Annotated in this window: 53 protein-coding genes (2 of these 53 running past the window's edge); 30 read left to right on the top strand and 23 right to left on the bottom strand. The window is 70.2% G+C overall.

What is annotated here, in order from left to right; translation table 11 throughout:
* The 5 genes in view from hutU to ACZZZB_RS12535 are tightly spaced (each overlapping or abutting the next) and all read left to right on the top strand, a layout consistent with a single transcriptional unit that may run on beyond the window.
* Positions 1-755, top strand: partial view of a urocanate hydratase gene (gene hutU, locus ACZZZB_RS12555; RefSeq protein WP_159876082.1) — the 3' end only. Its footprint begins 907 nt before the window's first position; 755 of the gene's 1,662 nt are visible here — the last part of the coding sequence; its start codon lies off the left edge, out of view; the stop codon is at positions 753-755.
* On the top strand, positions 752-1,969 hold the full coding sequence (locus ACZZZB_RS12550) for an allantoate amidohydrolase (RefSeq protein ID WP_463529844.1): 1,218 nt from the start codon (positions 752-754) through the stop codon (positions 1,967-1,969). Before hutU ends, ACZZZB_RS12550 begins: the two co-directional genes overlap by 4 nt.
* Positions 1,966-3,435, top strand: coding sequence for a formimidoylglutamate deiminase (locus ACZZZB_RS12545; protein WP_463529843.1), 1,470 nt, complete (start codon positions 1,966-1,968; stop codon positions 3,433-3,435). The genes ACZZZB_RS12550 and ACZZZB_RS12545 overlap by 4 nt, the downstream gene beginning before the upstream one ends.
* A complete protein-coding gene (hutI, locus tag ACZZZB_RS12540) occupies positions 3,432-4,628 on the top strand; it encodes an imidazolonepropionase (protein ID WP_463529842.1) in 1,197 nt (398 codons plus the stop codon). Before ACZZZB_RS12545 ends, hutI begins: the two co-directional genes overlap by 4 nt.
* Positions 4,625-5,257 carry a HutD/Ves family protein gene (locus tag ACZZZB_RS12535; protein ID WP_463529841.1) on the top strand — a complete coding sequence of 211 codons (633 nt, stop codon included), beginning with the start codon at positions 4,625-4,627 and terminating at the stop codon, positions 5,255-5,257. Before hutI ends, ACZZZB_RS12535 begins: the two co-directional genes overlap by 4 nt.
* Positions 5,258-5,558: 301 nt before the next feature.
* On the opposite strand, the gene ACZZZB_RS12530 is transcribed toward ACZZZB_RS12535, so the two are convergent.
* The 5 genes from ACZZZB_RS12530 to ACZZZB_RS12510 form a co-directional block, all read right to left on the bottom strand.
* The gene (locus ACZZZB_RS12530; RefSeq protein WP_192006250.1) at positions 5,559-7,133 is read right to left on the bottom strand and encodes an ABC transporter substrate-binding protein; all 1,575 of its coding nucleotides are present in this window, start codon (positions 7,131-7,133) and stop codon (positions 5,559-5,561) included.
* Entirely contained in the window at positions 7,130-8,356 is a 1,227-nt protein-coding gene (locus ACZZZB_RS12525; RefSeq protein WP_463529840.1) for an FAD-dependent oxidoreductase, read from the bottom strand. Before ACZZZB_RS12525 ends, ACZZZB_RS12530 begins: the two co-directional genes overlap by 4 nt.
* The gene (locus ACZZZB_RS12520; RefSeq protein WP_192006254.1) at positions 8,353-9,645 is read right to left on the bottom strand and encodes an FAD-dependent oxidoreductase; all 1,293 of its coding nucleotides are present in this window, start codon (positions 9,643-9,645) and stop codon (positions 8,353-8,355) included. The genes ACZZZB_RS12525 and ACZZZB_RS12520 overlap by 4 nt, the downstream gene beginning before the upstream one ends.
* 170 nt (positions 9,646-9,815) lie before the next feature.
* Positions 9,816-11,171: an NADP-specific glutamate dehydrogenase gene (gene gdhA / locus ACZZZB_RS12515; RefSeq protein ID WP_064296885.1), complete on the bottom strand. Its 1,356-nt coding sequence runs from the start codon at positions 11,169-11,171 to the stop codon at positions 9,816-9,818.
* Between the two features lie 188 nt (positions 11,172-11,359).
* Positions 11,360-12,649 (bottom strand): MFS transporter, encoded by a 1,290-nt coding sequence (locus ACZZZB_RS12510; RefSeq protein ID WP_425357596.1) that lies wholly within the window; start codon positions 12,647-12,649, stop codon positions 11,360-11,362.
* A 93-nt stretch (positions 12,650-12,742) separates the two neighbouring features.
* Here ACZZZB_RS12510 and ACZZZB_RS12505 point away from each other — a divergent pair, with 93 nt between their 5' ends.
* The gene (locus ACZZZB_RS12505; RefSeq protein ID WP_463529839.1) at positions 12,743-13,411 is read left to right on the top strand and encodes a GntR family transcriptional regulator; all 669 of its coding nucleotides are present in this window, start codon (positions 12,743-12,745) and stop codon (positions 13,409-13,411) included.
* A 120-nt stretch (positions 13,412-13,531) separates the two neighbouring features.
* Here the strand turns inward: ACZZZB_RS12505 and pheA are convergent, their stop codons facing one another.
* Positions 13,532-14,494: a prephenate dehydratase gene (gene pheA, locus ACZZZB_RS12500; RefSeq protein WP_086475276.1), complete on the bottom strand. Its 963-nt coding sequence runs from the start codon at positions 14,492-14,494 to the stop codon at positions 13,532-13,534.
* Positions 14,495-14,783: 289 nt separating this feature from the next.
* Here pheA and ACZZZB_RS12495 point away from each other — a divergent pair, with 289 nt between their 5' ends.
* From ACZZZB_RS12495 to pgm, 4 genes are all read left to right on the top strand, one after another.
* Entirely contained in the window at positions 14,784-16,352 is a 1,569-nt protein-coding gene (locus ACZZZB_RS12495) for an alpha/beta hydrolase (protein WP_463529838.1), read from the top strand.
* A 125-nt stretch (positions 16,353-16,477) separates the two neighbouring features.
* Complete coding sequence (locus ACZZZB_RS12490) at positions 16,478-16,720, top strand: ribbon-helix-helix protein, CopG family (RefSeq protein WP_192006260.1); 243 nt, start codon at positions 16,478-16,480, stop codon at positions 16,718-16,720.
* Positions 16,717-17,163, top strand: coding sequence for a type II toxin-antitoxin system VapC family toxin (locus ACZZZB_RS12485; protein WP_159876102.1), 447 nt, complete (start codon positions 16,717-16,719; stop codon positions 17,161-17,163). The genes ACZZZB_RS12490 and ACZZZB_RS12485 overlap by 4 nt, the downstream gene beginning before the upstream one ends.
* Positions 17,164-17,191: 28 nt before the next feature.
* Complete coding sequence (gene pgm, locus ACZZZB_RS12480) at positions 17,192-18,811, top strand: phosphoglucomutase (alpha-D-glucose-1,6-bisphosphate-dependent) (protein ID WP_079706448.1); 1,620 nt, start codon at positions 17,192-17,194, stop codon at positions 18,809-18,811.
* 131 nt (positions 18,812-18,942) lie between these two features.
* Here the strand turns inward: pgm and ACZZZB_RS12475 are convergent, their stop codons facing one another.
* Positions 18,943-19,794, bottom strand: coding sequence for a M15 family metallopeptidase (locus tag ACZZZB_RS12475; protein WP_463529837.1), 852 nt, complete (start codon positions 19,792-19,794; stop codon positions 18,943-18,945).
* 81 nt (positions 19,795-19,875) lie between these two features.
* Here ACZZZB_RS12475 and ACZZZB_RS12470 point away from each other — a divergent pair, with 81 nt between their 5' ends.
* The 4 genes from ACZZZB_RS12470 (at position 19,876) to ACZZZB_RS12455 (ending at position 25,777) form a co-directional block, all read left to right on the top strand.
* Positions 19,876-20,970, top strand: a complete 1,095-nt coding sequence (locus ACZZZB_RS12470; RefSeq protein WP_463529836.1) for an alpha/beta hydrolase — start codon at positions 19,876-19,878, stop codon at positions 20,968-20,970.
* 109 nt (positions 20,971-21,079) lie between these two features.
* Positions 21,080-22,873 carry an MDR family MFS transporter gene (locus ACZZZB_RS12465; protein ID WP_137244142.1) on the top strand — a complete coding sequence of 598 codons (1,794 nt, stop codon included), beginning with the start codon at positions 21,080-21,082 and terminating at the stop codon, positions 22,871-22,873.
* A 304-nt stretch (positions 22,874-23,177) separates the two neighbouring features.
* Positions 23,178-24,626: a GH1 family beta-glucosidase gene (locus ACZZZB_RS12460; RefSeq protein ID WP_463529835.1), complete on the top strand. Its 1,449-nt coding sequence runs from the start codon at positions 23,178-23,180 to the stop codon at positions 24,624-24,626.
* Positions 24,627-24,763: 137 nt separating this feature from the next.
* Positions 24,764-25,777 (top strand): LacI family DNA-binding transcriptional regulator, encoded by a 1,014-nt coding sequence (locus tag ACZZZB_RS12455; protein WP_463529834.1) that lies wholly within the window; start codon positions 24,764-24,766, stop codon positions 25,775-25,777.
* Between the two features lie 78 nt (positions 25,778-25,855).
* On the opposite strand, the gene ACZZZB_RS12450 is transcribed toward ACZZZB_RS12455, so the two are convergent.
* The gene (locus tag ACZZZB_RS12450) at positions 25,856-26,722 is read right to left on the bottom strand and encodes a DNA-methyltransferase (RefSeq protein ID WP_202939789.1); all 867 of its coding nucleotides are present in this window, start codon (positions 26,720-26,722) and stop codon (positions 25,856-25,858) included.
* 70 nt (positions 26,723-26,792) lie between these two features.
* On the opposite strand from ACZZZB_RS12450, the gene ACZZZB_RS12445 reads away from it, so the two are divergent.
* The 3 genes from ACZZZB_RS12445 to ACZZZB_RS12435 all read left to right on the top strand — a co-directional run bounded on the left by ACZZZB_RS12445 (position 26,793) and on the right by ACZZZB_RS12435 (position 28,700).
* Positions 26,793-27,086 (top strand): GNAT family N-acetyltransferase, encoded by a 294-nt coding sequence (locus ACZZZB_RS12445; RefSeq protein ID WP_071260637.1) that lies wholly within the window; start codon positions 26,793-26,795, stop codon positions 27,084-27,086.
* Between the two features lie 153 nt (positions 27,087-27,239).
* Positions 27,240-28,160, top strand: coding sequence for a polyphosphate kinase 2 (ppk2, locus tag ACZZZB_RS12440; RefSeq protein ID WP_085513630.1), 921 nt, complete (start codon positions 27,240-27,242; stop codon positions 28,158-28,160).
* Between the two features lie 39 nt (positions 28,161-28,199).
* Entirely contained in the window at positions 28,200-28,700 is a 501-nt protein-coding gene (locus ACZZZB_RS12435) for a hypothetical protein (protein WP_138945476.1), read from the top strand.
* Between the two features lie 72 nt (positions 28,701-28,772).
* Here the strand turns inward: ACZZZB_RS12435 and ACZZZB_RS12430 are convergent, their stop codons facing one another.
* The 4 genes from ACZZZB_RS12430 to ACZZZB_RS12415 form a co-directional block, all read right to left on the bottom strand.
* On the bottom strand, positions 28,773-29,318 hold the full coding sequence (locus ACZZZB_RS12430; RefSeq protein ID WP_079706438.1) for a HEAT repeat domain-containing protein: 546 nt from the start codon (positions 29,316-29,318) through the stop codon (positions 28,773-28,775).
* A 91-nt stretch (positions 29,319-29,409) separates the two neighbouring features.
* Entirely contained in the window at positions 29,410-30,459 is a 1,050-nt protein-coding gene (locus ACZZZB_RS12425; RefSeq protein ID WP_079706437.1) for a lipoate--protein ligase family protein, read from the bottom strand.
* Between the two features lie 57 nt (positions 30,460-30,516).
* Positions 30,517-31,935, bottom strand: coding sequence for an NAD(P)/FAD-dependent oxidoreductase (locus tag ACZZZB_RS12420; RefSeq protein WP_463529833.1), 1,419 nt, complete (start codon positions 31,933-31,935; stop codon positions 30,517-30,519).
* Between the two features lie 152 nt (positions 31,936-32,087).
* Entirely contained in the window at positions 32,088-32,972 is an 885-nt protein-coding gene (locus ACZZZB_RS12415) for an alpha/beta hydrolase (RefSeq protein WP_161578678.1), read from the bottom strand.
* 309 nt (positions 32,973-33,281) lie between these two features.
* On the opposite strand from ACZZZB_RS12415, the gene ACZZZB_RS12410 reads away from it, so the two are divergent.
* The 3 genes from ACZZZB_RS12410 to ACZZZB_RS12400 all read left to right on the top strand — a co-directional run bounded on the left by ACZZZB_RS12410 (position 33,282) and on the right by ACZZZB_RS12400 (position 36,328).
* Positions 33,282-34,340, top strand: a complete 1,059-nt coding sequence (locus ACZZZB_RS12410) for a magnesium and cobalt transport protein CorA (RefSeq protein ID WP_064295772.1) — start codon at positions 33,282-33,284, stop codon at positions 34,338-34,340.
* 114 nt (positions 34,341-34,454) lie between these two features.
* Positions 34,455-34,907, top strand: a complete 453-nt coding sequence (locus ACZZZB_RS12405; protein WP_229939713.1) for a MarR family winged helix-turn-helix transcriptional regulator — start codon at positions 34,455-34,457, stop codon at positions 34,905-34,907.
* Positions 34,908-34,912: 5 nt separating this feature from the next.
* Complete coding sequence (locus tag ACZZZB_RS12400) at positions 34,913-36,328, top strand: MFS transporter (protein ID WP_086475260.1); 1,416 nt, start codon at positions 34,913-34,915, stop codon at positions 36,326-36,328.
* Positions 36,329-36,448: 120 nt separating this feature from the next.
* Here the strand turns inward: ACZZZB_RS12400 and ACZZZB_RS12395 are convergent, their stop codons facing one another.
* Together ACZZZB_RS12395 and ACZZZB_RS12390 are read right to left on the bottom strand one after the other, a co-directional pair.
* Positions 36,449-37,378: a methyltransferase family protein gene (locus ACZZZB_RS12395; protein WP_463529832.1), complete on the bottom strand. Its 930-nt coding sequence runs from the start codon at positions 37,376-37,378 to the stop codon at positions 36,449-36,451.
* Positions 37,379-37,406: 28 nt separating this feature from the next.
* A complete protein-coding gene (locus tag ACZZZB_RS12390; protein ID WP_138945482.1) occupies positions 37,407-37,787 on the bottom strand; it encodes a DUF3054 domain-containing protein in 381 nt (126 codons plus the stop codon).
* A 127-nt stretch (positions 37,788-37,914) separates the two neighbouring features.
* Between ACZZZB_RS12390 and ACZZZB_RS12385 the strand changes: the two genes are divergently transcribed.
* Positions 37,915-38,208 carry a DUF4287 domain-containing protein gene (locus ACZZZB_RS12385; RefSeq protein ID WP_463529831.1) on the top strand — a complete coding sequence of 98 codons (294 nt, stop codon included), beginning with the start codon at positions 37,915-37,917 and terminating at the stop codon, positions 38,206-38,208.
* Positions 38,209-38,407: 199 nt separating this feature from the next.
* On the opposite strand, the gene ACZZZB_RS12380 is transcribed toward ACZZZB_RS12385, so the two are convergent.
* From ACZZZB_RS12380 to ACZZZB_RS12360, 5 genes are all read right to left on the bottom strand, one after another.
* Entirely contained in the window at positions 38,408-39,220 is an 813-nt protein-coding gene (locus ACZZZB_RS12380; RefSeq protein ID WP_079706990.1) for a CPBP family intramembrane glutamic endopeptidase, read from the bottom strand.
* 223 nt (positions 39,221-39,443) lie between these two features.
* The gene (locus ACZZZB_RS12375; RefSeq protein ID WP_079706431.1) at positions 39,444-40,289 is read right to left on the bottom strand and encodes a transglutaminase family protein; all 846 of its coding nucleotides are present in this window, start codon (positions 40,287-40,289) and stop codon (positions 39,444-39,446) included.
* The gene (locus ACZZZB_RS12370) at positions 40,286-41,215 is read right to left on the bottom strand and encodes an alpha-E domain-containing protein (RefSeq protein WP_064295753.1); all 930 of its coding nucleotides are present in this window, start codon (positions 41,213-41,215) and stop codon (positions 40,286-40,288) included. Before ACZZZB_RS12370 ends, ACZZZB_RS12375 begins: the two co-directional genes overlap by 4 nt.
* On the bottom strand, positions 41,209-42,918 hold the full coding sequence (locus ACZZZB_RS12365) for a circularly permuted type 2 ATP-grasp protein (RefSeq protein WP_463529830.1): 1,710 nt from the start codon (positions 42,916-42,918) through the stop codon (positions 41,209-41,211). The genes ACZZZB_RS12370 and ACZZZB_RS12365 overlap by 7 nt, the downstream gene beginning before the upstream one ends.
* A 229-nt stretch (positions 42,919-43,147) precedes the next feature.
* Entirely contained in the window at positions 43,148-44,089 is a 942-nt protein-coding gene (locus tag ACZZZB_RS12360) for an aldo/keto reductase (protein ID WP_463529829.1), read from the bottom strand.
* A 155-nt stretch (positions 44,090-44,244) separates the two neighbouring features.
* Here ACZZZB_RS12360 and ACZZZB_RS12355 point away from each other — a divergent pair, with 155 nt between their 5' ends.
* The 3 genes from ACZZZB_RS12355 (at position 44,245) to ACZZZB_RS12345 (ending at position 46,177) form a co-directional block, all read left to right on the top strand.
* Positions 44,245-44,685 (top strand): GNAT family N-acetyltransferase, encoded by a 441-nt coding sequence (locus tag ACZZZB_RS12355; RefSeq protein WP_463529828.1) that lies wholly within the window; start codon positions 44,245-44,247, stop codon positions 44,683-44,685.
* A 91-nt stretch (positions 44,686-44,776) separates the two neighbouring features.
* Positions 44,777-45,208, top strand: a complete 432-nt coding sequence (locus tag ACZZZB_RS12350; protein WP_137244155.1) for a hypothetical protein — start codon at positions 44,777-44,779, stop codon at positions 45,206-45,208.
* A gap of 45 nt (positions 45,209-45,253) precedes the next feature.
* The gene (locus tag ACZZZB_RS12345) at positions 45,254-46,177 is read left to right on the top strand and encodes an SMP-30/gluconolactonase/LRE family protein (protein ID WP_463529827.1); all 924 of its coding nucleotides are present in this window, start codon (positions 45,254-45,256) and stop codon (positions 46,175-46,177) included.
* Positions 46,178-46,189: 12 nt separating this feature from the next.
* Here the strand turns inward: ACZZZB_RS12345 and ACZZZB_RS12340 are convergent, their stop codons facing one another.
* The 3 genes from ACZZZB_RS12340 to ACZZZB_RS12330 all read right to left on the bottom strand — a co-directional run bounded on the left by ACZZZB_RS12340 (position 46,190) and on the right by ACZZZB_RS12330 (position 48,507).
* Positions 46,190-47,227 (bottom strand): LacI family DNA-binding transcriptional regulator, encoded by a 1,038-nt coding sequence (locus ACZZZB_RS12340; protein ID WP_463529826.1) that lies wholly within the window; start codon positions 47,225-47,227, stop codon positions 46,190-46,192.
* A 78-nt stretch (positions 47,228-47,305) separates the two neighbouring features.
* Entirely contained in the window at positions 47,306-47,746 is a 441-nt protein-coding gene (locus tag ACZZZB_RS12335) for a carboxymuconolactone decarboxylase family protein (RefSeq protein ID WP_205125882.1), read from the bottom strand.
* 11 nt (positions 47,747-47,757) lie between these two features.
* Positions 47,758-48,507 (bottom strand): SDR family NAD(P)-dependent oxidoreductase, encoded by a 750-nt coding sequence (locus tag ACZZZB_RS12330; RefSeq protein WP_064295740.1) that lies wholly within the window; start codon positions 48,505-48,507, stop codon positions 47,758-47,760.
* Positions 48,508-48,808: 301 nt separating this feature from the next.
* On the opposite strand from ACZZZB_RS12330, the gene ACZZZB_RS12325 reads away from it, so the two are divergent.
* From ACZZZB_RS12325 to ACZZZB_RS12300, 6 genes are all read left to right on the top strand, one after another.
* Positions 48,809-50,125, top strand: coding sequence for an ABC transporter substrate-binding protein (locus ACZZZB_RS12325; protein WP_079003547.1), 1,317 nt, complete (start codon positions 48,809-48,811; stop codon positions 50,123-50,125).
* A gap of 127 nt (positions 50,126-50,252) precedes the next feature.
* Positions 50,253-51,134 carry a carbohydrate ABC transporter permease gene (locus ACZZZB_RS12320; RefSeq protein WP_064295739.1) on the top strand — a complete coding sequence of 294 codons (882 nt, stop codon included), beginning with the start codon at positions 50,253-50,255 and terminating at the stop codon, positions 51,132-51,134.
* A gap of 4 nt (positions 51,135-51,138) precedes the next feature.
* Complete coding sequence (locus ACZZZB_RS12315) at positions 51,139-52,083, top strand: carbohydrate ABC transporter permease (RefSeq protein WP_463529825.1); 945 nt, start codon at positions 51,139-51,141, stop codon at positions 52,081-52,083.
* Between the two features lie 34 nt (positions 52,084-52,117).
* Positions 52,118-53,122, top strand: coding sequence for an aldo/keto reductase (locus ACZZZB_RS12310; RefSeq protein WP_463529824.1), 1,005 nt, complete (start codon positions 52,118-52,120; stop codon positions 53,120-53,122).
* 180 nt (positions 53,123-53,302) lie between these two features.
* Positions 53,303-55,210 (top strand): glycoside hydrolase family 2 TIM barrel-domain containing protein, encoded by a 1,908-nt coding sequence (locus ACZZZB_RS12305; protein ID WP_463529823.1) that lies wholly within the window; start codon positions 53,303-53,305, stop codon positions 55,208-55,210.
* Positions 55,211-55,212: 2 nt separating this feature from the next.
* A complete protein-coding gene (locus ACZZZB_RS12300; RefSeq protein ID WP_463529822.1) occupies positions 55,213-56,466 on the top strand; it encodes a beta-galactosidase small subunit-related protein in 1,254 nt (417 codons plus the stop codon).
* Here the strand turns inward: ACZZZB_RS12300 and ACZZZB_RS12295 are convergent.
* On the bottom strand, positions 56,444-56,819 hold the final stretch of the coding sequence (locus ACZZZB_RS12295) for an NAD(P)/FAD-dependent oxidoreductase (RefSeq protein ID WP_463529821.1). The gene runs 881 nt beyond the window's last position; the window shows 376 of its 1,257 coding nt (coding positions 882-1,257); the start codon falls outside the window, past its right edge; the stop codon is at positions 56,444-56,446. The genes ACZZZB_RS12300 and ACZZZB_RS12295 overlap by 23 nt on opposite strands.

The following is a 56,819-nucleotide window of genomic DNA, read 5'->3' as shown; positions in this document are numbered from 1 at the left end:
AGGCGATGGTCGACTTCCAGGACGCCGGCGCCGAGGTCTTCGACTACGGCAACTCCATCCGCGCCGAAGCGAAACTCGGCGGTTGCGAGCGCGCGTTCGACTTCCCCGGCTTCGTGCCCGCCTACATCCGGCCGCTCTTCGCCGAGGGCAAAGGTCCGTTCCGTTGGGCGGCCCTGTCCGGCGACCCGGCGGACATCGCCGCGACCGACCGCGCCATCCTCGAGCTCTTCCCCGAGGACGAGAAGCTGCGCCGTTGGATCACCTCGGCCGGCGAGAAGATCGCCTTCGAGGGGCTGCCCGCCCGCATCTGCTGGCTCGGCTACCAGGAGCGCCACCTCGCCGGCTTGAAGTTCAACGAGATGGTCGCCTCGGGTGAACTGAGCGCGCCCGTCGTCATCGGCCGCGACCACCTCGACTCCGGTTCCGTCGCCTCGCCGTACCGCGAGACGGAGGCCATGGCCGACGGCTCCGACGCGATCGCCGACTGGCCGCTGCTCAACGCCCTGCTCAACACGGCGTCCGGCGCGACCTGGGTGTCGATCCACCACGGCGGCGGGGTCGGCATCGGCCGGTCCATCCACGCCGGTCAGGTGATCGTCGCCGACGGGACGCCGCTCGCCGCCGAGAAGATCGCGCGCGTACTCGTCAACGACCCGGGCACCGGCGTCATGCGTCACGTCGACGCCGGCTACGAGCGGGCGGCCGAGGTCGCCCGCGAACGCGGCCTGCGGGTGCCGATGTGGGAGGGCGAGTGACCGACGGCCTGATCGCCCACGGTCGGCTCGCCGGGCTCGACGAGATCACCGGCGTCGGGGTCGATCCGGCACGCGGCGGGTACTCCCGGCACGTCTGGACGCCGGCCGAGTTCGAGCTGCGCGAGTGGTTCACCGCTCGCGCCGCCCGACTCGGGCTCGACGTCGAGACGGACCGGAACGGCAACCTGTGGGCGTGGTGGGGCGCGCCTGGGCCCGACGCGGTCGTCACCGGCAGCCACCTCGACTCCGTCCCGGGCGGCGGCGCCTTCGACGGGCCGCTCGGCGTCGTCTCAGCGCTGGACGCCGTCGCGCGTCTGCAGGCCACCGGGTTCCAACCGTCGCGTCCCGTCGCCGTCGTGGTGTTCGCCGAGGAGGAGGGGTCCCGGTTCGGGGTCGCCTGCCTCGGATCCCGGCTCCTGTCCGGGGCGATCACCGTGGACGCCGCCCGAGCGCTGACCGACGCGGACGGGGTCACCGTGGCGGAGGCCGCAGCGGCCGCCGGGCTCGCTCCCGAGCACCTCGGCCGCGACGACGAGGCGCTCGGCCGCGTCGGACTCTTCATCGAGTTGCACGTGGAACAGGGTCGCGGCCTCATCGACCTCGGCTCGCCCACCGCCGTCGCCTCGTCGATCCTCGCCCACGGCCGCTGGCGACTCCGCGTGAGCGGTCAGGGGAACCACGCCGGCGCGACCGGCATGCGCGAGCGCCGTGATCCCGTGGTCGCCGCGGCACGGGCCGTCCTCGCGGTCGAGCAGGCAGCCCTCGCGACGGACGACGCCCGCGCCACCGTCGGCCGCATGCGCATCGTGCCGGGCGGCACCAACGTCATCGCCTCCGAGGTCGACGCCTGGGTGGACGCCCGCGCCGCCACCGACGCCGGCACGCGCGCCCTCGTCGCGGACATCGAGAGCCGGGTGCAAGAGGCCGTCGCCGGTTCCGGCTGTACAGCTGAGCTGGTCGAGGAGTCGTGGTCGGGCGTCGTCGAGTTCGACCCCGAGCTCGCCGCGCGGCTGGCGGGCACGCTCGGCGGGGTCCCCCTGCTGCCGACGGGTGCCGGTCACGACGCCGGTGTCCTGAACGGAGCCGTGCCGACGGCGATGGTCTTCGTGCGGAACCCCACGGGCGTCTCGCACTCGCCGGAGGAGTTCGCCGAGGCGGACGACTGCGTCGCCGGTGTCGAGGCGCTCGAGACCCTGCTCCGGAGCGTCCTGTGACGGTCGCGAGCGTCGACGCCGGCGCGGCGGACGTGCGGGGTCCCATCTGGGCCGCGACGGCGATCATCGACGGTCGCCCGACCGGCCGCGTGCGCTTCACAGCCGACGACTCCGGACGGATCACCGCCGTCGAGCGGGGCGTCGAGCCGGAAGCGGGCGACCGACGCCTCGGAACGGTCATCCCGGGCATGGGGAACGCCCACTCCCACGCGTTCCACCGGCTGCTCCGCGGACGCACCCACGCCGACGGCGGCGACTTCTGGCAGTGGCGCGAGGCGATGTACGCGGCGGCCGCCAGCCTCGACCCGGACCACTACGGCCGGGTCGCTCGTGCCGTGTTCGGCGAGATGCTCGTCTGCGGCTGGACGGCGGTCGGCGAGTTCCACTACGTGCACCACCAGGCCGACGGCACCCCGTACCCGACCGCCCACGCGATGGAACTGGCGGTCGCCGAAGCCGCCGCCGACGTCGGCATCCGGCTCACCCTCCTCGACACGGCCTACCTCGCGAGTGGCCTCGGGTACGCCGGGGGTCCCGCCGCTCCGCTGCTCACCGAACAGCTCGCGTTCGGCGACGGCGACGCGGCCGGCTGGCTCGCCCGCTGGCATCGCCTGCGCGCCGCACTGTCCGGCTCCGTCGGTGCCTCCGGGCTCGTCACGCTCGGTGCCGCGCTGCACTCCGTGCGCGCCGTGCCCGTCGACGCCATGCGCACGATCCTCGCCGGCCTGCCCGACGACGTCCCGCTGCACGTCCACCTGTCGGAGCAACCGCAGGAGAACGTCGACACGCTCGCGAAGACGGGCAGGACGCCGACGGGCGTGCTCGCCGCGCTCGGTGCGCTCGCCCCACGCATCAGCCTCGTCCACGCGACGCACCTGACCGACGCGGACGTCACGGCGATCGGGCGGTCCGGCGCGACCGTCGTGATGTGCCCGACGACCGAGGCGGACCTCGGCGACGGCATCGGACCGGCCCGCCGCCTCGCGGACGCGGGGGCCCGGATCGCCGTCGGCTCCGACCAGAACGCGGTGGTCGACCCGCTGCTCGAACTGCGTGGACTCGAGGCCGGCGAACGGCTCGCCTCCGGCAGACGCGGCCGGTTCTCGCCCGCCGAACTCCTCGAGGCGGGCACCGACAACGGATACCGTTCGCTCGGACTCGGGCGGCACACGCTGGATGTCGGCGACCCGCTCGACCTCGTCGAGGTGTCGACGTCGAGCCTGCGCACCACCGGCATGGACCCGGCACAACTCGCCCTCGTCGCGACCGCGTCCGACGTCGTGCGGGTCGTCGTCGGCGGGCGGCTCGTGGTGGAGCGAGGTCGGCTGCTTGCGACGTCGCAGGAGTCGACGCCGGAGCGGCTCCTCGCGGTGGCGCTCGCCGAGCTGGCAGCATCGACGGAGACGCCCCGGGCAGCCGCCTCGTCCCCGACACCTGATCACCCCTCGCAGGAGATGCAGCCATGACCAGCGAACTCATCACCGGCATCGCCGAGCTCACGACCAACGCGGGCTCCGGGCCGGGCGACGTCGACGGCAACCGGATCACCGATGCGGCGGTCGTCATCGAGGACGGCCGGATCGCGTGGCTCGGCGCAGCGGTCGACGCGCCCGACGCCGACATACGGACCGACGTGGGCGGGCGCGCCGTGCTCCCGGGTTGGGTCGACACGCACACGCATCTTGTGTTCGCGGGCGACCGCTCGGCGGAGTTCGAGGCGCGCATGGCCGGCGGCCGGTACGCGGCGGGCGGGATCGCGACGACCGTGGCCGCCACTCGGGCCGCCTCGGAGGAGCAGCTCGTCGCGGGTGCGCGGCGGTTGCGGGCGGAGGCGCTCGCGCAAGGGACGACGTTCCTCGAGGCGAAGACGGGGTACGCGCTCGACGTGGAGGGCGAGGCGCGGTCCGCTCGGGCGGCGGCCGAGGTCGCCGACGTCGTCACCTTCCTCGGGGCCCATCTCGTGCCGGCCGGTGTCGACCGCCGCGACTACCTCGACCTCGTGACCGGACCGATGCTCGCGGCGGTGGCTCCGTTCGCGTCCTACGTCGACGCGTTCTGCGAGGTCGGCGCCTTCGACGTCGAGGAGTCGCGCGAGGTGCTGCTCGCCGGTCGCGCCGCAGGGCTGGGTGTCCGGGTGCACGGGAACCAGCTCGGCGAGAGTGGCGGAGTGCGCCTCGCGGTCGAGTTGGAGGCGGCGAGCGTCGACCACTGCAACCACCTCTCGGACGCCGACGTCGACCTCCTGGCGGGTTCGTCGACGGTCGCGACCCTGCTCCCGGCCTGCGACCTGTCGACGCGCGAGCCGTTCCCGCCGGCGCGCGCGCTCATCGACGCCGGTGCTTCGATCGCCCTCGCGACCAACTGCAACCCGGGCACCTCGTACACGACGTCGATGGCGTACTGCGTGGCGACCGCCGTGCTGCAGATGCGGCTGACGATCGCCGAAGCGGTGTGGGCGGCGACGCGTGGGGCCGGGGTGGCGGTCGGTCGCGAGCACGGGGCCGACGCCGTCGGATCGCTCCGCGTGGGTGGCCTTGCGGACCTGCAGGTGCTCGACGCCCCCTCCGTCTCACATCTCGCCTACCGGCCGGGCGTGCCGTTGACGGTCGGCGTCCGGCAGCGCGGCGAGCGCGTCACGGCAGGGACGACGCAGCGGTGAGCGACGCAGCGGAGGGTCGTGCACTCGTGCTGCTGCCGGCCGACCGGCATCGGAGCTACCGCTGGCGGAACGGGCTTGGGACCGCGACGGAGATCGCCGTCGAGGCGGTCGGGCTTCGGACCGATGGTGGGCGCGGCGATGGTGAGGGTGACGCGCCGGCCGCTCCGGGGTGGACGCTGAGCATCGCGACGGTCGAGTCGGACGTCGCCTTCTCGTCGTTCCCCGGCGTCGACCGTCAGCTGATGGCGTTGTCGGCGGGCGGACTCGGACTCGTGATCGACGGTGAGCCGGTCGAGTTGGACCGGTGGCAGGTCGCCGCCTTCGACGGGGCTTCAGCGGTGTCGTCGCGGGGCGTGGTCGGGCCGACGCTCGATCTCAACCTGATGGTGTCGCGGGACCGGTTCCGTGGATCGCTCGAGGTCGGCGTCGTCGACGGTTCGAGGCTCGTCACCACGCCGCCGGGAGCCACCACATTCGTCGTGTTCCTCGATGGACTGCTGTCGGCGACGGGGCCAGGTCTCGGCCCTGGTGCCCTCCAGCGGCACGACACCCTCCGACTCGAGGCCGGCACCCTGCCCCTGACCGGCGACGCGACGATCGCACTCGCCCAGGTCCTCCCCCACTTGTGATGGGTGCCAGCGCGGTGCGCTGACGCGAGCGCGCCCCACAGCCGCGAGCGCGGGTCTCCAGAGGGGTGCGCTCACCTCCCAGACCCGCGCCCACGCCGATTCGGCAGGTCTCGCGCCAGCGCACCGCGCTGACCTGAGACCTCCCCACCGGGTGCCGGCGCGGTGCGCCCGCGTGAATGACGCACACCCGGCGTGAGCGCTCCCCGCGCACGCGAGCGCGGGTCTCCGGAGGGGCGCGCTCACGTCACAGACCCGCGCTCACGCCAGCGCACCGCGCTGGCGCACACCCCGGCGGCGACGGCTACTTCGTTCGGTCGAGGACCGCGAAGCGGAAGGTGTAGGTGGCGTCGAGCGTGTCCTCGAGGCCCGTCACGTTCTTCTGGGCGAGGACCGTCTCGGTGCCCTGGAGCAGCGGGATGATCGGAGCAGCGGTCGCGGTCAGCGCCTGGATCTGCTCGATCGCCGCGATGCGCGCCGCCGGGTCTGTCGCCGTCGCCTCGGTGTCGATGAGCGCGTCGACGGCCGGGTCGGAGTACCCGTTGGCGACGGACGCGCCGGTCGTCGAGTACGCCGATCGCAGGAAGTTGTCGGGGTCCGGGTAGTCCGGGAAGAACCCCAGCTGGTACGCCGGGTAACCCGACTCCGGGTTCAGCTCCTTCACGTAGCTCGTCCACTCCGTCGACTGCAGGTCGACGGTGAACAGGCCGGACGTCTCCAGCTGCGACTTGATGAGCGCGTACTCCTGGTCGGAGTCGGGGCCGTAGTGGTCGCTCGTGTACTGGATCGGCAGGGCGACCGGAGTGCTGACGCCCGCGGCCGCGAGGATCGCCGCGGCCTTCGCCGGGTCCGGCGCGTCACCGTACGCGGTCTGGAACGCGGGCGTCGCACCCGTCTGACCGTCGAGCACGACCGAGTACGCCGGCGCGTAGGTGCCCTTGTAGACCTGGTCGGCGATCTCCTCACGATCGACGAGCGACGCGACCGCCTGCCGGATGGCGAGCTTCTGCGCGTCGTTCGCGCCCGGCTGGGTGTTCAGGTTGAACGTGAGGAACCGCACCGAACCGCCCGGCCCCTCGACGACCTGCAGGTCGGAGTCGCTCCGGAGGTCGGCGACGTCCGTCGCGGTCAGCGAGCGGTAGGCGATGTCGACGTCGCCCTTCTCCAGGTCGAGCCGCAGGTTCGACGCCGTCGTGTACGGCTTGAGCACGACGTGCTGCGTCTTCGCGCGCGTCCCGGAGTAGCGCGAGTTCGCCTCGAGGGAGAGCAGTCCGCCCGCCTGGTAGCTGTCGACGGCGTAGGGGCCGGAGCCGATCACGTCGTCGTCGCTCAGCAGCTTGTCCGCCGGGAAGACCTCTTCGTCGACGATCGGCCCGGCCATGCTCGTGAGCACGTAGGGCCAGGTCTGGTCGTTCGGCACTGTGAGGTGGAAGACGACCTGGTTGTCGTCACCCTCCTCGACGCTGTCGAGGTTCGCGAGCAGCGGCGACGGACCGTTGTCGGCGGCGATCTCACGGACGCGGGTGAAGGAGTAGACGACGTCCTCGGCCGTGAGCGCGTGGCCGTTGGAGAAGGTCAGCCCCTCCTTGACCGTGCAGACGTAGGTGGACTCGTCGGTGAAGTCGCACGATTCCGCCGCGTCGGGGGCGGGCACGACGTCGCCCTCGTCGTAGCTGAGGAGGTGCTGGTAGATCTGGTTCTGCGGCGTGAACGAGCCGCGATCCCAGGCACCGGCCGGGTCGAGCGAGACGATCTGATCGGTCGTGCCGATGACGAGCGCGGTGGTCGTGGTGGTCCCGCCCTGGGCCGTGCAACCGGTGAGGGCGGCGACGACACCGAGGCCGATGGCGACCGTGGCGAATCTGGCGGATCGGTTCATGGAGCGGTTCCTTCGGGTGACTGCGGGGGTGCTGATGCTGATGGCGCGACGGGGACCGCGTGGGCGGCGAGCGCGAACCTCGGGTGCGGTTCGGCTCCGTCGACGAGCTCGGCGATGAGGCGTCCCAGCACCGGGCCGAACTTGAACCCGTGACCGGAGAATCCCGTCGTGACGATGATGCTGTCGATCCGGTCGATCACGAAATCCTCGCTGGGGCTCAGATCGTAGAGGCAGCTGATGGTATGGGGTGCGGACGCGTCGACGCCGGGCACCCATTCGGCGACGTAGGCGGTGAGCCGCGCGAGTTCCACGGGTTCGGCGAGGCCGTCGCGTTCGTCGGGGTGGACGTGGACGGCACCGCCGTGCAGCCCGACCTTGACCCCCTCGCCCGGCGTCAGCAGGCCGTACACGCTCGACCCCTCGGCGGGATAGTGGACGAAACTCGGCCAGGCGTCCGCGCCCAGTTCGCTCGGGAAATGCGCGGGCTGGACCTGCGTCACGACGATCTCGGGCAGCGGACGACCGACGCTGCGAGCGAGGTCGCCGACGAGGTCGGGTGTCCAGGAGCCGGCCGCGACGACCACGTGGTCCGCGGCGACGTCGCCCAGCTCGGTGCGGACGACGGCGCCGGCGGCACCCGCGGTCGGGTCGTTCGACTCGGCCGGTTCGACGCCCGTCACCCGCACGCCGAAGCGCAGGGTCGCTCCGGCCACCTCGGCGAGGTCGAGCAGGGCCTCGATCGCCTCGGCGGAGTACAGTCGCCCGCCGGTCGCGTGGTGGAGGACCTCGCGGTCGAACCGCAGTCCGGGCCAGCGGTCGCTCGCCTGCTCCGGGGTGAGGCGCTCCGACGCGATCCCGCCTCGGGTCATCGCCGCCTCGATCGCCGAGAGCATCTCGGGTCGGCCGTGGTCGAGCGCGCCGGTGAGGTCGAGCAGCGTCCGTCCGCTCGCCGACTCGAGCTGCCGCCAGGCCGCGAGCGCCTCCGACGTCAGGGCGACGTAGTCGTCGGCGTCGTAGCCCTGACGGAAGATGCGGGTCGCGCCATGTGAGGAGCCGTGCTCGTGACCGCGCGGGTACCGCTCGAGGAGCAGCACGTCCCGGCCCTGCTCGGCCAGTGAGCGCGCAGCCGCCGCACCGACGATCCCGGCACCGATGACCACGACCTCGGCGCGCGCCGGCAGCGCGGTCGGCGTCGCGTCCGCTGCCGGACCCGGCGCGGTCATCGGCCCGACTCCGCAGGCAGGCCCGACTCCGTGGTCTCGCGGGTCGCTGCGGTGGCGCGCGCGTCGACCGCACGACGAGCCGGCATCGCGGCGGCCACGGCGGCCTCGTCGGCGAACGGACGGGACGGGAATCGACCGGGCGCGTATCGCGACGCGTCGACGAAGGGGCTCTCACCCGTGACCATCAGTTCGGCGAGCATCCGGCCGAGTCCGGGGCCGTGCGTGACGCCGGACTCGTTGTCGCCGGCCACGACGTACAGCCCGTCGAGCTCCGGCAAGGGGCCCGCGATGAAGCGGCGGTCCGCGGTGTACGACACGATCCCCTGCACGGCTTCGGCGTCGTCGACGACGGGCGCGGCGGCCGGGATGAGCTCGGAGATGATCGGCGACAGGTGCTCCCGCATCGCCTCGACGAGGTCGGGGCGGTCCGGGCGACGGTCGGCCGGGCTGTCATGCAGCGCGAGCGCCTCGTAGCCGACGCCGTTGCCATAGGTGAGACCGCCGAGGTGTTCCCGGATCCACAGTCCGTCGAGTTCCGGGATCATGAGGGTCGGCACCTCGCCGAGGCCGAACGGGGCGGTGGTCAGGCGGCTCGCGATCACGCGTGCGAACGGCAGCACGCGGTCCGTGGCGGCGAGGAGTCCGTTCGTCCAGGACCCGGCGGCGAGGACGACCTCGTCGCCGAGGACGCGCTCGCCGGTGGCGGTCAGCACGCCGACGGCTCGGCCGCCCTCGGCGAGGAGATCGACGACGGGCGTGTGCTCGACGATCTCGACGCCCTCGGCCCGGGCGAGCGCCGCGAGCGCGAGTCCGGCGTCGGGCGCGCTGATCTGGATGCCGTCGGGATGGATGAACGCCCCGACGATGGTCTCAGGGTCGAGACCTGGAACGAGCTCAGCGGTCTCGACGGCGGTGAGCAGGCGGGCGTCCTCGGGTCGGAGCGGGTGCTCGGCGAACGGCAGCAGGTGATCGAGCACGGCCTGCTCGGTGAGCGCGAGCCACACGTTGCCCGTGTTCCGCAGACCGATGTCATATCCGGCCGCGTCGAGCCCGCGGTAGAAGTCGAGGCCCGCCTGCTCGAGGGCGAGTTCCGACTCGTCCCAGTACCAGGCGTAGCCCGCCGCCCACAGGCCGACGAAGCCCGCTCCCGCCGCGGTCGTCGCTCCGGCGGCGGTGCCCGACTCGAGGACCGTCACCCGTCGCCCGGCGCGGGCGAGGTGGACGGCGGTCGCCAAGCCGAAGAGGCCGGCACCGACGATGACGGTGGTTGCGGGGCGGGGGTCGGTCACCCTTCGAGGCTAGTCACTCGCCGTCCAGGAGCCGACCACCCCGTCGCAATCCGACACCCGCCGTGTCCTTCGCCGGCGGATTCCGCGTCCCCGACTCAGGAGGTGCGCGGCGCGGCGGTCCCGTCAAAGGACGACGCGCCGGAGCACTCCTGAGTTGGGGACAGAGCGGGCTAGATGACGCCCTGGGCGAGCATCGCGTCCGCGACCTTCACGAACGCGGCGGTGTTCGCCCCGACGACGTAGTCACCCGGCCGACCGTAGCGCTCGGCGGCTTCGTAGGCGGCACGGTGCACGCCGTGCATGATGCCGCGCAATTTCACCTCGCTGTCGTCGAAGGACCACCGCTGCCTGGCAGCGTTCTGGCTCATCTCGAGCGCCGAGGTCGCCACGCCACCGGCGTTCGCCGCCTTCCCCGGGCCGAAGAGGACGCCTGCCTGCTGAAACACCCGCACGGCCTCGGGCGTCGACGGCATGTTCGCACCCTCCGCGACCGCGATGACGCCGTGCTTCACGAGGGCGATCGCGTCGCGTTCATGAAGCTCGTTCTGCGTTGCACTCGGCAGCGCGATCTCCCCCGGGACGTCCCAGACGCTGCCGCCGGCGACGAAGTGGGCGCCCTGACGGCGGGCGGCGTACTCGGAGATCCGGCCGCGCTCGACCTCCTTGATCTGCTTGAGGAGCTCGAGGTCGATGCCGGCGTCGTCGACCACGTATCCGGAGGAGTCCGACGCGGTGACGGCGGTCCCGCCGAGCTGATGGACCTTCTCGATCGCGTAGGTCGCGACGTTCCCGGAACCCGACACGATGACGCGCTTGCCCTCGACCCCGCGGCCGTCGACGGCGAGCATCTCGTCCACGAAGAACACCGTCCCGTACCCGGTCGCCTCGGTACGCACCTCGGCGCCGCCCCAGCCGACACCCTTGCCGGTGAACATGCCCGACTCGTGACGGTTGGTGATCTTCCGGTACTGGCCGAAGAGGAAGCCGATCTCGCGCGCGCCGACGCCGATGTCGCCGGCAGGGACGTCGGTGTGCTCGCCGAGGTGGCGGTAGAGCTCGTTCATGAAGCTCTGGCAGAAGCGCATGATCTCGGCGTCCGACCGCCCGTGCGGGTCGAAGTCGCTGCCGCCCTTCGCGCCGCCGATGCCCTGCGCGGTGAGGGCGTTCTTGAAGATCTGCTCGAACCCGAGGAACTTCACGATCGACAGGTTCACGCTCGGGTGGAAGCGCAACCCGCCCTTGTACGGGCCGAGCGCCGAGTTGAACTGGACGCGGAATCCGCGGTTCACCTGCACCCGGTTGCGGTCGTCGGTCCACGGCACACGGAAGACGACCTGCCGCTCGGGTTCGACGAGACGTTCGAGGATGCCCGCCTCGAGGTACTCGGGGTGTTCGTCGAGCGCCGGGCGGATGGACTCGAGGACTTCGAGGAGCGCCTGGTGGAACTCGGGTTCGCCCGCGTTGCGCCGCAGGGCGGCCTCCGCGACGGCGTGGACGGGGTCGGTGGACGTGGTGGTGCCGGTCACTGTGGTGCTTTCTGATCGGCCGACCAGGCGTCTCCGGCTGTCGCTCGACGGTGGTCGGAGGCAGTGGAGCGCGACTCGCCGGCGGGGAGGTACACGGGCCGTCGTGGGGCCTCGGCAAGCCTGGCAGCCGCGATAGATATCCGTCAAACGTCGACTAGACGAGCCGGCCGGACCAGTGGGACGACGACCTAAAGGTGGTCGTGCTCCGCGGCCTCGCTCGGGATGATCGGGATCGCGAGGGCCGGGAGCACCGCGACCGCGAGGAAGGCGAGCGGATAGCCGACCAAGCCGATGAGCGCACCGACCGCCGGACCGACGACCGACGCGGCGATGAACTGGCCGGTGTTCTGCGCTCCCAGCGCCCGCCCGGCCCAGGCGGGGCCGGCCATCTCGGCGACCGAGGTGAAGGCCAGCCCGTTGTCGGCGACCGTCACGGCACTGGCGACGACGAGCGCGACGGCGACAGCCACGGGCCACTGCAGCAGCCCCACGCCGGCGAGGAGCAACATGACGACGACCGCCGACACCGCCACCCAGCGCAGCGGTCGCACCCGGCTGCCGACCCGGTCGCTCAACACCCCGACGCCGATCCGACCGATCGCTCCGACGAACTGCGCGACACCGACGAGCACGCCCGCCGCGAGCGCGTTCCAGCCCTGATCGGTGACGAGCCAGACGAGCGCGAAGGTCGTGAGCGTGAACTGCGGCACCACGAGCAGGATCGATACCGCGTGGATGCGCCAGAGGAAGCCGTCGCCTCGGTAGGGGTTGCGTGGTCGCGCGGCCACGGGGTTCGGCGTCGTCTCCGTCGAGACCGGCTTCGGCACGACGGTCCGTGGCGGATTCCGGAGTCCGACGGTGCAGGCCACGGCGAGGACACCCGTCGCGACGAGCGAGATCAGGAGTGCGGCGGAGATGCCCGACGCCGCCGCCACGGACGGCACCGTCACCGCGGCCGCCGTGACGCCGAGCGGCTGTGACATCTGGCGGATCCCCATCGCGAGGCCGCGGCGGTCCTTCGGGAACCAGCCGACGACGATCCGGCCGCTCGCCGAGTTCGTGCTCGCGGAGGCGGCACCACCGAGGAGGAGCAGGATGCCGAGTGGACCGTAGCCGAGCGAGGGGATGAGGCCGTCCGCGGCGATCGCCCCGGCAGCGGCCAACGCGGTGAGGGCGAGGCCGCCAGCGATGACGATGCGCTCGCCGACACGGTCGGCCAGCCAGCCCCAGGCGATGAGCGTCAGCACCATGCCGAGCGTGGGGGCAGCGGCCAGGACGCCGGCCTCGGCGAGCGACATGCCCCGCTCGGCGTGCAGGAGCGGGATGAGGAACGCCGGGGTGCTGACGAAGAGCGTGCCGGCGGTTTGCGCGGCGACACCGAGCCCGAGGACGGTCCAGGCCCGACCGGCGTTCGGCATCGGTGGGCGCGCGCCGCGAGCGGTCGCCGGGGCCACGGGGGCTGGTGTCGTTCCGGTCATCGTGCCGCCTCCTGCGCTGGGCGTCTCCCACTGCTAGCATGACGGTACACCATTTTGGTATACCAATCGCCACCGGCCGGATCGGGAACACGGATGAGCACTCCGACGCAGACCACGCAGCTGTACGAGCGCCTCCGCGGGGCGATCCTGACCCTCGACCTCGCGCCCGGGCAGCCGCTCACCGAGCGGGGGCTCGAGCAACGCTTCGCGGCGTCACGGACGCCCGTGCGCGCAGCACTCACCCGGCTCGAGGCCGAGGGACTGGCGCGTCGCGACGGCCGCGGCTGGATCGTCGCCCCCATCGACCTCGAGGAGATCGGCCTCATCGCCGAGGTCCGTGAGGCGCTCGAAACCGCCGGCGTCCGACTCGCCGCCGAACGCGCGACCGAAGCGCAGCTCGCCGCGATCCGCACCCTGCTCGACGAACCCCGCCCCGACGACGAGCACACGGTGCTCCGTGTCGGCGGCGACTTCCACGAGGAGCTCGCGGCACTGTCCGCGAACCACCTGCTCGCCGAAGGGGTGCACGGCGCGATGGTCCGGCTCGCCCGTACCCGCTGGCTCGAGGTGCAGACGCCCGAGGCCCGAGAGCAGGCCGCCACGGAGCACCGCGCCATCCTCGACGCGGTCGCGGCGCGCGACCCCGAGCGCGCGGCGGACCTCGTCGCGCGTCACATCCGCGGGACGAACGAGCGGCTCATCGCATCACTCACCGCCGACCAGCGTCGCCTTCGCGGTCACGGTGTCGACATCGTCAGCTGAAGCACCGTTGACGCGCGGTCGGCGTCCACAACTCCTGCACCCGGCCGCGAATCCCGCTGACACGCTGTCCCCGAGCTCGGACACGGACCGACAGCAGGAGTTACGCGCGAACGTGACACCTCAGTCGTCGAGCGGCTCCGCCGAGAGCAGCCCGCGCAACCAGTCGCGGGCCTCGATGAACACCTCGTCGTTGTACCGGGAGTGGTAGTCGACGGCGGTGCGATCGGCGCTCGGGTACGAGCCCAGGAAGATCACATTCGGGCTGAAGCGTCGGAGCCCAAGCAGGGCGTCGGCCATCCGCTCGTCCTCGATGTGTCCGAGGGCGTCGATCACGAAGCGGTACCGGCCGAGCGCGTCGCCGATGGGCCGCGACTCGATGAGGCTCAGGTTCACGCCTCGCGTGGAGAACTGCTCGAGCATGCCGAGCAGCGAGCCGGACTCGTCGTTCGGCAGCTCGACGATGAGGCTCGTCTTGTCGGCGCCCGTCCTGGCCGGGATCTCCCGTGAGCGACTGACGACGACGAAGCGGGTCACGGCGTTCGGGTTGTCGCCGATGTTCTCCGCGAGGACGTCGAGGTCGTAGTGGTTCACGATGCCGGGCGGGGCGACCGCGGCGTCGGCGGTGGAGGTGCCGTCGAGGAGCGAGGCCGCGGCGGCGACGTTGCTCGACGCCGGGATGTGTCCGTGCGAGGGCAGCTTGGCGTCGAGCCAGAGGTGGCACTGCCCGTAGGCGACGGGGTGCGCGTTCACGACCGAGACGTCCTCGAGGCGGGTTCCGGGGCGGGCGACGAGCACGAAGTTCACCGGCACGAGCACCTCGCCGACGATGCGGAGACCGGGCATCGTGGCGAGTGCATCCTGCGCCACGGACACCCCTCCGTCGACCGAGTTCTCGATGGCGATGACCGCGGCCGTGCTGCGGCCCTCGAGGACGTCGCCGAGCGCCTCGCCGACGTTCGACACGGGCTTCCAGATCTGGCCCCTGGCCTCCTCGACCTGGCCGAGCGCCACCTCGGTGAAGGTCCCGCTCGGACCGAGGAAACTGTAGCTCCGGAGGGCGTCGTCGGCGGGTGCGGCTGGCATGCCTCCGAGCGTACCGTGTGGTTCGCGACACGCCCTTGGACGACCGTTGACTCCCATCCAGGTCACATTCGGGTGATTTCCAGGAAGATCGGGTCATTTCGGCCCCGATACCCCCCGTTTTGAGCTATTCAAATCACGCCACTACCCGCCACAATGGATACAAGGGTGTATTGAGCGCTGCCGCTCGTCTCGGGAAGCGAGTTCACGGCCGTTCGTCTCCCCGATCTCGATGCGTGATCCATGTCGCGCGAGGCTCCACCCGACGGGCTGAGACAGGAACAGGAGTGACGTGACGAGTGTCTTCACCGACGCCGCCCCGCGGTCCACTCCCCGACTGAACCTGGCGAGCGGCAGCGAGGCCGCGTTCAGCCTCGGCTCCTCCTGGAGCCTCCCGTCGTTGTCGCTGCCGACCTGGGTGCACCGGCCGATCTCGGCGGCCCGCGCGACCCTCGTCAAGTCGCTCGTCATGACCGTCGCGATCGCCGCGATCCTGGCCGGCGTGGTCACGGTGACGCAGACCTCGACCGCCGGTGCGTCCGCGATCTCCGCCGCCGACTTCGCACCGGCGGCCTCCTCCGTCCCGACGATGACGGCCGCCGCCTTCACCACCGCCTACGCCGGGGATCTCGCCGCGGCGGCGACGACCCTCACGACGATGTCCTCATCGCAGGTCGCGCAGCTGTGGACCGAGCTCGCTCCTGGATACCGCGCACTGCTCATCACCGGTTACCCGGCGGTCATCGGCAACCTCGAGGGTGTCGCCTACACGGACCGGGCGACGGCCAACGTCTCCCGACTCGCCGGCCTCCTCGCCGACACCGAGGCGAGCTACCGCTCGCTGACGGTGAGCAGCGACCAGGTCGACGGGCAGGCGGACTCGGCGGCCCTCGCCACGACCCTGTCGCGCCTGGACGCGATCAAGCTGCTCGCCGACCGGTACGCACCGGACGCGATCGCCGCCCGCCTCCAGCCCGAGTACCTGATCACGTTGCAGGCGGGCGGCTCCGGACCCCCGCGGGTCGCGGTCGCCGTCGGAGACGTGGACACCGCCGCCTACGTCACGGTGCTCGTCCCCGGGATGAACAGCAGCGCCCTCGAACTCGACGACTACCTGCGCGGGGCGAAGCGCATCCAGACCGCCGCAGCCGACAGTGCGGTCATCCTCTGGATCGGCGGACACAGCCCGAGCGCACTCGAGGTGCCGTCGAACGACCGGGCCATCGAGGGGGCTCCCCTGCTCGCCGGGGTACTCGCCGGATACGACGCCGTCCGTTCCGCTCACGGCGTCGTCTCCCGGTTGAGCGTCGTGGCGCACTCGTACGGCACGGCGACGGCCTCGCTCGCGTTAGCGTCCGGCGACTATCACGTCGACGACTTCGTCATGCTCGGTTCGGCCGGCATCCCGACGGAGATCGGGATCGACGATCTGCACGTCCCGGCCAGCCGCGTCTACGCCTCCCAAGCGAGCGCCGACACCCTCGCCGGTCTCGGCCAGCTCCTGTCCGGTCGAGCCGACCCAGCGACGAGCTCCTGGGGCGCGACCACCTTCGGCTCGGACGGGCTGACGCTCGGCGACGGCGACCACCTCGGCGCCGTCGAGGGACACAACGCGGTCGGGTCGAGCAACGCCGACGACCGGGGCAAGTACCTCGGGCCGGCCACCGAGAGCCTCTACGCCATCCAGCGCATCGTCACGGGTCAGGCCTACGCGGTCGCCGACCTGACGACGCCCGGATCGTCCCGCCAGCGCACCTCCGTGCCGGACGCCGCGGGCGCCGGCGCGGGCGCATCCACGACGAGCGCCTCCACGACCGCCTCCGCTTCCGCCTCGGCCGCGGCGCTCCTCGCCACGCGCTAGTCGACGGCCCTCCACAGGCCCCCGGAGCAGGGACCTCTCCACAGATCTGTGTCGGCCCGCCCCTGCGCCGAGGGAACCGGGTAGCGTCGTTGACATACCGACATACGCCTTCGTAGGCTCGGCTCATGCGAACGACCATCCGACTCGCCGACGAGTTCTACGAGGCCGTCCGCGAGCACGCCTCGCAGGAGGGGAAGACCGTGACCGCCTACATCGAAGAGGCCCTGCGCGCGAAGCTGGCCGCAGCGGCCGCGCCGCCCGAGCGGGAGCCCTACAAGGTCGTGCCGTACGGCCAGGGAGGACCCCGCCCAGGAATCGACCTCACGAACAACGCGCAACTCGAGGACATCATGGACGGTTTCGAGTGAAGGTGGTCGACACCAACGTCCTCATCGGCGCGTTCCGACCCGATTCACAACACCACCGCACGCTCGCGACCTGGTTGGAAGATGCCGTCCGATCGAGAGAGCCCCTGGGCGTCAGCGAAGCCGTGCTCGCGGGGTACATCCGGATCGTGACCCAGCGTCGGATCTTCGTCGACCCCACTCCGATCTCCGTCGCGCTCGAGCAGATGCAGCGACTCCGCGACGAGCCCGGCGTTCAGGTCGTCCGCCCTGGCCCGTCGTTCTGGACGGTCTTCACCTCGCTCTGTGCAGCGGTCGAGGCCCAAGGCAACCTCGTCTCGGACGCGGCCCACGCCGCACTCGCGATCGAACACCGGGCCACCTTCGTCACGCTCGATCGCGACTTCGCGCGCTTCCCCGACCTCCGCTGGGAATCGCCACTCGCCACGGGTCAAGCGCCTTCCTGACATCGGTCGTTGCTGCCAGACTGGTGCGATGAACGATCGCGCAGGTACCCCCGCCACCGAAGCAGATCTGATCGACGTCCCGTCGCTCATCGACGCGTACTACACGCTGAAGCCGGACGTCTCGATCCCCGAGCAGCGGGTGGTGTTCGGCACCTCCGGCCACCGCGGCTCCTCGCTGAACACCGCGTTCAACCAGGACCACATCGCCGCCACCACGCAGGCGATCGTCGAGTACCGCGCGAGCCAGGGGATCACCGGGCCGCTCTTCATCGGCTCCGACACCCACGCGCTCAGCGGGCCGGCGCAGACGACCGCCCTCGAGGTCCTGGTCGCCAACGGTGTGCGCGTCCTGGTCGACGAGTTCGACGACTTCGTGCCGACCCCTGCGCTCAGCCACGCGATCCTCAAGTACAACGCCGAAGGCAACGGCGACCAGGCGGACGGCATCGTCGTCACGCCCAGCCACAACCCGCCGGCCGACGGCGGCTTCAAGTACAACCCCCCGCACGGCGGACCTGCCGACTCCGACGCGACCTCCTGGATCGCGAACCGCGCCAACGAGCTCATCGCCGGTGGGCTGCACGACGTCAAGATGGCGGAACCGTCTGCCGTCGAGACGTACGACTTCCGCGGCAACTATGTCGACGACCTGAAGCACATCATCAACCTCGACGCCATCAAGCGCAGCGGGATCCGCATCGGTGCCGACCCCCTCGGCGGTGCGAGCGTCCACTACTGGCAGGCGATCGCCGACCGCTACGAGATCGACCTCACCGTCGTGAACCCGCACGTCGACCCGGCCTGGGCATTCATGACGCTCGACTGGGACGGCAAGATCCGCATGGACCCGTCGTCGCCCTCCGCCATGGCGGCGCTCGTCGCACGACGCGACGAGTTCGACCTCCTCACCGGCAATGACGCCGACGCGGACCGCCACGGCATCGTCACGCCCGACGCCGGGCTCATGAACCCCAACCATTACCTCGCCGTCGCGATCGACTACCTCTACGCGAACCGGCCGGGTTGGCGCGAGGACGCAGCCGTGGGCAAGACCCTCGTGTCGTCGTCGGTCGTCGACCGCGTGGCCGAGTCCCTCGGACGCCGCCTCTGGGAGGTCCCGGTCGGCTTCAAGTGGTTCGTTCCCGGTCTCGTCGACGGCTCGGTCGGCTTCGGTGGCGAGGAGAGCGCCGGCGCGAGCTTCCTCCGCTTCGACGGCTCGGTGTGGACCACCGACAAGGACGGCATCCTCCTCTGCCTGCTCGCCGCCGAGATCCTCGCCGTGACGGGCAAGACCCCTTCGGTGCTCTACCGGGAGCTGACCGAGCGCTTCGGCGACCCCGTGTACGAGCGCGTCGACGCCGCCGCCTCGAAGGAACAGAAGGCGCGGCTCGGCAAGCTCGACGGCGACGCCATCACGGCGACCGAGCTCGCCGGCGACCCGATCGTCGCGAAGCTCAGTCACGCGCCGGGCAACGACGCGGCCATCGGCGGCGTCAAGGTCGTGACCGAGCACGCGTGGTTCGCCGCGCGTCCGTCCGGCACCGAGGACGTCTACAAGATCTACGCCGAGTCGTTCAAGGGCGCGGAGCACCTCAAGCTCGTCCAGGCAGAGGCGAAGCAGATCGTCGACGCCGCCCTCGGCGCCTAGGCGGCCGACGCCTCGACGGGCTCGGTGAGCGGACACACGCTCGCCGAGCCCGTCGTCCGAGCCTGTCGAGGGACGAGCTGACCCCCCGTCCCTGAGCCCGCTTTGCCCCGGTCCCTGAGCCTGTCGAAGGGCTAGTTCAGGTACCCGGGAGCCGCCGGGAGTCCGAAGAACTCCTCGAGCGTCGTCACGCCAGTGTCGTGCATCTCGGTCGCGAGCGGCACACCGATGTAGCGGTAGTGCCATGGCTCGAACGAGAAGCCGGTGACGTCGACCTTGTCGGCCGGGTACCGCAGGAGGAATCCGAAGCGGTAGGCGTTCGCGGCGAGCCACTGCCCCTCCGCCGTGTCGCCGAAGCAGGTGTTGAGCGAGCAGTTGCCGCTCTCGGCACCGATGTCCATCGTCCAGCCGGTCTGGTGCTCGCTGTAGCCGGGGCGCGCCGTCGTCGAGTCGTCGGGTTCACTGTTGTACACCGACACCTGGCTCGAGTAGCTGCGGTACGCGCTGTTCGAAGCCAGCGACAGGCCGGCCTCTGCCGAGGCTGTGTCGAACAGCTGCACGATCGCGGCGGCGGCCTCGGCACGCAACAGCGGGTCCCACGTGTGGGCGACGGGGACGGACACGAGGTCCGGTGGTGTGTAGTCGACCGGGTTCAGCGGCCGGGTCTTGTTGACGACCACCCACGGGCTCAGCGGGTCGTCGATCGAGTAGGCGGCCTTGTCGAACGCCGGCGGGGCTGGGGGCGCGACCGGAACCGTCTCCGTCGGCGTCGGCGTGGGGGTCGGCGTCGGGGTGACGGACGGGGTCGCGCTCGGTGTCTTCGTGGCGGCGGCCGGGGTGGGCGTGGCGCCGCCGGCGATGTTGACGACGAGCACCACGAGCAGGATCGCGAGCGCGGCGGCCAGGACGCTCAACGCGATCACGCGGTTGCGTCGGACGCGCCGCGAAACCGGGCGTCGGTGGGAGGGCTGGTGGGCTGCGGTCACACGTCGAGCCTAACCGCGACACGGCGCATGCGCCTCTGCCACACTGTCGACAGGCTTGCACACCGGACGAGGGGCCCGACCATGACCGCAGGGACGCCAGCACACCACGCGCCGACGCACCGGAAGCGCCCGCGGTTCCGTCGCCTCCTGACCGCGGCCGCCGTCGTGGTCGGTCTCGGCCTCGCCGTCGCGGTCATCGCGGCCATCACCCCGTGGCCGTCCGCGCTCCTCATCCGCTCGGTGTTCGAACGCGGCGGTGCTGCGACGGTCGCCGAGATGGAACCGTACGTCCCGGACACGAAGCTCACGGAGTTCCGCGACATCGCGTACGCGGCACCGAGCGGCGGCCGGCCGCAGGTGGACACCACCCTCGACGTCTTCACCCCAGCGGACGGCACCGAACCGCTGACCACGATCGTCTGGATCCACGGCGGCGCCTGGATCTCCGGCGAGAAGGGCAACGTCGAGCCCTACCTCCGCATTCTCGCGGCTGAGGGGTACACGACGATCGCGGTCAACTACACGATCGCTCCCGAGGCCGTCTATCCGACGGCCGTGAACCAACTCAACGACGCCCTCGCGTACATCTCGGAGCACGCCGCCGAGTGGAACGGGAACCCGGACCGCCTGGTGCTCGCGGGCGACTCAGCGGGATCGCAGCTCGCCAGCCAGCTCGCCGTCCTCACGACCAACCCCGACTACGCGACGCTGTCGGGCATGACGCCTGGTATCGACGCCGACCAGCTCGTCGGGACGATCCTCAACTGCGGGGTCTACGACCTACCCTCGATGGCTGAGCTCGACGGCATCGGCGCCTGGGGCCTGCAGACCGCCCTCTGGGCCTACGCGGGCACCAAGGACTGGTCGGAGACGTCGACCGGTGCGCTCATGTCGACGATCGACTTCGTCACCGCCGACTTCCCGCCGACCTTCATCACGGGCGGGAACGGCGACGCCCTCACCTGGCTGCAGTCGGTCCCGATGAGCAGGGCCCTCGAGGACGCCGGCGTCGACGTCACGAAGCTCTTCTGGGCCGCGGACCACGAGCCGGCGCTCCCCCACGAGTACCAGTTCCACCTCGACCTCGACGACGCCCACGTGGCACTCGCGGCCACCCTGGACTACCTCGCGGCGCTCGACGCGAACCTCGACGCAGCGCCGACCACCACGCCCTGACCGAAGCGGTTGCCGCGGAACTTGCGCCGGGTGTAAGTTTGCACACTACGCAAAATCCCCAACGTCGGTGCGCCTGCAAACCGGCGCGCCCAGAGTCGAACGAGACCGCATGTCATCCAGTTCCCCCGCCTCGACCGAGCCGTCGGGATCCGCCCCCGTCCTCAGCCACCGGCAGATCCTCTTCATCATCTTCGGCCTCATGGCCGGGATGTTCCTCTCCGCGCTCGACCAGACCATCGTCGGCACCTCGATGCGCACGATCGCCGACGACCTCGACGGCATGGCCCTCCAGGCGTGGGTCACCACCGCGTACCTGATCACCTCGACCGTCTCGACGCCGATCTACGGCAAGCTGTCCGACATCTTCGGCCGCCGCCCGCTGTTCATCATCGCGATCTCGATCTTCCTCATCGGCTCGCTCCTCGCCGGCATGTCCGGTTCGATGTACGAGCTGGCGATCTTCCGCGCCATCCAGGGCCTCGGTGCCGGTGGCCTCATGGCCCTGCCGCTGACGATCATGGGTGACATGCTCGCCCCGCGCGAGCGCGCCAAGTACCAGGGGTACTTCCTCGCGGTCTTCGGCGTCTCGAGCGTCATCGGCCCACTGATCGGCGGCCTGTTCGCCGGTGCCCCCGAGCTGCTGTTCATCACCGGTTGGCGCTGGGTGTTCCTCATCAACCTGCCGATCGGCGTCATCGCGCTCGCGATCGTCCTCCGCTTCCTGCACATCCCGCACACGCGCCACAGCGTCCGCATCGACTGGTGGGGTGCCGCCACGGTCGTCCTCGCCGTCGTGCCCCTGCTGCTCGTCGCCGAGCAGGGCCGCATCTGGGGCTGGGCCTCGGCCGGGTCCATCGCCTGCTACGCCATCGGGGTCGCCGGCATCATCGGGTTCATCCTCGTCGAGCGGGCCATGGGCGACGACGCACTCATCCCCCTGAAGCTGTTCAAGAACTCGACCTTCCGGGTCGCCACGATCCTCGGTGTGCTCGTCGGGTTCGGCATGTTCGGCGCCATGATGACGGTGCCGCTGTTCCTGCAGCTCGTCGAGGGCGCGACGCCGACCGAGTCCGGTCTGCTGATGCTGCCGATGATCCTCGGCCTCATGATCTCGTCGATCGCGAGCGGCCAGATCATCGCCCGGACCGGCAAGTACAAGGCGTTCCCGATCGTCGGCACCTTCCTGCTCCTGAGCGGCTTCTTCTACTTCAGCTTCGCGACGGCGGACAAGCCGGTCTGGTGGATGATGGGCGGCATGCTGCTCGTCGGCCTCGGACTCGGCCAGCTGATGCAGACGCTGACGATCGCCAGCCAGAACGCCGTCGAGGCACGCGACATCGGGGTGGCGACGAGCTCGTCGACCTTCTTCCGCCAGATCGGTGGAACGTTGGGCACGGCCGTCATCTTCTCCGTGCTCTACACGCGACTCCCCGACACGATCGGTGCGGCGTTCAAGGACCCGACGCTGCTCGCGAACGCCCAGGCTGCAGCACAGGACCCTGCCGTGCTCTCCGATCCCGCCAACAAGGGCATCCTGGACGTGCTCTCCAAGGTGCAGTCCGGCGGCTCGGCCGGTTCCGCGCTCGACGGCGACACCTCGTTCCTCGTCGGTGCGAACCACGACCTGGCCGCGCCGTTCCTCACGGGATTCGCGGATGCGACCGTGACCGTGTTCTGGGTGAGCTTCGCGGTGGTCGCCGTCGCGTTCGTGCTGAGCTGGTTCCTCAAGGCGCCGCCGCTGCGGGCGAAGTCCGCGCTGCAGGAGCGCACCGACGCCCAGGCTGCGGAGGACGCCGAGGACGAGTTGTCGCTCGCCGCCCAGCGTGCCGCCGAGCTGGCGGGGTCGCAGCTGTCACCCGACACCGCGAGCAACCGCGTCGTCGATCCCTCCGCCCGTCGCTGACCGTCGTTCGTCGGTTCGCCAGCGCACCGCGCTGACGTGAGCGCGGGGTGACCGCCGCCAGCGCACCGCGCTGACGGGGTCATCCGGGTGCCAGCGCGGTGCGCTGACGTGACCGCTGTCGAATCGGCGTCACCGCGGCCCCAGCGCGTGAGCGCGCCCCTCCGGAGGGGCGCGCTCACGCCGCAGACCCGCGCTCGCGTCAGCGCACCGCGCTGGCGCCACACCCCACCGACACCCGACACCAGCATGAGAGCGCTCTCAGCAGGCGATAGCATGGGCGTGCACCCAGCCACGAGGAGCTTCGATGACGCACGCCCCCCAGCCCACCACCCGTCCGGCCCTGATCCTGCCGCCGTTCCTCTGGGGTTCCGCCACCGCGGCCGCCCAGGTCGAGGGAGCAGCACACGAGGACGGCAAGGAGGACTCCATCTGGGACGCCTTCGCCCGGGTGCCCGGAGCGATCGCCAACGGTGACGACCTCGAGGTCGCCGTCGACCACTACCACCGCACCGCCGGCGACATCGCGATCATGTCCGAGCTGGGCCTCGACGCCTACCGCTTCTCCACGAGCTGGGCGCGCATCAAGCCGGGCGACCGCGACGTCAACCCCGCCGGCCTCGACTTCTACAGTCGCCTCGTCGACCAGCTCCTCGACGCCGGCATCCTCCCCTGGCTCACCCTGTACCACTGGGACCTCCCGCAGGCGCTCGAGGAACAGGGCGGCTGGACGAACCGCGACACCGCCCTGCGCTTCGTCGACTACGCCGAGGCGACCTACGAGGCGCTCGGCGACCGCGTCCGGCACTGGACGACGTTCAACGAACCGTTCTGCTCCTCCTTGCTCGGCTATGCGGTCGGCGTGCACGCACCCGGCCGACGCGACGAGGCCGCCGCACTCGCCGCCATCCACCACCAGCACCTGGCCCACGGCCTGGCGACCACGCGCCTCCGCGAGCTCGGCGCCGAGCAGATCGGCATCACCCTCAACCTGACGAACGCGATCCCGGCGGACCCCAACGACCCGGCCGACGTCGACGCCGCCCGCCGCGTCGACGGCATCATGAACCGCATCTTCCTCGAACCGATCGTCCTCGGTGCGTACCCGGCCGACGTCGCCCAGGACCTCGAGGGCCTCGGCCTCGACACGCTCGTCCACGACGGCGACCTCGAGACCATCTCCGCCCCGATCGACTTCCTCGGCGTCAACCACTACCACGACGACCTCGTGTCGGGTCACCCCGACGACTCCGGCGCCGACGGCGGCCACTCCGGTGCGACCGAGCGCGAGGCCGGTTCGCCGTGGCTCGCCTCACCCGACATCTCCTTCCCGAGCCGTGGACTCCCGCGCACCGCGATGGACTGGGAGGTGCACCCCGCCGGCCTCCGCACCCTGCTCGTCCGGCTCGACCGCGAGTACCCGACGCTGCCGCCGCTGTACGTCACCGAGAACGGCGCGGCCTACGACGACGTCGTCGCGGAGGACGGCCGCATCCACGACGTCGACCGCGACGCCTTCATCCAGGACCACATCGACCAGGTGGAACTCGCGATCGCCGACGGCGCCGACGTGCGCGGCTACTTCGTCTGGTCACTGCTCGACAACTTCGAGTGGGCGTACGGCTACGACAAGCGGTTCGGCATCGTGCGGGTCGACTACGACACGCAGGAGCGCACGATCAAGGACAGCGGACTCGCGTACGCACGCCGCATCGCCGCCTCGCGTGTGGTGCCCGCAGTGGCAGAGCTTCCCTGACGCAGGAACACTCCGGCGTGTCGCGATCGAGGGGCCGCGACACGCCGGCCACCTCCTGAGGAGCGGCACCGGCCACGGACGTCCAGACGCCCGGCGATACACTGCACTCGACACGCTCACCCGCTCGGAAGGGGACGATGATGCAGTCCGGTCAAGGAGCCCCCACGCTCGAGATGGTGGCGGCACGCGCAGGCGTCTCCCGCGCGACCGTGTCGCGCGTCGTCAACGGCTCGCCGAAGGTCACGGCCGAGGTCGTCGCGGTCGTGAACGAGGCGATCGCCGCGCTCGACTACGTCCCGAACCGCGCCGCTCGGTCGCTGGCCTCCCGCCGGACCCAGGTCATCGCACTCGTCGTCCCGGAGTCGACCGCCCGGGTGTTCTCGGACCCCTTCTTCGCGTCGGTCGTGCAGGGCGTCGCGCTCGAACTGGCGGAGACCGACTACACGCTCAACCTCCTCATCGCGAGTGAGGCGAACTCCGAGAAGACCCGTCGCTACCTGCTCGGCGGCAACGTCGACGGCGCGCTCGTCGTGTCACACCACAGCGGTGACCACTCGTACACCCGACTCGGCCGGGAGCTCCCGATCGTGTTCGGCGGTCGCCCCATGGGTGCCGACGTCGTCGACAGCACCTACGTCGACGTCGACAACGTCGAGGGCGCGAGGACCGCGGCTCGCCACCTCGTCGAGGCCGGCCGGACGCGGATCGCGACGATCGCGGGCCGTCAGGACATGCCGGGTGGGGTCGACCGACTCGCCGGGTGGCGTGCGGAGCTCGAGCTCGCGGGTCTCCCACACGACCTCGTCGAGGTGGGCGACTTCTCCCCCGCCGACGGCGCTGCCGCGATGCGGCGTCTCCTCGCGCGCGGCGTGCCCATCGACGGACTCTTCGCCGCGAACGACCAGATGGCCGCCGGCGCCTACTCCGTCATCCGTGAAGCCGGCCTGACGATCCCCGGCGACATCGCCGTCGTGGGCTACGACGACGACCGCTACGGCGAGACCGCAGCGCCGCCGCTCACGACGATCGCGCAGTCGCCCGTCGACCTCGGTGCCGAGATGGCGAGGGTGCTGGTCCGTCGCCTCGCCGGCGAGCCGGTCGAGCGCGTCACGATGATGCCGACCCGCCTCGTCCCGCGCGCCTCCGTCTGACCCTCCCCGCCAGCCCGCGAACTGTCACCAGACGACAGTCCCGGGCGCAGCGACTGTGCTGAACTGACAGTTCGCGGCCTAGGAGAGGCGGGCGCGGATGATCTCGATCGCCTGCGGGTTCTCGTCGACGAGGACGTACCGACGGCCGAGCGCCTTCGCGACCGCCCCCGTCGTGCCGCTGCCGGCGAAGAAGTCGAGCACCCAATCGCCCTCGCGGGAGGACGCCTGCACGATGCGACGCAGGATCCCTTCCGGCTTCTGCGTCGGGTAGCCGGTCTTCTCGCGACCGGTCGGCGACACGATCGTGTGCCACCAGACGTCGGTGGGCAGCTTGCCGCGTGCCGCCTTCTCCGCGGTGACGAGCCCGGGCGCCATGTAGGGCTCGCGATCGACGGTCGCGTTGTCGAAGTGGTACCCCTTCGGGTCCTTCACATAGACGAGGATCGTGTCGTGCTTCGTCGGCCAGCGGCTCTGCGCCTTCGCGCCGTAGTCGTAGGCCCAGATGATCTCGTTGAGGAAGCACTCCCGGCCGAAGAGGGCGTCGAGGAGCACCTTCGCGTAGTGCGCCTCGCGGTAGTCGAGGTGGAGGTAGAGGGTGCCGTCGGCGGCCAGGACGCGCCAGGCCTCGACGAGGCGCGGCTCGAGGAAGCCCCAGTAGTCGTCGAAGGCGTCGTCGAAGCGTCGGAGGTCGCCGCGGATGCGCTCGTACGCCTGCCCCTTGAAGCCGGCGAAACGGTTCACCCCCGTCTCGGCCGTCCGCACCGAGGTCGAGGAGTGACGACGCTGCACGCGGCCGGTGTTGAACGGCGGGTCGAGGTAGATGAGCGTGAACGACTCGTCGGGCAGCCGCGCCACGACGTCGAGGTTGTCGCCCTCGAGGACGAGGTCGGGGCCGTCCGGGGTCCATCGCAGCGGCACTTCATCGGCTGCTGCGGCGAGGGACATGTGCCTATTCTGGCAGTCCGCCGCCCGCACACCCGGGAAGGAACGATCGGCCCCGCGCGTTGTACCGCGTATGACCACGGAGTTCGCCAACGAGACCGATGCCCAGCGCTACACCATGCACGTCGACGGCCAGCTGGTGAGCGTCGTCGACTACCGGATCTCGGGCGACTCGATCTCGTTCCCCCGCACCTTCACGACGCCGCCGTTCCGCGGCAAGGGGTACGCGGGCGAACTCGTCGCCTACGCGGTCGACGACGTCGAGCAGCACAGCGACCGTCGGATCGTCCCGATGTGCTGGTACGTGGGCGAGTGGTTCGACGCGCACCCCGAGCGGCAGGACCTCCTCACCCGTTCCGCCGGCTAGCCTCCGTTCACAACTCAGGGGCACTCCGGCGCGTCGCGATCGGAGGCCCGTCCTCGGCGCTGACACGCCGGACGCGTCCTGAGTTGTGAACCGCCACCAGCGCGTCACCCACCGGCCACCTGGCGGTTACGCACGGGGACTAGCGTCCCGACCATGCAGCAGCTCGTCTCGCACTACGCCCCGCCACCCGCACTCGACCAGGTCGACGGCTACCAGGTGGTCGACGTCGACGACGACGACCCCATCCTGCTCGACGCCGCCGGCAGCCACATCGACACGTGGCGCGAGGGCTACCCGTACGCCGAGCGCATGTCGCGAGAGCAGTACGAGAGCGACAAGCGACTGCTCCAGATCGAGCTGCTGAAGCTGCAGAACTGGATCAAGGCGAACGACCGTCGGCTGGTCGTCGTGTTCGAGGGACGCGACGCGGCCGGCAAGGGCGGCACGATCAAGCGCTTCACCGAGCACCTCAACCCGCGCGGCGCCCGCGTCGTCGCGCTCGAGAAGCCCACCACCCGCGAGTCCACGCAGTGGTACTTCCAGCGCTACGTCCAGCACCTGCCGGCCGCCGGCGAGATCGTGCTGTTCGACCGGTCCTGGTACAACCGAGCGGGCGTCGAACGCGTGATGGGGTTCTGCACCCCGGCGCAGTACGACGAGTTCATGCGCCAGGCCCCGCTGTTCGAGCAGATGCTCGTCGGTGACGGCGTCGACCTCGTGAAGTTCTGGTTCTCCGTCTCCGCCGACGAGCAGCGCACGCGCTTCGCGATCCGCCAGGTCGACCCGGTGCGGCAGTGGAAGCTCTCCCCGATGGACCTGGCCTCCCTCGACAAGTGGGGCGACTACACCCGCGCGAAGGAGGCGATGCTCGAGGCGACGGACACCGCGGACGCCCCGTGGACGATCGTCAAGAGCAACGACAAGAAGCGCGCCAGGGTCGAGGCGATGCGGCATGTGCTGCACCGCTTCGACTACGACAACAAGGACCACGAGGTCGTGGGCACGCCCGACACCAACATCGTCGGGCCCGCGGCCTCGGTCTACGAGCGCGGCGAGCGCAACGTCGGCGACTGAACCGGACGCCGGGCCGCAGCGCCCGCTATCCTCTGGATCATGCAGCCGAATCCGTCGCCGTTGCGACGCCTCACCTCGTCGAGCGCGATCTACGGCACCGTCGTCTACGCCGGCCTCGTCGGTGCGTCGAGCGTGTACGAGGAGGACGACGTCGAGCAGGTGCTCATCACGAGTGCGCTGACCCTCATCGTGTTCTGGCTCGCGCACGTCTACTCGGCCGCCCTCGCGCACCACGGTGACGACCGACATGAGGCGCTGGTGACGCTCGGAGCGTCGATCAGGCACGGGTTCCAGGAGTCGTCCGGGATGCTCCTGTCCGCCGTCCTCCCGACGATCCCGCTCGTGTTCGGCGTCGCCGGTGTGCTCAGCCACGAGCACGCCGTGATCCTGGCGTTGCAGGTGTCCACGCTGATGCTCTTCGTGCTCGGGTGCGCGGCGTTCGTGGTGCGCGGGTCACGCTGGTGGTGGTGTCTCCTCGGCGGTGTCGCGACGGCCCTGTTCGGGATCGTGATCATCCTGCTCGAGGCCGGCACCCACTAGTCCGGCCCGCGACGGGTCCCGAATGGCCGGTGCCGAGCGTCCGGGACCGACCGTTCGGGTCCCCTCGCGAGGTCAGCGGCGAGCGGCGAGCGCTTTCGCGGACTGCTGCGCGGCGCGACGGACCTCGCGGTCGGGGTCGCGGAGGAGCGCCTCGAGGAGCGGCTTGGCGTCCTCACCACCGACGACGGCGAGCGCCCGGGCTCCGGCAGCGCGCACACGGGCGTGGTCGTCGCTCAGCAGTGGTGCGATCGCGGCGACGTCGCCGATGCGGCGTTCGGCGCAGACGCGTGCGGCCATCTCGCGGACGCGCCAGGCCTGGTTGCCGAGTGCTCCGACGACGGGCGCGGTCGCCGAGTCGTCCCACACGTGCAGCAGGGCGCGGGTGCCCCAGAGCTCAGGCCAGTACAGCGCGGGCGCTCCGCCGAGGATGCCCTCGGCGTGGTGTCCGCCGACGACGCGGAGGAAGTCCTCACCCTCGTAGCGACCGGCGAGGAGGGACACGCAGCGTTCGACGACCCGGGTCTCGCTCTCGGCGGCCACCGCGTCGGCGAGCCGCTGCTCGAGGGAGGCCTGCGTGGCGGGAGTCGACGGGTCGGGTGTCTCGTTCTGCGCTGTCATCGTCCCCCCACCCTAGCCCGCGAGCTGTCACCAACGGTGGGTGATACAGGCCCACACCCGCCGCTGGTGACAGTTCGCGGGCTGCGGCAGGCTACGGGACGCGGGTGAGCCAGGCGTCGGTGGCGAACTTGTCGGTGACGAGCTGCTCGGCGGCGGCGCGCTCGGCATCGGTGACATGGCCCGGGGTCGCGCCGGTGATCTCGACGAAGGTGTCCTTCATGCGATCGATGATCTCGGCCCGCGAGAGCCCGGTCTGGCTGCGGAGCGGGTCGACGCGCTTGGCGGCCGAGGTGGTGCCCTTGTCGCTGAGCTTCTCCCGCCCGATACGGAGCACCTGCGTCATGAGCTCGCCGTCCATGTCGTAGCTCATCGTGACGTGGTGCAGCACGGCGCCGTTCCCGAGCCGCTTCTGCGCGGCACCGCCGATCTTTCCCGACGGGCTCGTGATGTCGTTGAGCGGCTGGTACGTCGCCTCGATGCCGAGCGAGCGCAGGGCGACGAGCACCCAGTCGTCGAGGTAGGCGTAGGAGTCGGCGAAGGTCATGCCGTTCACGAGCTCGGCCGGGACGTAGAGCGAGTAGGTGATGATGCCACCGCGCTGCATCATCATCGCGCCACCGCCGGAGACGCGGCGGACGACCTCGAAGCCGTTCGCCTTCGCGTTGTCGAGGTCGACCTCGTTCTTGAGCGACTGGAAGCTGCCGATGACGACCGCCGACTGGTCCCACTCCCAGATGCGGAGCGTCGGACCGCGGCGGCCCTCGCCGACCTCGTTCGTCAGCACCTCGTCGAGCGCGAGGTGGAGTTGCGGCGACACCGAGCCCTCATGGATGAGCTGCCAGTCGTAGTCGCCCCAGCCCGTCGCCTTCGCGAGGGAGCGGCGAATGGCCGTCGCGACCGCCTCGGGCGTGAACCCGAGGAGCACGGCGTCCTCCGGCAGGGCGCCGCGGATGGCGGCGGCGAGACCTGCGGCGTCCGTGGTGGCGGGGAGCCCGGTGACGGCGCGGTCGATCAGCGCGAGCGCGTCGTCGGGTTCGAGGAAGAAGTCACCGGCGAGGCGGAAGTCCGCGATGCGGTCGTCGACCACCTCGAGATCGACGACGACGAGCTTGCCACCCGGGACCTTGTACTCACCATGCATGCCCCCAGCCTATTCCTGGACGGCGTCCGGATTCCCCGGAAGGGGCGTCGAACCAGGTCAGGAGTCGAAGCCGATGCCGAAGCGGTCCATGACCTTCAGGAGCAGGCCGTCGCGGCCCTCGTTCGCGTCGGAACGGGCGACCGCGCGGCGGACGGTCTGGATCGCGGGGTTCGCGATGGGCTCCGGCGGGATGGGGATCGGCTTGGACCGGACCATCTTCAGGCGGGTCAGCTCGGTCGACTCGCCACTCAGCAGATCGAGCATGACCTTCGCCCCGAAGCGCGTCGCTCCGACCCCGAGTCCGGTGAACCCGGCGCTGTAGGCGACGCGCCCGCCGAGTGCCGTGCCCTGGAACGCCGAGAGCCGTGAACACATGTCGATCATGCCGCCCCACGCGTGGGTGAACCGGACGTCGAGTTGCGGGTAGGTCGTGAAGAAGTGGTCGGCGAGGGTCTCGAACGTCTCGCGGCGCTGATCGTGCTCCGGCCGGATCCTGCCACCCCGGTGGTAGACCGCGTCGAAGCCGCCATAGAGGATGCGGTCATCGGCGGACCGGCGGGAGTAGTGGAACTCGCGACTCGAGTCGGCGATGCCGAAGCGGTCCGTCCACCCGATGCTCTCCAACTGCTCGGCGGAGAGCGGCTCGGTCATGAGCACGTAGTCGTACACGGGGATCGTCAGGAGCTCCGTGCGCTTGAGGAGCGACGGGAAGCCGTTGGTGGCGAGCGCGACCTGCCGAGCCTGCACCCCACCCTGCTTCGTGGTCACCGCGACGCCGTCGCCCGAGCGTCGTAGCCGGGTCGCCGGGGTGTGCTCGAAGACCCGCACACCGAGCTCGATGCACGCGCGCTTCAAACCCCAGGCGAGCTTCGCCGGGTGGACGAGCGCCGTGCTCTTCCACTCCCGCTGACCGGCCAGGTACACGGGCGAGTGCACGAGCGCCTGGACGGCCTCGCGATCGAGGAAGACACCGTCCCCCGACACCTCGCGCAGCGCGTCCACCTGGTGCGGCTCGGTGGCGACCGTGAGCACACCGGTGTGCTCGAACTCGGCGTCGATCCCGAGGCGGTCGAGCGTGGCGACGAACTCGTCGAAGTTCTCGTCCGCCAGGCGATCGAGCTCCGGCAGTTCGTCGGCGAAGTGGCGCTCGCCGTTGTCGACGCCGTGGGTGAGGCTCTCCTCGAAGAAACCGCCGTTCCGGCCACTCGCCGCCCAGCCGACCTCCTTGCCCTCGATGAGCACGACGTCACACGAGGGGTCGGCCTCCTTGGCGATGAGCGCGGTCCAGAGTCCGGAGTAGCCGCCACCGACGACCAGCAGATCCGCCGTGACCTGGCCGACGAGTCGGGGCTCCGGCGTCGGCCGATCGGGGCTGTCGAGCCAGTACGGGACCGTGCTCGCGCCCGCGAGCGACCGGGCGATGCGCTCCGCCGAGTTCCGTCTGCGGTGGCTGTAGGTGGGTCCGTCCGAGGTCACCGGGTCTCCTCTGCGTCGAGTGTGGGTGCCGCGACTGTACCCCGCGGCCCCTGAGCTTGTCGAAGGGTGGTCTCGTTCGCTGCCCTTCGACAAGCTCAGGGACCGGGGCGGGCGCTCACGGACCGGGGCGGGCACTCACCGGCCCGGGCGACTCAGGTGCGCTTGTCGAGCCACTCCACGACGTCGCGCTCGACGTCCTCGCGGTTCAGCTCGTTGAAGATCTCGTGCCGCGCCTCGGGGTAGATGACGAGCGTCACGTCCGTCAACTTCGACCGCTTCACGTAGGCGTCGCGGAGGAGGGTCAGGCCACGGACCCCACCGAGCGAGTCGTCGGATCCGCCGAGGATGAGCACCGGAACCGCGCGCGGCAGGCGCTTCGGCGGGCGGCCGAGGAAGGCGAACGCCTGGATCGGGTTCCACACCGGGGTGACGCCGATGTCGAAGTTGCGCTCGTCGGCGGCGAACGCGGCCCAGGCGGCCGGGTCGCGGTTGAGCCACTCGAGACCGGTCTTCCCGGTCTTCCGCCAGCGCTTGTTGAGGTCACCGGCGTTGATGACGCCGGGCATCGCGAGCGAGGTGCCCGAGAGGATGAGGAGCTCATACAGATCGTGTTCGGCGACGACCTTCTGCGCCATGAGCGAGCCCCAGCTGTGCCCGAGCAACGCGAGCCGCGACTCGGGGAAGCGGGTCCGCAGGTACCGGCCGACGGCGGCGACGGAGTCGATCGCACCCCGGGTCGTCCGCGGGCCGAGCTTGCCGAGGCCGAGGTGCTCGAGCCCCGTGCGACCATGGCCGCGGTGGTCGTCGGCCGCGACCGTGTACCCCGCGTCGTTGAGCCGTGCGGCGAGGCGCCCGTAGCGGAGGGCGTGCTCCCCCGCTCCATGCGCGATGTGCACGACGGCCCGAGGGTTCGGCACCTCCCACAGGTAGACGTAGACCGTGACGCCGTCGTCGTCGACGATCGTCTCGGTCGCATACGGTCGCGGCTCGACGGGGCGGTTCGCGTCGTCGACGGGTGGCGGGGTCTGCTCGCTCATCCCGCCAGCGTATGCCCTCGGCCCGGCGGCGTGGCGAGTCCGTTTGCAGTTCCCGGAGGGCAGGCGTACGGTGAACGAGGCCCGAACGGCGGGCCGGCAGGTTTCGACGGAAGCGAGGTGAGCGGCCATGGCTGGTGACAGTATCCGCGCCATCGCATCGACGAACCGCCTCGCCTCCCTCACCCGGTAGGCGCTGCCACCGCCGGTGCCGAGGCGCCCTCACTCACACCTCCCCGGGTGCGATCCACCGCGATCGCCTGCACCCGCGCGGCCGCCGCACGTTCCCGTCGATCGATGGACGGAGACCTCATGGCACTCATCGACAACGGCATCTACGTGACCGGACGGCGCTCGGCGAGCCCGCGATCGCTCGACGCGACGTACGAGCTCCTCAACGAACAGCGGGGCATGGCCTGGATCGGTCTGTACCGCCCGGAACCGTCGGAGATCCGCTCCGTCGCTCAGGAGTTCGACCTGCATCCGCTCGCCGTCGAAGACGCTCTGAAGGGCCATCAGCGGGCGAAGCTCGAACGTTACGGCGACACGCTGTTCGTCGTCCTGCGTCCCGCCCGCTACCTGGACGAGGAGGAGCGGGTCGAGTTCGGCGAGGTGCACCTGTTCGTCGGACCCGGGTTCGTCGTCACGGTCCGCCACGCGGAGAAGCCCGACCTCGGCCAGGTCCGGCGGCGACTCGAAGCCCGGCCCGACATCCTCGCGCTCGGCCCCGACGCCGTCCTGCACGCCGTGCTCGACCAGGTCGTCGACGGCTACGGTCCCGTCGTCGCGGGGCTCGAGAACGACATCGACGAGATCGAGGACGAGCTCTTCGGCGACGCTGCGGACGTCTCGCGTCGCATCTACGAGCTGCTGCGTCAGGTCATCGCGTTCCAGCGCGCGACCACGCCCCTGCGGGCCATGCTCCACGGCCTGCTGCAGGGTGCCGACAAGTACGGTCTCGACGAGGAGCTGCGCAACGGCTTCCGCGACGTGCTCGACCACACCCTCCGGATCGCGGAGCGCGTCGACTCCTTCCGTCACCTGCTCCGGAACGCGCTGACGGTGCACGCGACGCTCATGACGCAGCAGCAGAACGAGGAGATGCGACGCCTCTCGGAGGCGAGCCTCGCGCAGAACGAGGAGTCGCGTCGGATGAGCGAGACGGCGCTGGCGCAGAACGAGGAGATCAAGCGGATCTCCTCCTGGGCGGCGATCCTCTTCGCCCCGACACTCATCGGCACCGTCTACGGCATGAACTTCGACGACATGCCGGAGCTCCACTGGCAGTTCGGCTACCCGGTCGCGATCGGAGCGATGCTCGTCCTCTCCGGGACCCTGTACGCCATCTTCCGAGCCCGCCGCTGGCTCTGACCGCACCCCAGCCCGCGAACTGTCACCGACGGTCAGTCCTGCACCCCGTGCACTGTCGGTTGGTGACAGTTCGCGGGTTTACTTAGGGTGGCTAATTTGCTAGGCTAACGAATCGTGGCAAGCGGAGCAGCGACGAAGACCAGGGCCCTGACGATCGCCGAGCAGGCGTCCGAACTCCGGATGGGCACCTTCCGGCTCGCGAGACGACTGCGCGGGGAGAAGTCGGTCGACGACCTCAGTGATCCGCAGTTCTCCGTCCTCGGAGGGCTCTACAAAGAGGGCTCTGCAACCCTGCGGGCACTGGCCGAACGCGACCGCGTGTCCGCGCCATCCATGAATCGCACCGTCAACTGCCTCGAAGAGGCCGGGTACGTCACCCGAGAAACCGACGCGGCCGACCGCCGGAAGGTCACCATCGCCCTCACCGAAGCGGGCCACACCACCGTCACCGAGACCGTCCGGAAACGCGACGCGTGGATCACCCAGCAGCTGCGCGCGCTCACCCCGGACGAACGCGACACCCTCGCCCGCGCAGCCGAGATCATGAGGAGACTCGCCACCCAGTGAGTGCAATGTTCCGTTCCCTGTCCAGCGTCAACTACCGCATCTGGTTCATCGGCGCCCTTGTGTCGAACGTCGGCGCCTGGATGCAGGCCACCACCCAGAACTGGGTCGTGCTGACCGACCTCACCGACAACGACGCCGTGGCCGTCGGCGCCACCATGGCCCTGCAGTTCGGGCCGCAGCTCGTCCTCGTGCCGATCACCGGTCTCATCGCCGACCGCTTCGACAAGCGGAAGATCCTCATCCTCACCCAGTCGAGCCTCATGCTCCTGGCGTTCGCCCTCGGCGCCCTGCTCATCTTCGGTCACGCCGAGCTGTGGCACATGTACCTCTTCGCACTGGCCCTCGGCATCATCAACGCCGTCGACGGCCCGGCCCGCCAGACCTTCGTGTCCGAGCTCGTCGACGAGCACAACATGTCGAACGCCGTCGCGCTCAACTCGGCCTCCTTCAACGCGGCACGCATGGTCGGCCCCGCCATCGCCGGCCTCCTCATCGTCGCGATCGGCTCCGGGTGGGTGTTCGTCGTGAACGCATTCACCTTCCTCGGCGTCATCGGCGCCCTGTTGGCCCTGCGCACCGGCAAGCTCCGTCGGGCGCCGCGCCCACCGCGGGCTCGAGGACAGTTCGTCGAGGGCTTCCGCTACGTCCGCGGGCGGCCAGACCTCATGGTCGTCTTCGTGATCGTGTTCATCATGGGCGCGTTCGGCATGAACTTCCCGATCTTCGCCTCGACCATGGCCGTCGAGTTCGGCAAGGGCGCGGGCGAGTACGGCATCCTCTCCTCGGTGCTCGCGATCGGTTCCCTGACCGGCGCACTCCTCGCAGCACGGCGGGCGCAGGCCCAGATGCGGATGATCGTCGGCGCGGCCGGGCTCTTCGGGGTCGCTGCGCTCACGGCCGCGTTCATGCCGAGCTACTGGTCGTTCGCCGCCGTGCTGATCCTCGTCGGCTTCTCGACGGTGACGCTCCTGACCACCGCGAACGGACTCGTGCAGACGAGCACCGAGGCCGCCGTCCGTGGCCGGGTGATGGCGCTGTACATGGCGATCCTCATGGGTGGCACCCCGATCGGCGCGCCCATCGTCGGGTGGGTGGCGAACACCTTCGGGCCGCGCTGGGCGCTCGGCCTGGGCGCTCTCGCCGGATTCGCCGCCTGCGCCACCGGCCTCGCCTACGGGGTGTTCCGTCATCACCTCCGCCTGCGCGTGGCGCCCGACTCCCGCTGGCGACTGCAGTTCACCCACGACGGCGTCGTCTCACCGGTCACGCCGGAGGACTTCTCGGAGCAGATCGCGCTCACCTCGCCGATCCCGCTGCCGAAGCCGAAGTCGCGTGCGAAGGCGCCCGAGCCGCGTCCGGAGTCGCGTCCCGAATCGTCGCCGGTCGACGAGTCCACGACCCTCACCGGCTCCCGCCGCTAGGCGGTCCTCCGCTCCGCTCCGGGCCGCTCGGCGTTCGCAACTCCTGCATCCTGCGACCGCCGGGGCTCCCCGTCGCGCGGGTCGGCGGGTGACGCGGCCGGTCGTCGCAGGCAGCAGGAGTTACGAACGAGCCGCCACCGGACGGAGGCTCGGGACCCAGCACCGCAGGTCCTCGCGGTAGCGCCGGTAGGGCTCGCCGAAGCGCGCCTCGAGGTCGGCCTCTTCGACCGGCCGGACCAGGACGTTCCAGACGACGGCACCGAAGACCGCGTAGACGACCACGATCCAGGACGACAGCAGGAGCCCGACGCCGACGCCTTGGACGATACTGCCGACCGCCATGGGATTGCGGACGAAGCGATAGGGCCCGGCGATGACGAGTCGGTTCGGCATCGCGGCGGGGAGCGGCGTCCCACCCCCGGTCGTCGCCATCGCGGCTGCCGACCAGAGCCCGACGACGCTCCCGAGCACCAAGACGACGATGCCGGCGACGACGGCGAACTGCTCCGCACCCGGCGGCAGGGCGATCGCGACCCGCCATCGCAGCTCGAAGAACCGCAGGACGGCGGGGATCACCGCGAGGAAGACGCCCCAGAACGCGACGATCTCGACGGCGGTCCTCACGAGTTGCGAACCGGTCGACGCCGACGCATCGGCTGGGCGGAACGCGAACGGCCCGATGGCGATCCACGCTCTGGGGATCCCGCCGGTGAGGACGAGCGCGAGGGCCGTGACCGAGCCGACCGCGGCGCCGACCATCAGCAGGGCGCCGATCCCCGCCTCCTGGGTCACGGCCGCGAAGATCCCCAGTGACACGGTGACCAGCAGCGTCCAGACGGTCGCGAGGATCGCCGCCCATCGGATGGCGCACGCGGCGAGCGCCGAAGCGACGACGAAGAGCGGGACGTCGAGTACTGCCGTGACGACGGGGTCGAGGCTGCCGAGCGTCGCCGCACGGACGGGCGGGACGAGGAACACGGACACCCACCATGCGGCGCCGGCGAGGGCCTGCACGGCGAAGTACCAGCGCCCCCAGCGCTCGGCGCTCATGTGATCGTCGGTGTCGGTGTCGGCGGCGTCATGGGCGTCGGCGGGCGATGAGCCACGCGACGAAGCGCCACCCCAGCAGGAGTGCGGCGAGGACGAGGACGGTCACGATGACGAAACTGAGTTGGACGCCCTGGCCGGAGACCGCGCGCAGCACCATCCCGACGACGACGGTCGACACCCAGACGACGACGCCGGCCCAGCGGACGGAGCGGGTCTCGCGCTGACCGAGGACGAGCGCGAGGACGTGTCCGACGAGGAGTCCGACGGCGAACGGCCACAGCGTCACGAGGAGTCCGAGGATGCCTTCGCCGTGGCTGGCGCGGCCGATGAGGACGAACACGATGACGGCGAGGAGGTCGATGCCGACGGTCGCGGCGAATCCGGCGGGGGTCCTGCTGGGGCGGTCCATCCCCTCACCCTATTGGCGTCGTCGCCGCCCACCCTGGAGGGAGGCCGCATGGCGCGCTCCGGGGCCTGTCGCTCGGTGCCGTCGCTGGCTACGATGGCGCTGACACCCGATCGACGAAGGAGCCGTCATGTCGTTCCAGGCCTATCTCGATGCCGCCGAGGCGAAGACCGGTAAGACCCCGCGCGAGCTCGTCGACGAGGCGCACGCCCGCGGCTTCGACGCGTCGACGAAGGCCGGCGAGATCCTCGAGTGGCTGAAGTCGGACTACGAGCTCGGCCGGGGTCATGGGATGGCGCTCGTGCACGTCATCAAGAACGGTCCGACGATCAGCGACAAGCACGTCGGCACCGACGGGGTGCACCGCGACGAGTCGACCGAGCTCTGGCTCGACGGAGCGGCGTCGAGGCCCGCCGCCCCCTGACTCCCGTCCGGGTTGCTGCCAGCGCGGTGCGCTCGCGTGAGCGCGGGTCTGTGGCGTTAGCGCGCCCCTCTGGAGACCCGCGGTCACCTGCCAGACCCGCGCTGAAGCCTGAACACCGCCGCTCGCGTCAGCGCACCGCGCTGGGCCCGGGACACCGACATTCGCATCAGCGCACCGCGCTGGCGGGCGGACACATCGCTCAGTACCAGAAGATCGGAATCCAGTCGCGATGGTGCGCGTGCACGATCGCGAGGAAGACGATCGCGTCGAAGAGCAGGTGGACCGCGAGGATGTACCCGAGCGACCGCGTCTTCGAGAACAGGTACCCCTGGAGGAGCGCGAACGGGAACGTCAGGAGCGGGCCCCATGAGCGGTAACCCAGTTCCCAGAGGAACGAGACGAAGATGACGGCCTGCAACAGGTTGGCCTGCCAGACCGGGAAGTGCCGGCGCAGCAGGGCGAAGCAGGTGCAGATGAAGAACAGCTCGTCCCACGTGCCGACCGCGTTGACGCCGACGAAGAACCGGCCGAGTTCTCCGGCGTCGCTGATCACCGGCCAGTTCTCGTAGGCACCGGAGCGGATGAAGTAGAACGGGAGGATCGCCCAGCCGAGCAGCGGGACGGCGAAGAGATAGGCGATCTCGCCCTTCGTCTTCTTCTCGCGGCTGCGCCAGGGGAAGGTGATCGCCTTCCGCCGGTAGACGAATCGGTCGATGAGGAACGGGACACCGACCGCCAGCAGGAGGACGGTGCCGATGCGGAAGAAGCTCGGCCAGGAGACGTCCGCTTCCACGGACGTGGTCGAGACGATCCCGATGCCGATCGCGATGAGGAACAGGTCCTTCGCGAGGTCGCGGTCGATCAGGATCGCGGTCGCGAGCGCGGCGACGAGGAGCGGGTAGCCGGCGAGCGGCTGCATGAGGCCGAAGAGGCAGAACGCGGACGCGGCGAGCAGCACCGCGGGGATCAGCTTCATCGGGCGGCGGGCCGGGACGATCATCTCGGTCTGCATGCCGTCGATCCTACGGGTGCCGGCGCGGGGCGCTGAGGCGAGCGCGGGCTTGTAGGCGTCGGCGCGGTGCACTGACGCGAGAGCACCCGAACGGGCGCGACCGCGTGGCCTGCGCGTGAGCGCGACCCTCCGGAGACCCGCGCTCACGCGCATGACCCGCGCTCACGTCAGCGCACCGCGCTGGCGCATCCACCGAGGAGGGTCTCCCCGCGGTGGAGTCGGGTCAGGCCTCTCGGGTGATCTCGACCTTCACGAAGAGCTTCGAGCGGTAGGGGCCCGCGTACACCCCACGGAGCGGGGAGACGTCACCGTAGTCACGACCCCGCCCGATGAGGACGTGACGCTCGCCCACGTCGACCATGTTGGTCGGGTCGAACCCCCGCCAGTCACCGCAGAACCATTCGACCCACGCGTGTGACTCCCCCGTCACCGTCTCACCGATCGCCGCGTGCGGCTTCGGGTGCAGGTACCCCGACACGTAGCGGGCCGGGATCCCGACCGAGCGCAGCGCTCCGAGGACGATGTGCGTGATGTCCTGACAGACGCCCTTGCGGTTCGCCCACGCCTCGGCAGCGGTCGAGTACACACTCGTGACGCCCTGCACGTAGTCCATCTGCTCGCCGATCTCCCGACTGATGGCCATCGCGGCCTCGCACGGGCTCTCGTAGCGGTCGGCGATGGTCCGGGCGAGCTCGACGAGGTCGTCCGGCGGCGTCGTGCGTCGGGTCTGTTCCAGGTGCTCCACCCGGGTCACGGCGGCCTGGGTCGCGATGTCGAGCTGCTCCCAGCCGGTCGGGTGCGGCTCGTGCTTACGGGGCCGGACCTCGACGAGGCTCGTCGCCGTGAGCGAGAGCTCCTCGTGCGGCGTCAGCACCTCGAACGCCGAGACCTTCATGCCCCAGTAGTCGGTGTACGTCGACTGCGACGCTCCCGGCTGGATGTCGATGTGCGAGTACAGGACGTACTGGTCCTCGGTCGTCACCGGCAGCATGCGCGCTTCGTTGTACGACGCGTTGACCTTGCCGCCGTAGGAGAAGCCGGTGCTGTGCTTGATGTGGAGCCGGGTCATGAGTTCTCTCCGATCCACGCGGGCACCGCGTGAGTGGGGAAGTAGCGTTCGCGGATCGCCTCCGACACCTGGCTGGTGACGTTCTGCACGGCGTCCATGCGGCCGGGGAGGTCGACGAGCGTGTCCTGGATGGGCCGGTACTCGAGGTCGCTGCGGATCTGACCGAGCAAGCGCTGGGCGGAATCAACCGTCCCGACGCGGCCTCGGCGCGGTTCGAGGTCGCGCATGCACTCCTCGGCCCGGCTGATGGAGAACATGACCGACCGGGGGAAGAGCTGGTCGAGCAGGAGGAACTCGGCCGCGTTCTTCGCGCTCGGCATGCCGCGGTACGTGCGCAGGTAGGCCTCATAGGCGCCGCACGAGCGGAGGATCGTCGTCCAGGACGGGCCGCTCGCCTCGGTGAGCGACCGCGTCGCCAGGAGTCGGGCGGTCATGTCGGCGCGTTCGAGGCTGCGACCGAGGGTGAAGAAGCGCCAGGCGTCGTCGCGACTCGTGGCGGAGTCGACGATGCCGACGGCGAGAGCCGAACGCTCGCGCACCCACCCGAAGAACTCGTGCACCTTGTCGCTCGCGACCCGGCGCGGCATCCGGGCACGCGTCGTGTTGAGGCACTCCCAGAGCTCGGTCGACACGATCTCGCGGGCACGTCGGGCGTTCTCGCGAGCGGCGCCGAGCGAGTAGGCGATCGACGCCGGGTGCGTGCGGTCGACGGCGAGCTGCGCGAGGACGTCCTGACGGGTGAGTTCCTGGTCGGCGGGCGCGTCGCTGCCCATGACGGAGAGCAGCGACCGGCAGGCGGTGTCCTCGTCGATCCACGGGTCCTCGAGCAGCAGCTGCAGGTGGACGTCGAGGATGCGCGCGGTACCGTCACTGCGTTCGATGTAGCGGCCGATCCAGAAGAGGCTCTCGGCGATGCGGCTCAGCATGATGCGTCCTCCTGCGTCGACCCGTCGGCAGCGGGCTGGGCGAGCGTCTGCTGCTGTTGCTCCTGCTGGTCCTGGTTGCCGGCCGGACGGTCCTGGGGCGAATGCTCCGGGGTCGTGCCGTGGTCGTAGATGATCGGGATCGACGTCGTCTCGGTCGTGGCCTGCTCGGCGACGAGACCCTGGATGTCGTGCGAGGACGCCTCGGGCGCCGCGTTGGGGTCGAACGGACGTCCGACGACCCAGGTGTCCTTCGAGCCGCCGCCCTGGCTGGAGTTCACGACCAACTGCCCCTCCGGGAGGGCGACGCGCGTCAGGCCGCCGGGCAGCACCCAGACGTCGTTGCCGTCGTTCACCGCGAACGGACGCAGGTCGGCGTGACGGGGACGCATGCCGTCCTCGACGAGCGTCGGGATGGTGGAGAGCATGACGACCGGCTGCGCGATCCAGCCGCGCGGGTCCTCGTGCAGCTTCGTCTTGAGGGTCGCGAGCTCCTCCTTCGACGCGTCCGGACCCACGACGAGGCCCTTGCCGCCGGAGCCGTCGACGGGCTTGATGACGAGCTCGTCCAGGCGGTCGAGCACTTCCTCGAGGGCGAGCGGGTCCTCGAGACGCCAGGTGTCGACGTTCGGGAGGATCGCGTCCTCGGCGAGGTAGTACTTGATGAGGTCGGGCAGGTACGTGTAGACGAGCTTGTCGTCGGCGACACCGTTCCCGACCGCGTTCGCGATGGTCACGTTGCCGAGGCGCGCGGCGAGCATGAGCCCGGGCGAACCGAGCATGGAGTCGGCGCGGAACGACAGCGGGTCGAGGAACTCGTCGTCGACGCGGCGGTAGATGACGTCGACGCGCGTGGGCCCGGCGGTCGTGCGCATGAAGACCTTGCCGCCGGAGCAGAAGAGGTCGCGACCCTCGACGAGCTCGACGCCCATGAGCCGCGCGAGCAGCGTGTGTTCGAAGTACGCGGAGTTGTACACGCCGGGGGTGAGGACGACGACGTTCGGGTCCTCGACGCCGGGCGGGGCCGACGCACGCAGCGCCTGCAGGAGCTTGTTCGGGTAGTCGCCGACGGGCCGCACGCGCATCGAGACGAACAGCTCGGGGAGCGTCTGCGCCATCACGCGACGGTTGGAGATGACGTAGCTGACGCCGGACGGGACCCGGACGTTGTCCTCGAGGACGCGCATCTGACCGTGCTCGTCGCGGATGAGGTCGATACCGGAGACCTGGATGCGGACGCCGTTCGCCGCCTGGATCCCGTAGGCCTGCCGGTGGAAGTGCGACGACGAGGAGATGAGCTTCGCGGGGATGACGCCGTCGCGTACGGCGAGCTGCGGGCCGTAGACGTCGGCGAGGAACGCCTCGAGCGCTTTGACGCGCTGCTTGATGCCGGCCTCGACCTGCGTCCACTCCTGCTGCTCGATCACCCGCGGGACCGCGTCGAGCGGGAACGGACGCTCCTCGCCGGCGAAGTCGAAGGTCACGCCCTGCGCGAGGTAGGAGCTGGCGAGGGCGTCGGTGCGGCCTCGGAGCTCCTCCTGCGTCATCCGTGCGAGGGAGCTGTAGATCTCCTGATACGCCCGCCTGGCGGTCGCACCACCCGCGTGTTCCGCCGCCTCGCCGAACATCTCGTCGAACGCGGGAACACCGCCCGGAGTCTTGCGCGGGGCGAGCGTGCCGCCATAGCCGTTGAACAGGTCACCCATGGGCCGACTCTACCGGGACACATGTTGCCGGGGTGTTTCGGAGCGCGGAGAGGACGCCCCACTGGCCACCGAGCCACCCCACCGGCCACCGAGCCACCCCACCGGCCACCGAGCCGCCCTACCGGTCACCGAGCTTGTCGAGGTGCGCCCTTCGACAAGCTCAGGGACCGAAGGAGGTCACTCAGGGACCGAAGGAGGTCGCTCAGGGACCGGCGGGGTGAAGCGAGCCCTACGCGACCGAGGCGGCGGTGAGGGCGGCCAGCTCGTCTGCGGAGAGCTCGAGCGTCGCGGAGGCGAGGAGGTCGGGCAGCTGCTCGACCGTGCGGGCACTCGCGATGGGAGCGGCGACGGTCGGCTGCGAGCGGAGCCACGCGAGCGAGACCGTCGCGACCGAGACGCTGTGGGCGGCGGCGACCTCGTCGAGGACCGGCAGGAGCGCGGCGTGGTCGGCCAGGTAGGCCTGGGCACCCTCGGCGCGGACGCTGTCGACGCTCGACCCCTCGCGGTACTTGCCCGTCAGGAAGCCCTTCGCGAGCGAGAAGTACGGCAGCACGGCGAGCTGCTCGCGCTCGGCGATCGTGCGCAGCTCCCCCTCGAAGTCGCGCTCAACGAGGTTGTAGTGCGGCTGGAGGGCGATCGGGCGGTGGAGCCCCTTGGCCTCGACGATCTCGAACCACTCGGCGATGCGCGCTGCGGAGTAGTTGGAGATGCCGAGGTAGCGGACCTTGCCGGCGTCGACGAGCGACGACAGCGCGGTCACCGTCTCCTCCAACGGCACGGACTCGTCGTCGAAGTGCGCGTAGTAGAGGTCGATGTGGTCGGTGCGGAGGCGCTCGAGTGAGGCGTCGGCGGCCTTCAGGATGTTGTCGGCCGCGAGCCCCTGGAAGTCGGGGTGCTGGCTGACCTTCGTCGCGATGACGAGCTCGTCGCGGTTGCCGCGGAGTTCCTGCCACTCGCCGATGAGTCGCTCGGAGTCACCGCCGGTGTTGCCGGGTACCCACGCGGAGTAACCGTCGGCGGTGTCGATGAAGTTACCGCCACCCGCGACGTAGGCGTCGAGGATGTCGAACGAGGTCTGCCGGTCGGCGGTCCAACCGAACACGTTGCCGCCGAGGTTCAGCGGGAAGACGGACAGGTCGGACGTTCCGAGGGTGGTGCGGGCGTGAGTCATCTGATGATCCTCCAGAGGTTCGGTTCAGGCGTGTGCCTCTCCCACGGTAAGGCTGAGCGGCGCGCGGCTATTCCTCGTGTCGCCCGATGACGGTCGGTCCACCGACCCCGGATCGGCACTCGGAACCCCGCTCCACGCCGTCCTACAGTGGGCCGATGGGCTACCGCATCGACGACTCGAAGTACCGCATCGACCGGGACGCCGTGTGGGCCCTGCTCCGCGAGGTCTACTGGGCCAAGTGGCGCAGCCGAGCCGACGTCGAGGCGCAGATCGACGACGCCTGGCGCGTGATCGGCGTGTACGAGGAGGAGACCGGCGCACAGGTCGGCTTCGCACGAGCGGTGTCCGATGGACTCGGCTTCGGCTACCTCGCCGACGTCATCGTCCACGAAGCGCACCGGGGCCACGGGCTCGGCAAGCGGATCGTGCAGGCCATGATCGACGACGGTCCCGGCGCGCACTTCCGGTGGACACTCTTCACGAGCGATGCGCACGGCCTCTACGAGCAGTTCGGGTTCACCGATCCCGGCCCGACGGCGCTCGTCCGTCCAGCCGCGCAGCTGCCCGTCCACCCGAGCCAGGCGCCGACCGCCTGAGGTGCGGCGACGCGTCGCCCGACGGCGACTCGAGCGACGAATCGGTGCACCTCACCGCGGGCCTCCAGCCGAGACGGGCTAGCGTTGACGTATGTGGATCTCCGACGACGGCCGGTACAACATCGTCGACGTGCCCGCGGAAGCGTATCCGGGGCGCGCGTATCTCCTCGAACTCGTCGCCGGACTCGAACCCGACGAACTCCACACGCTCGTGACCCGCATGCAGTCGTTCGACGACGCGATGATCGACCGACTCGAGGTCCTCGTCGACGACGAAGCCCCCGAGGTCGCGCCGGATCCTGAGCGTGAAGCGCCGTACGTCGATGAGATGATCCCGCGACGCGTCCTCGACTCGATCGACTGGGACGCGATCCTCACGCCACCGTTCCGGATCGAGGCGATCGACGTCGCCGGTGACCGCTGGCGCATGGACGCGTGGGCCTTCCTGGAGTCGATCGTCGAACCGCCCGTCACCCGACCGAGCGCGCGCAACCTCGGCTCCTCCCCCATCGATCCGGCGTAGACCGGCACCTGCCGAAACCGGCACCTGCCGAATAGGCTGGGCGTCATGACCGACGACGACGTCACCATGATTGATCCTTCACCGCTGCTCGCCGAAGGAGCCGAACTCGAGCACCTGTACACGGGCGCGATCTGGAGCGAGGGGCCCGCGTGGATCGCGGAGACCGGCCGCGTGCGCTGGAGCGACATCCCGAACGACCGCATCCTCGAGTTCGACAACGCGACCGGTGAGACGGCCGTGTTCCGTGACGGCGCCGAGTACACGAACGGCCGCACGATCGACCGCGAGGGCCAGGTCGTGCAGTGCAGTCACGGGCGGCGCGCGGTCGAGATCGAGGGGCCCGACGGTCCGATCACGCTCGTCGATCACTGGGCCGGTGGCCGCTTCAACTCCCCGAACGACGTCGTCGTGCACTCCGACGGCTCGATCTGGTTCACCGACCCGCCCTACGGCATCGACGCCAGCGGACGTGAGGGGCACCCGGGTGAGCAGGAGTACGACGGCTGCTACGTCTTCCGGTTCGAGCCGGCGACCGGCGTGGTCGAACCCGTCATCACCTCGCTCGTGCACCCGAACGGGCTCGCGTTCTCCCCTGACGAGTCGATCCTGTACGTGTCGGACACCGGTGACGGCGCACTCCGCATCGCCGCGTACGACGTCGCGGAGGACGGCGTCTCGGTCGTCTTCGGTGACGCCCCGGGACGCACCTTCGCGAGCACCGCGGTTCCCGCGTCCGACGGCTTCCGGATCGACGTCGACGGCAACGTCTGGTCCTCGGCGGGCGACGGCGTCGAGGTGTTCGACCCGTCCGGCGCGACCATCCTGCGCATCCCGGTCCCTGAGCGCACCGCGAACGTCTGCTTCGGCGACCCCGACGGCCGCACCCTCTACATCACGGCCAGCACGTCCCTCTACCGCATCCGAACCGCCACCCGCCAAAGCCCGCGAACTGTCACTCCAGCACAGTGACGGGGCGCTGGACTAGCGGTTGGTGACAGTTCGCGAGCTGGCTCGGGGGACGAGTTCGGGGGCGAAGACGATGTGGCGGGATGACGGGGGCGGGACGGGGGCACCGTCGGCGACGGCGAACTCCTGGAGGAGCAGCTCGACGGCCGCGACACCGAAACCCTCGTGCGGCGCCCGCACCGAGGTGAGCGGGATGATCGACGACTCGGCGAACTCGATGTCGTCGTAGCCGACGATCGCGATGTCCTCGGGGACCCGGACCCCGTGCTCGACCACGAGCGTCTGCATGATGCCGAGTGCCAGCAGGTCGTTGACCGCGAAGACGGCGTCGGGACGGGCGTCGCCCGGTCGTGCGGCGATCGCGCGTCCGAGCTCGCGCCCCTCGGCGATCGTGCGCTCCGTGCCCGCGATGACCTCCAGCGTGGCTCCGGGCACGGCCGCGACGGCGGAACTCGCACCCTCGAACCGATCGGCGACCTGGCGGATGCCGAGCGGACCACCGACGAACGCGAGCCGACGACGCCCGGTCTGCAGCAGGTGCTCCGCGGCGAGGAACCCACCACGGACGTCGTCGACCGACACCGACGGCTGGTCCGGTGACGACGCGAGCTGCCCGACGAGGACCGACGGGATGCCCCGCTGCCGGATGCTCGTCAACCGCTCCTCGACGGACTCGTGGGAGGCGACGAGCATGCCCTGCACGCGCTGCGCCTCGAACATGCCGAGATAGGCGTCCTCACGCTCACGACTCCGGTTCGAGTTGGCGATGAACACCGAGAGACCGTCTTCGGCCGCGCGCTGCTCCACCCCCTCGGCGATGGTCGCGAAGAACGGGTTGCTGACGTCCGGCGCGATGTACGCGATGGTGCCACTCCGACCGAGACGGAGCTGCCAGGCCGCGTTGTTCCGCACGAACCCCAGCTGGTCGATCGCCCGCTGGATGCGTTCCTGCTTCTCCGGCGAGACGCGATCGGGGTGGTTGATGTAGTGCGACACCGTCCCCATGGAGACGTCGGCGAGCGTCGCGACCTCGCGGATTCCGACTCGTCCCATGCTCCACCCCTCCTGTCGTCCTGCGGCACTGCGGGCGCACGCCCGCGGCCCGGCTCAGTCTAGATCGCCCGGTCCGGGTCACTCCTGATCGCGATGCGGCTCCGGCCCGAGCGGCTCGGGGATCTCCACGCCGTACTCGATGAGGGCGTCGGTGACGACACGGATCGCGTTGAGGGCGCGAGGGAACCCCGCGTACTGCACGGTGTGGATGACCGTCTCGAGGATCTCCGTCGCGGTGCAGCCGACGTTGATCGCACCGCGGGTGTGGCCGCGCAGCTGTGGTTCCAGCCCACCGAGCGCGACGAGGGCCGCGAGGGTGATGAGCTCCCGCTGCGCCAGCGTGAGCCCCGGCCGGGAGTAGATGTCGCCGAAGTTGAACTCGATGCCGAAGCGCGCGAGGTCCTGCGCGAGCCCGGTCTGCATGGCGACGAGCCCCTCCGACTTGCCCTCGCCGTACACCTCGTCGAACTTCGCCTTGCCGCGCTCGAGTCTCGTCATGTCCTCTGGTCCTGTCGTCATCGTCCGCCGCCTCAGATCGAGTGTCCGCCGTCGAGCGGCAGGATGAGGCCGGTGAGGTTCACGGCGGCGGGTGAGGCGAGGAAGACGACCGTCTCCGCGAGGTGCTCCGGCTCGCCGAGCAGCCGGGTGGGGATCTGCGCGAGGAGCGCCTCGCGACGCTCCGGGGTGTCGTTGTCGCGGCCGGGGGTCGCCTGGGCTCCTGGGGCGAGCGCGTTCACGGTGACACCCTGCTCGGCGACCTCGATCGCGAGCGCCTTCGTGAGTCCGACGACGCCGGCCTTGGCCGCGGCGTAGGCCGTCGCCCCGCGCACGAGGCGTCCGCCACTGACGGCGGCGATGGACGCGATGCTGATGATGCGACCGGAGCGCTGTTCGAGCATCGAGGGCAGGACCGCGCGCGTGACGTTGAACACCGAGTTGAGGTTGCGGTCCATCTGGGTCATCCAGGTCTCGTACGTCATCTCGTGGAAGAAGCTGACCGCGCCGCCGCCCGCACCGTTCAGCAAGATGTCGACCCCGCCCCACTCGTCGACGATGCCGCCGACGGCAGCCTGGACGGCGTCGAAGTCGGTCAGGTCTGCCGTCGCCGATGCGGCCCGCACCCCGTGCGCACGGACGAGCTCCGCCGTCTCCTCGAGCCCCGCGGCGTTGAGGTCGAGGCCGGCGACGTCAGCACCCTCCGCGGCGAGCTTCTGGGCGATCACCCGCCCGAGCGCTCCTGCTGCTCCGGTGATGACGGCTCGTTTGCCCTGCAACCTCATGTGCGGTTCCGTTCCTCGTCCGGCGGGTTGAATCGCCGTGCATCGTCGTTGACTGTGGTCGTGCCGACATGATCGAGATCACGGGACGACGATCACCCATTCTCGTCGCCGTCTTGAAACGTGTCAATATGCATTCCGTCCAGCCATTGTCATGCTCGAAGTGCCTCGCCGAGCGGAACTGATCCGACGCTTGACATGCGACCCGAGCGCGGTTAGCCTCGGCCATTGAAACGCTTCAACTTTGCTCGCGACCATCATCGCTCGCGTCTCAACATCACTGCCACATCTTCAAGGAGGAAATGTGTCCACAGCGCACCGGGCCCCGAAACGTCGGTCGGCCACCGCCATCGCCGCACTCGGCGTCACCGCACTCGCCCTGACCGCCTGCGCAGGGAACGGCGGCGCATCGAGCGCCACGTCGTTCGACTACCTCGCGGCCGTCGAGAACTCGATCGTCCGCGACGAACTCACCGCTCTCGGCGACGGCGCGTGCGCCGCGAACGAGAAGGCACTGCCGCTCAAGGTCGAGACCCTGCCCCAGGCCGACGTGCTCCAGCGCGTCACGCTGCTCGCCAGCCAGAACGCCCTGCCCACCACCTTCACCGCACCGACCGCACCGCTGCGGCCCGGCGGCACCCTCGGCGACGACGACACCGTCCTCGACCTCGAGGACACCCTCACCGAGCTGGGCGTCATGGACGACATCCTCCCCTCGGCCGTCGCCACCGTGAAGAACATCTACGGCGACCGGTTCGTCTCGATGCCCTACCAGTACAACGTCGAGGGCTTCTTCTACAACAAGACGATGTTCACGGACCTCGGCATCGCGGTCCCGCAGACGTGGGACGAACTGCTCGACGCGGCCGACACCGTCCAGGCCTCCGGCAAGTCCGCCTTCACGGTCTCCGGTGCCCAGGGCTGGACGATCACCCGCTACATCAGCACCTACCTCTTCCGACTGCTCGGCCCGGACGCGATGAACGACATCGCCTCGGGCGACGCCAAGCTGACCGACCCCGAGTACGTCGAGGCGATCACCGCCGTCGCGGACCTCGGCAAGTACTTCGGTGCCGGCATCACGACGATGGACATGCAGACCGCGACGAGCGAGTTCTTCACCGGCAACGCGGCCATGATGTACAACGGCACCTGGATGCTCGCCGACGTCTACAACACCGAACTCAACCAGATCGGTGAGGACGCGGTGGGCTTCATGCCGTTCCCGACCGTCGAGGGCGGCAAGGGTTCGATCGACCAGTACCCGGCCAACACCGGTGCGGCGACCTCGTTCTCCACGAAGGGCTACGACGAGGAGAAGGTCGGCGGCTGGCTGAGCTGCATCGCGGAGAACTACGGCTCCAGCGTGCTGAAGAACCAGGGCGTCATCTCCGGGTTCAAGCTCAACGAAGAGGTCACCGACGTCCCGGCGCTCACCGCCGAGGTGCAGGGCATCATGGCCGACACCGATGAGACGGTCACCTGGTTCGAGACCTTCCTCCCCGAGAAGGCCGGCGTCGACGCCCAGACCAACGCCGCCCCGCTGCTCACCGGCGGCATCTCCCCCGAGGACTTCGCGGCGCTCGTCCAGGCCGGCGTGGACGCGGGTCTCAAGAAGTAACCGGCGATCCGGTCGCCCGGCAGTCGCCCGGCGACCGGATCCGTCCGTCCACGGACGTCCACCCTGCAGCGGGTCACGCACCTCGCCGCCCAGCCTCACGGTCCCCCGACCGACTCAGGAGCACAGCATGAAAGACGTCCTCGGCGACAGGAAGGCCATCGCCATCCTGCTCGGCCCGGCCCTGCTCATCTTCACCCTGGTGAAGCTCGTCCCGGTGATGTGGTCGTTCGGCCTCACCTTCTTCCAGGGCGACCTGCGCGGCTTCGAGTTCGTCGGTCTCGACAACTTCGCCCAGCTGTTCGCCGACCCGACGGCACCGGAAGCGATCTTCTTCAGCATCAAGTACTCGCTCATCGCGACGGTCGCGCAGATCGCCCTCGGGTACGCGCTCTCCCTCTTCTACGTCTTCGTGTTGAAGAAAGCGTCGACGCTCGTCCGCACGCTCGTGTTCTTCCCCGTCGTGCTGCCGACCGTCGCCGTCGGTCTGCTGTTCAAGCGCCTGTTCGAGGTCGCTCCACAGACCGGGCCGGTCAACGCCATCCTGAACGGCTTCGGCATCGACTCGGTGGACTGGTTCAGCTCGCCCGACAGCGCGTTCGTCGTGATCATCATCATGGACCTCTGGCGGTCGATGGGCTTCTACGCCGTCCTGCTCTACGCAGGACTCCTCGACATCCCCGAGGAGGTGATCGAGTCGGCCCGCATCGACGGCGCCCGCGGCCTGAAGCTCGTCCGGTACATCATCGTGCCGCTGTCACTGCCGGTCCTGCTCTCCGCCGTGATCTTCAGTTTCAACGCGACGCTCAAGGTGTTCGACTCGGTGCTCGCCTTGACGGGCGGTGGGCCAGGGACGGCCACGACCCCGCTGACGCTGTACATGTACAACACGACGTTCACGTACCAGAACTACGGCTACGGCTCGACGCTCGCGTTCGTGCTCACGATCATGTGCTTCCTCGTGACGCTCCTGATCTTCAAGACCTCCCGCAAAGACCTGACGAAGGACTGACGCCATGACGACCGCCATCACCCCGGCGCGCGGCGCCACCACGCCGGCCTCGAGCGGCAGCGGCGACGGATCCGGCACTGCCGTCCGCCGGCCGAAGATGCGTCGCGCTCCCCGCTCGCGCGCCTACTACCTGCGGAAACTGCCCTCGGTCATCCTCATCGGACTCCTGCTCGTGATCGAGATCTACCCGATCATCTGGCTGTTCCTGTCCTCGTTCAAGAACCAGCGCGAGTTCCTGCAGGAGTCCACCTTCTCCCTCCCGGAGTCGTGGAGCTTCGACAACTACGTCACCGCCTGGACGACCGGCAACATCTCGCAGAACCTGCTCAACAGCGTCATCGTGACCCTGCCGTCACTCGTCTTCATCCTCATCTTCGGCGTCGCCGCCGCCTTCGCCCTCGAGGTGATGGTGTGGAAGCGCCGCAACCTGACACTGCTGCTGTTCATCTCCGGCATCATGATCCCCGGCCAGATGATCCTCGTGCCGCTCTTCGTCGCCTACTTCAACCTCGGCCTGACGAACACCTACTGGCCGATGATCATCACCTACACGGCACTCGGGATGCCCTTGACGGTCTTCATGATGACCGCCTACTTCCGGGCCGTGCCGCGCGAGGTGTTCGAGGCGTCGACGATCGACGGAGCCGGCATCATCCGTTCCTTCTGGTCCATCGGACTGCCGATGGTGCGGAACGCACTCTTCACGATCGGGCTCGTGCAGTTCCTGTCCATCTGGAACGACCTGCTCATCTCGCTGACGTTCACGACGAACGCCGACCTCCGCACCATCCAGGCCGGCCTGCTGAACTTCAGCGGGGAGTTCGGCCAGGTCGACTACGGACCACTGTTCGCGGGCATCTGCATCAACGTCTTCTCGCTGCTCGTCGTATTCGTGTTCCTCAACCAGCGGATCATGAAGGGGCTGGCATCCGGCGCACTCAAGGGGTGACGCCCGAGTGCCCGACGACTGCAGGATGGACGACATGATCAACGACGACCTGACCCAGACACCCTCCACCGACCGGACGACTCCAGCGGTGGCGACACCGGACGACCTCCGCCCGCTCGGCTCGACCGGACTCCTCGCGAGCCCGGTCACGGTCGGCACCTCCGGCCTCGGCACCCCGGCGAGCGCCGACGGCTCACCGGCCGCAGGCTCCACGACGTTCGCGTCGGCCGCCCTGCGTGGCCCCAACCTGCTCGTCGACACCTCGAACGCGTACTCGGACGGGCGCAGCGAGACGGCCATCGGTGACGCCATCCGGCAGGGCGGTCTGCCCGAGGGGCGCGGGGTCGTGACGAAGGCCGACCAGGATCCGTCGACGGCGGTGTTCGACCGTGACCGGGTGCTGCGGTCCTTCGAGGAGAGTCTCGAGCGGCTCGGCGTCGAGCGCATCCCGGTGTTCCACCTGCACGATCCGTACTCGGTGTCGTTCGAGGAGGCGTCGGCGCCGGGCGGCGCGATCGAGGGCATGCTGGCGCTCAAGGAGCAAGGCCTGGTCGATGCGATCGGGATCGCTGCGGGTGCCATCAGCGTGATGCTGCCCTACGTTCGCACCGGCGTCTTCGACGTGCTCCTCACCCACAACCGGTTCACGCTCGTCGACCGCTCGGCGACCGGCTTGCTGGAGGAGGCGCGGTCGCGGGGGATGGGCGTCTTCAATGCGGCGCCGTTCGGGGGCGGGCTCCTCGCCGGGCGTCGTGGCCGCGACGGCAAGCCGGCCACGTACGCGTACCAGGCCGGGTCGCCTGAGCTGCTCGCCTGGGTCGACCGCGCCGACGAACTGGCCGGCCGACACGGCATCCCGCTTGCAGCTGCCGCCCTCGCGTTCTCGACGCGATCGGACCTCGTCGACTCCACCGTCGTCGGGATGAACCGTCCGGAGCGGCTGGAACAGGTCGAGGCACTGCGCACGACCCTCATCCCCGACGACTTCTGGTCGGACCTCGACGCCCTCGGCACACCGCCGAGCACCATCACCGACTGAGCCCCCTTCGCCTCCATCCATACATCCACCCACCAATCCACCAACTCCCGTTCTCTTCCACTGACCCTTTCTCAGGAGTCCCTCGGTGTGGCGGCCGCTGGCCGGGCCGGCGCGCCGAGGACCTCCTGAGAAAGGGACAACAGGCGATGAAGGTTGCACGACGATGAAGGTTGCACGACGATGAACGACTCGGCAGGGCTCGCAGCGTCGTGGGTCGAAGATCCGATCCCGGGGACCGGGCGGCGGCGACCCCGGGCCGACGAACTGAGCGACGCGCGTCGGCTGTCCCTCGACGGCGACTGGGCGTTCACGCTCTCGCCCACGGCCGACGGGACGGGCGACACCTTCGGCGATCCGTCGCTCGACGACTCCTCCTGGGACCGCATCAGGGTGCCCGCGCACTGGGTCCTCGAGGGCCACGGGCAGCCGCTGTACACGAACACCGCGTTCCCGATCCCGATCGACCCGCCTCGCATGCCCGAGGAGAACCCGACGGGTGACTACCGCCGTACCTTCACCCTGCCGGAGGACTGGCGACGCTCTGACACGGTGCTGCGCTTCCAAGGTGTCGACTCCTGCGGGACCGTGTGGTTGAACGGCGTGCTCCTCGGCCACAGCAAGGGCAGCCGGCTCCCGGTGGAGTACGACGTCGGGGAGCACCTCGTCTCCGGTGAGAACGTCCTCGCCGTGCGGGTGCACCGGTGGTCGAGCGGCACCTACCTGGAGGACCAGGACATGTGGTGGTTGCCGGGGATCTTCCGCGACGTCGACCTCCTGGAACGCCCGGCCGGCGCGATCGACGATGTCCGGGTCCGCGCGAGCTACGACCACCGCGACGGCATCGGCGTCCTGCGTGTCGACACCGACGTCCCCGGCCTCGTCGACGTCCCCGAGCTCGGCATCCGCGACCTCCCCACCGGCACCGCGACCGCTCTGCCGGTCGAGCCCTGGAGCGCCGAGGTACCGCGCCTCTACACGGCGCACCTCAGGCCGCGACCGACCGACGAGACGCCCGTGGCCGGCGAGACCGTCGAGCTGCGCATCGGGTTCCGCACCGTCTCCATCGAGGACGGACGCTTCCTCGTGAACGGCGTCCCGGTGCTGTTCCGCGGGGTCAACCGGCACGAGCACGACCAGGACCGCGGCCGTTCGCTCGACACGGAGACCATGCGGCAGGACATCCTGCTCATGAAGCGGCACAACCTCAACGCCGTGCGCACGAGCCACTACCCGCCCCACCCCGACTTCCTCCGCCTCTGCGACGAGCTGGGGCTGTGGGTGGTCGAGGAGTGCGACCTCGAGACCCACGGCTTCATCTACACCGACTGGGCCGGCAATCCGCCGACGGAGCCGGTCTGGCGCGACGCGATGCTCGACCGTGTCCAGCGGATGGTCGAGCGAGACAAGAACCACCCGTCGATCGTCGTGTGGTCGATGGCGAACGAGAGCTGGGTCGGCGAGAACTTCGACGTGCTGGAGCAGTGGATCCGCGAGCGCGACCCGTCCCGGCCGATCATGTACGAGCGCGACCCGTCCTACCGGAACTCGGACTTCTCGAGCCTCATGTACCCCGACCAGGAGCTGCTCGAGGCCATCGGCCGTCGCGAGGAACCGACCCCCGCGGGCGTCGTGGCGGGGTCGCCGGATGACGTGCGTCGGCGGAGGCTCCCGTTCCTGCTCTGCGAGTACGCGCACGCGATGGGCAACGGCCCGGGGTCGCTCGTCGACTACCAGCGGATCCTCGAGTCCTCCGACCGGTTCTGCGGCGGCTTCGTCTGGGAGTGGATCGACCACGGCTTCCGCAGCACCGACGCCGCCGGGAACGAGTTCGTCATGCACGGTGGCGATGTCGCCTTCCGACCGAACGGCGGACGCTACTGCCTCGACGGACTCGTCTTCGCCGACCGCACGCCCTCCCCGGCCTCGCCGAGCTGCACGCCGCGATCAGTCCGGTCGAGCTCCTCCTCGACGTCCACAACTCCTGCTCGTGCGGCGCGAGCCGGAGGACGGGCCCCGACTCGCGGCAGGCGGACACGGCGATCGGTGCAGTCTGCAGGAGTTGTGGACGACGGGCCGGGGGCACGCTGACGGTGCGCAACAAGTACGACGTGCGGTCGCTCGACCACCTCGCGCTGCGATGGGTCATGGAGGACGACGGTATCGCGGTCGCGTCCGGTGAACTGGAGATGCCTGCGGTGGGTGCCCGGAGGGAGACGACCGTCGACCTGCCGACCGGTGCGCTCGTCGCACCGACCACCGTCGACGTCGATCCGGTCTCCGGCGCACCCGTCGAGCGTTGGCTCACCGTGCGGGCGGTCCTGGCGGCCGACGAGCCGTGGGCGGCAGCGGGACACGAGGTCGCGTTCGGGCAGGCGCAGATCCATGCCGACCGACCGGCGGATCCGACCGGCGTCACCGTTCCCGTGCCGGCCGCGGCGCGCAGACCCCTCGCTCGCGCCGATCGCACGCCGGGCCACCGCATCACCCTCGGCGCAGGCTCCTTCGACGCCCGCACCGGCCGGCTCCGCGCGCTCGGCGACCTGGAGTTGGACGGCCCCGTCTTCGACATCATGCGCGCACCCACCGAGAACGACCGGGGCCAGGGGCCGCGGAACACGGCCGCAGCCAGTTGGAAGCTCACGGGACTCGACCGCTTCCTCCACCGGACCGACGCCGTCGAGCGGATCGACGACGGGCAGGGCGGCGGCCTGCGGGTCTCCGGCCGCAGCGCCCCGGCCGCGCACGGGCTCGGCCTGCGCTGGACGTTCGACTGGACCGACGGGGGTGGCGCCCTGGACCTGTCGGTCACCGTCGTCCCCGAGGGGATCTGGGAGCACACCCCCATCGGCGATCACGTGCTGACGTTGCCGCGCCTGGGCCTCCGACTCGGACTACCGGGCAGCTACACGGATGCGACGTGGTTCGGTCGCGGCCCCGGCGAGTCGTACGTCGACAGCCTCGCCGCGGCGCGCGTCGGTCGCTTCACGAGCAGTGTCGACGGGCTCCAGACCGACTACCCGGTGCCCGAGGAGAACGGCAACCACGTCGGGACGCGGTGGGTGGAACTCACCGGCGACGGCCTGCCGACCCTGCGAGCCGAGCAGCTGCAGGACACCGGCTTCGACTTCACCGCCCGACGGTGGACGAGCGAAGCGCTCGAGGAGGCCCGCCACCCGCAGGACCTCCGAGACTCCGGCCGCGTATGGCTCAACCTCGACCACGCCCAGCAGGGCCTCGGCAGCTCGTCGTGCGGCCCGGCCCTGCCCGAGCGCTACCGCGTGCCGGTGGCGGGGACGACCTTCGGCGTGCGGTTGCGGACGCTCACGCCCGCCCCTGCAGGATGAGGTTCCAGTACACCCAGGGCAGGACGTAGCGGTCGGCGATGAACGTGAACCGACGCTCCTTCGCGAGTCCGTTCCAGAACGGGATCGAGGGCTTCGGGCGGTAGCGGTCGTCGAACTCGGCGAACACCACCGTCCCGCGGGAGACCGTGAACGGGCACACCGAGTAGCCGTTGTAGACGGTGCTCGGCTCCTGGCCGGACCGCACGGCGACGAGGTTCTTCGCGAGGGTCTTCGTCTGTTGCCGGAGGGCACCGCCGGACTTCGAGCTCATCACCGCGGCGGCGTCGCCGAGCGCCCAGACGTCGGGGAAGCGCGGATGCCGCAGGGTCAGCGAGTCGACCTCGACGAACCCA

The sequence above is a fragment of the Plantibacter sp. AC185 genome (assembly GCF_979258065.1).
The sequence above is the reverse complement of the archived record's forward strand: the minus strand, read 5'-3'. Positions and strand labels throughout refer to the sequence as shown.

Coding starts and splice junctions, on each gene's coding strand:
- ACZZZB_RS12465 (WP_137244142.1), top strand. CDS start 21,080: ATGTCATCCAGTTCCCCCGCCTCGACCGAGCCGTCGGGATCCGCCCCC.
- ACZZZB_RS12470 (WP_463529836.1), top strand. CDS start 19,876: ATGACCGCAGGGACGCCAGCACACCACGCGCCGACGCACCGGAAGCGC.
- ACZZZB_RS12525 (WP_463529840.1), bottom strand. CDS start 8,356: ATGACCGCGCCGGGTCCGGCAGCGGACGCGACGCCGACCGCGCTGCCG.
- ACZZZB_RS12320 (WP_064295739.1), top strand. CDS start 50,253: ATGAAAGACGTCCTCGGCGACAGGAAGGCCATCGCCATCCTGCTCGGC.
- ACZZZB_RS12445 (WP_071260637.1), top strand. CDS start 26,793: ATGACCACGGAGTTCGCCAACGAGACCGATGCCCAGCGCTACACCATG.
- ACZZZB_RS12450 (WP_202939789.1), bottom strand. CDS start 26,722: ATGTCCCTCGCCGCAGCAGCCGATGAAGTGCCGCTGCGATGGACCCCG.
- ACZZZB_RS12345 (WP_463529827.1), top strand. CDS start 45,254: ATGACCGACGACGACGTCACCATGATTGATCCTTCACCGCTGCTCGCC.
- ACZZZB_RS12380 (WP_079706990.1), bottom strand. CDS start 39,220: ATGCAGACCGAGATGATCGTCCCGGCCCGCCGCCCGATGAAGCTGATC.
- ppk2 (WP_085513630.1), top strand. CDS start 27,240: ATGCAGCAGCTCGTCTCGCACTACGCCCCGCCACCCGCACTCGACCAG.
- ACZZZB_RS12430 (WP_079706438.1), bottom strand. CDS start 29,318: ATGACAGCGCAGAACGAGACACCCGACCCGTCGACTCCCGCCACGCAG.
- ACZZZB_RS12375 (WP_079706431.1), bottom strand. CDS start 40,289: ATGACCCGGCTCCACATCAAGCACAGCACCGGCTTCTCCTACGGCGGC.
- ACZZZB_RS12365 (WP_463529830.1), bottom strand. CDS start 42,918: ATGGGTGACCTGTTCAACGGCTATGGCGGCACGCTCGCCCCGCGCAAG.
- ACZZZB_RS12400 (WP_086475260.1), top strand. CDS start 34,913: ATGTTCCGTTCCCTGTCCAGCGTCAACTACCGCATCTGGTTCATCGGC.
- ACZZZB_RS12510 (WP_425357596.1), bottom strand. CDS start 12,649: ATGACCGGAACGACACCAGCCCCCGTGGCCCCGGCGACCGCTCGCGGC.
- ACZZZB_RS12455 (WP_463529834.1), top strand. CDS start 24,764: ATGATGCAGTCCGGTCAAGGAGCCCCCACGCTCGAGATGGTGGCGGCA.
- pheA (WP_086475276.1), bottom strand. CDS start 14,494: ATGCCAGCCGCACCCGCCGACGACGCCCTCCGGAGCTACAGTTTCCTC.
- ACZZZB_RS12350 (WP_137244155.1), top strand. CDS start 44,777: ATGTGGATCTCCGACGACGGCCGGTACAACATCGTCGACGTGCCCGCG.
- hutI (WP_463529842.1), top strand. CDS start 3,432: ATGACCAGCGAACTCATCACCGGCATCGCCGAGCTCACGACCAACGCG.
- ACZZZB_RS12530 (WP_192006250.1), bottom strand. CDS start 7,133: ATGAACCGATCCGCCAGATTCGCCACGGTCGCCATCGGCCTCGGTGTC.
- ACZZZB_RS12490 (WP_192006260.1), top strand. CDS start 16,478: ATGCGAACGACCATCCGACTCGCCGACGAGTTCTACGAGGCCGTCCGC.
- ACZZZB_RS12390 (WP_138945482.1), bottom strand. CDS start 37,787: ATGGACCGCCCCAGCAGGACCCCCGCCGGATTCGCCGCGACCGTCGGC.
- ACZZZB_RS12330 (WP_064295740.1), bottom strand. CDS start 48,507: ATGAGGTTGCAGGGCAAACGAGCCGTCATCACCGGAGCAGCAGGAGCG.
- ACZZZB_RS12395 (WP_463529832.1), bottom strand. CDS start 37,378: ATGAGCGCCGAGCGCTGGGGGCGCTGGTACTTCGCCGTGCAGGCCCTC.
- ACZZZB_RS12505 (WP_463529839.1), top strand. CDS start 12,743: ATGAGCACTCCGACGCAGACCACGCAGCTGTACGAGCGCCTCCGCGGG.
- ACZZZB_RS12305 (WP_463529823.1), top strand. CDS start 53,303: ATGAACGACTCGGCAGGGCTCGCAGCGTCGTGGGTCGAAGATCCGATC.
- ACZZZB_RS12310 (WP_463529824.1), top strand. CDS start 52,118: ATGATCAACGACGACCTGACCCAGACACCCTCCACCGACCGGACGACT.
- ACZZZB_RS12415 (WP_161578678.1), bottom strand. CDS start 32,972: ATGAGCGAGCAGACCCCGCCACCCGTCGACGACGCGAACCGCCCCGTC.
- ACZZZB_RS12460 (WP_463529835.1), top strand. CDS start 23,178: ATGACGCACGCCCCCCAGCCCACCACCCGTCCGGCCCTGATCCTGCCG.
- ACZZZB_RS12435 (WP_138945476.1), top strand. CDS start 28,200: ATGCAGCCGAATCCGTCGCCGTTGCGACGCCTCACCTCGTCGAGCGCG.
- ACZZZB_RS12355 (WP_463529828.1), top strand. CDS start 44,245: ATGGGCTACCGCATCGACGACTCGAAGTACCGCATCGACCGGGACGCC.
- ACZZZB_RS12385 (WP_463529831.1), top strand. CDS start 37,915: ATGTCGTTCCAGGCCTATCTCGATGCCGCCGAGGCGAAGACCGGTAAG.
- ACZZZB_RS12335 (WP_205125882.1), bottom strand. CDS start 47,746: ATGACGACAGGACCAGAGGACATGACGAGACTCGAGCGCGGCAAGGCG.
- ACZZZB_RS12370 (WP_064295753.1), bottom strand. CDS start 41,215: ATGCTGAGCCGCATCGCCGAGAGCCTCTTCTGGATCGGCCGCTACATC.
- ACZZZB_RS12315 (WP_463529825.1), top strand. CDS start 51,139: ATGACGACCGCCATCACCCCGGCGCGCGGCGCCACCACGCCGGCCTCG.
- pgm (WP_079706448.1), top strand. CDS start 17,192: ATGAACGATCGCGCAGGTACCCCCGCCACCGAAGCAGATCTGATCGAC.
- ACZZZB_RS12425 (WP_079706437.1), bottom strand. CDS start 30,459: ATGCATGGTGAGTACAAGGTCCCGGGTGGCAAGCTCGTCGTCGTCGAT.
- ACZZZB_RS12360 (WP_463529829.1), bottom strand. CDS start 44,089: ATGACTCACGCCCGCACCACCCTCGGAACGTCCGACCTGTCCGTCTTC.
- ACZZZB_RS12410 (WP_064295772.1), top strand. CDS start 33,282: ATGGCACTCATCGACAACGGCATCTACGTGACCGGACGGCGCTCGGCG.
- ACZZZB_RS12340 (WP_463529826.1), bottom strand. CDS start 47,227: ATGGGACGAGTCGGAATCCGCGAGGTCGCGACGCTCGCCGACGTCTCC.